The organism is Actinosynnema pretiosum, assembly GCF_024171695.1.
GTDB lineage: Bacteria > Actinomycetota > Actinomycetes > Mycobacteriales > Pseudonocardiaceae > Actinosynnema > Actinosynnema pretiosum.
Genome location: NZ_JAMTCF010000017.1, coordinates 173015 through 228912 on the forward strand (window position 1 = coordinate 173015; position 55898 = coordinate 228912).

A 55898-nucleotide genomic window follows, 5' to 3' on the forward strand; every position below is an offset into this window, starting at 1 on the left:
GCTCGCGCTGATCCTGGTGGCGCTGCTGGCGTCCGGGCTCGGCTGGTTCCCGCTCATCGGCGGGTACGACGTCGTGCTCGACACCGGGTGGAACGCCGACTTCATCGGCTCGGCGATCTACCACGGCACGCTGCCCGCGCTGACCATCGTGCTGTCCTCGATCGGCGGCTGGCTGCTGGGGATGCGCAACATGATGGTCTCCACCACCGCCGAGGACTACGTGCTCACCGCGCAGGCCAAGGGTCTGCGGGGCTCTCGGGTCATGGTCCGGTACGCCGCGCGCAACGCGGTGCTGCCGTCGTTCGCCGCGTTCGCCATCTCGCTGGGCTTCGTGGTGTCCGGCTCGATCATCACCGAGCAGGTGTTCTCCTACCCCGGCATCGGCTCCAAGCTGCTGCAGGCGGTGCAGAACAACGACTACGCCCTCATGCAGGGCATCTTCCTGGTCATCACGATCGCCGTGCTCGGCGCGAACCTCGTGGTGGACCTGCTGTACGCCGTCGTCGACCCGCGCACCCGCGCCGAGGGCTGAGAGGAGCGCGCCCATGACCACCCTCGCTCCCGTGCCCGCCGCGGAACCCGCGGTGCGCGCGGGCTGGCGCTCGATGCTGCCGCGCTGGTCGCCGAAGCTGGCGGTCGGACTCGGCCTCATCGGGGCCATCACCCTGTTCGCGCTGATCGGGCCGCTGCTCACCGGCGACCCGGCCACCATCCGCGACATCGGCCTCACCCCGCCCGGCGGCGAGCACCCGCTGGGCACCACCCAGACCGGCCAGGACGTGCTCGCCCAGCTCGCCCACGCCACCGGCGGCTCGCTCAAGCTGGGGCTGACGGTCGGCGTGCTGGCCACGCTGCTGTCCGCGCTGTTCGGCATCGTCGGCACCTACGTCGGCGGCGTGGTGGACGAGTCGTTCTCGTTGTTCTCCAACGTGATGCTGGTGATCCCGACGCTGCCCCTGGTGATCGTGATCTCCGCGTTCGTGCCCGCAGAGCAGCGCGGCGCGTGGACCATCGCCCTGGTGCTGGCCATCACCGGCTGGGCGGCGTCGGCGCGGGTGCTGCGCGCGCAGACGCTGTCCGTGCGCACCAGGGACTACGTGGCGGCGGCCCGCGTCGCGGGGGAGAAGCCGTGGCGGGTCATCGCCGTGGAGATCCTCCCGAACCTGCTGCCGCTGCTGGCCTCCCAGTTCGTGTACACGGTCATCTCGGCGATCCTGAACGAGGCCGGGCTGTCGTTCCTGGGGCTGGGCGCGTCCAACTCGTCCACCCTCGGCACGATGCTCTACTACGCGCAGAACGGCTTCGCGCTCCAGCGGGAGGCCTGGTGGTGGTTCGTGCCGCCGGGGCTGCTGATCGCGCTGTTCGGCTGCGGGCTCGCGCTGGTGAACTTCAGCATCGACGAGATCATCAACCCGAAGCTGCGCGACGTGCCGCTGCGGGTGAAGGAGCCCGAGCGCACCGCCGTGCCCGCGCCGCGCGCCGACGAGGACGCGGTGCTGACCGTGGAGGGGCTGTCGGTCGAGTACCGGACCGAGCGGCCGGTGCGGGCGGTCCGGGACGTGTCGCTGACCCTGCGGCGCGGCGAGATCCTGGGCCTGGCCGGGGAGTCCGGCTGCGGCAAGACCACGCTCGCGTACGCGGTGAGCAGGCTGCACCGGCCGCCCGCCGAGATCACCGGCGGCACGGTCACGTTCCACGGCGAGCGCGACGAGGACGTGCTGGCGCTGCGGCCGGAGGAGCTGCGGGCGTTCCGCTGGTCCGAGCTGTCGATGGTGTTCCAGGGCGCGATGAACGCCCTGAACCCGGTGACGACGGTCCACGCGCAGCTCGACGACGTGCTCACCACCCACCGGCCCGGCATGGCCAAGGCCGAGCGGCGTGCCAGGTGCGCCGAGGTGCTGGGCCTGGTCGGCGTCGACCCGGCGCGGCTCGACTCGTACCCGCACGAGCTGTCCGGCGGGATGCGGCAGCGCGTGGTGATCGCCATGGCGCTGCTGCTGAACCCGCAGATCATGGTGATGGACGAGCCGACCACGGCGCTGGACGTGGTGGTGCAGCGGGGGATCCTGCGGGAGATCCTGCGGCTGCGCGACGAGATCGGCTTCGCGGTCCTGCTCATCACCCACGACCTGCCGCTGCTGCTGGAGGTCGCGGACCGGATCGCGGTGATGAAGGACGGCGAGGTGGTGGAGCTGGCCGACGCGGAGCGGATGCGCCTGCGGCCGGAGCACCCGTACACCAGGCAGCTGCTCGACTCGTTCCCCAGCCTGACCGGGGAGCGCGGCTCGTTCGTGCGGAGCGGGGGGAGTTCGGCGTGACCACGTTGGAGGCGCGGGAGCTGGTGAAGGACTTCACCGTCCGGTCGGGCTGGCGGCGCGGCCGGTTGCGGGCGGTGGACCGGGTGTCGTTCACCCTCACGCCGGGCCGGACGGTCGCGCTGGTCGGCGAGTCCGGGTCGGGGAAGTCGACGATCGCGCGGATGATCGCGAGGCTGGAGCGGCCGACGTCCGGCGAGATCGTGGTGGAGGCGGACGGCGCGCGGGTGCCCGACCGGGAGTACCGGGACCACGTGCAGATGGTGTTCCAGGACCCGTTCGCCTCGCTGAACCCGTTCCACACCGTGGAGCACCACCTGGTCCGCCCGCTGCGCCTGCACGGCCTGCCGTCCGGTTCGGCGCAGGTCAGGGCGTTGTTGGACCGGGTGAGCCTGCCCGGTGAGCTGGCGTCGCGACGGCCCCACGAGCTGTCCGGCGGGCAGCGGCAGCGGGTGGCGATCGCGCGGGCGCTGGCGCCGGGGGCGAAGGTGGTGGTGGCGGACGAGCCGGTGTCGATGCTGGACGTGTCGATCCGGTTGGGCGTGCTGAACCTGCTGGCGAGGTTGCAGCGCGAGGAGTCGCTGGCGGTCCTGTACATCACCCACGACCTGGCGACCGCGCGGCACTTCTCGGACGACATCCTGGTGCTGTACAAGGGGAAGGTGGTGGAGCGGGGGCCCGCGGACGACGTGATCCTGACTCCGAGGCACCCGTACACGAAGCTCCTGGCGGAGGCGGCCCCGAACCCGGAGGCGCGGGGGAGGGCGTTCACCGTCGACCAGGCTGAGGTGGAGCGCGCGGGCAGGGCGGCGGCCTACGACCACGTGACGGGTGAGTGGGAGGAAGTCGCCTAGGGGGTTGGTCGCGCCCGTCCTCGCGGTGGGACGGGCGCGACCCCGCTGTTCAGGTGACGGAAGTTCACCTTCGCCCGTTCGCGGGCACCCCCGGTGCATTCGACTTCCGGAGGTGGCGCCGTGAACCGCGGCCTGTTCGTGGGTGTGGTCGTGCTGGGCGTGCTCCTGGTCGGCGTGCTGATGCCGACCGCGAGCGCGGGCGAACCGACGGCGAACGGCGGCGCGATCTACACCGTGTTCCTGGCGGCGATCCTGGCGGGCACGATGCTGGGCACGTCCGACGAGCGGCGCTGAGCGGTCACTCCCAGGCGCGGGCCGTCGCCGCGAACACCTCGGGCTCGCTCTGCAGCGGAACCACGCACAGCAGCTGCCCACCGGGCGCCCGCAACACGTGGCACCCCTCCCACACGGACACCTCCTCGGCCCCGAGCCCGGTCAACCGCTGGACCTCGGCGTCGACGTCGTCCGTCTCGATGTCGACGTGGTAGCGGGGCGCGTCGTCCACGGCCTGAACGTCGAGCGCGATCCCGTCCACGGCCCCGTCGATGGCCGTGAACTGCTCCTCCCCGACCACCGGCCTGATCCGCCCACCCAACGCGGACGCCCAGAACCGCGAGGCCGCCCCGGCGTGGTCGGCGGGCACGTCGACGAAGATCGCGTACAACCGGCTCCTGTGCATCCTCCCGACTACCCGTGACGCGGCGGAGTTCACCCGAGCCGGACGACGGGTACCCGAAGTGCCGTCGGGGCCGACTGGGGAGGGGCCGTGCGCCGAAGGCTGGGGTTGTTCGGGGTGACGGTGCTGTTATCCGGCTTGCTGCTGGGGGTGCTGCTACCCACGGCGCGGGCGGGCCACTGGGCGGCGGACGGCGAGGCGCTGTACGTGGTGGCGATCGCGGCGCTGATCGTGGGAACCGTCCTGGCGCTGACCGCGCCCCGGCGCTGACGGGCCGGATTTCGACACGATCCGACGAAAACCACACTCTGCACGCAGTTCAGCCGCTGTCGGATCGTCATCAGGTGACTATGCTCAGCCTCATGCTGATCCGCTTCGAGGTGTCCAACCACCGCTCGATCGCGGAACCCGCCGAACTCTCGATGGTCGCCATCGACGAGGACCGCCCCGAGGCGCGTGCGCAGGAATCGCTCGGAGCGAGCCTGCTGACGGTCGCAGCCCTCTACGGCCCCAACGCCTCAGGCAAGTCGAACGTCCTCTCCGCTTACTCCTGGCTCTGTGATGCGGTTCGGCACTCGCTGCGGAGGTGGGACGAGGAGATCCCCGTCGAGCCATTCGCCTTCGACGGGAACACCGAACCGACCGCCTTCGAGGTGGAACACCTGGTCGGCGGCGTCCGCTACGAGTACCTGCTGGAGATCACTCGCGAGCGAGTGGTGTACGAGGCGCTCTTCCACTACCCGGAGAATCGCAGGCGGCGGATCTTCGAGCGCGAAGGGGGAACGCTCAAGCTCCAGCGCGGGATGGGACACCTGTCGGGGATCAGAGAACTGCTCACGGACCGGACCTTGGCGCTGTCGGTCGCGCGCAGGCACGACGATCCGCTAATCGTAGGATTCGTGCGGGCGCTGCTGCGGGTGCGCTCCCGAGTGCTGGGGGAAAGGCAAAGCATCTGGGAGCGCCTACGGGGAGGATCGCCGTTCAGTCTGGATCTCTTTGAGCGGGATGATTCACGCGCACTGGCGATGCTCCGCTTGGCTGACCTCGGCATCGAGAACGTGCAGATCGAAGAAGAATCTGGACCTCGTGGACGGTTTATGGGCGTCCGATTGGTGCACAGGACCGAAACGGGTCTCGTCCCTCTGGAATTCGCAGCGGAGTCCGAGGGGACCAGGAGTTGGTTCAGGCTCATCGGTCCAGTTCTCAGTGTGCTTGAAGCAGGTGCCGTCATGCTCTTCGACGAGTTGGACGCCAGCCTGCACCCCACGCTGTCCGCCCAGCTCATCAAGCTTTTCCACGACCCGGCGACCAACCCGCTCGGCGCCCAGCTCATCTTCGCCTCACACGACACCAGCCTCCTGAACCACCTCAACCGCGATGAGGTCTGGCTGACCGAGAAGTCGAAGAGCGGCGTGACCCGCCTCGGCCCGCTGGCCGAGTTCGCCGGTGAACGGGTCCGCAAGTCACAGAACCTGGAATCCGGTTACCTGCACGGCCGGTTCGGCGCGCTCCCCGACATCGACCAGACGGAACTCCTGCGAGTGCTGGGGCTGATCGGCTGACCATGGTGAGTCGAAATCGGAGAACTCAGGGGAAGTCCCTCAAGCGCACATCGGGAACCCGAAACGAACGTCGGACGATCATGGTCTTCACCGAGGGCAAGATAACGGAGCCGGAGTACGTCAAGGGGCTCAAGCAGTTACCGCACATATCCGGGAACATCACGCTCAATCTGGTGATCCATGTCGAGCACGTGGTCCCGATGAGGCTGGTCGAGTTAGCGGTCAACTACGTGGACGACCCCGAGATCGACGAGTGCTGGTGCATCTTCGACGTGGAGTCTCCCCAGCCGCACCCGAACCTCAAGGAAGCGCTCGCCCTAGCGGAGAAGCGCGGCGTCAAGGTCGCTGTCTCGAACCCCTGCTTCGAGACCTGGCTGGTGCTCCACTTCGAGGACTGCACCCGCGCCTACACCACTGCTCAGATCGATAGGCTGAGCAAGCGCTTGGACGGCCGTGCGGGGAAATCCATCGAACGCGGACAAGTACCTGCCCCACCGCGAGGCCGCCGCCGAACGCGCCCGGAAGCTGGACGAGCGCCACGACCGCGACGGCAAGACCTTCCCGAAGAACAACCCCTCCTCCGGGATGCCTGCCTTCCTCGCAGCGCTGGACCGCACCACCTGACCGGGGCCGCGCCAGGGGAAACCCCCGACGCGGCCCCGCCGACTCACACCGCCGTGGCCCGGATCAGCACCAACCGCTCCGGGTAGAGCACCGGCGCCTGCACCCCCATGGCCTCCAACACCCGCCCCCCAACCCGAACCCCCTCCGGGGTCCACCAAGGCAGCGGGTTCCCCCAGTGGTGCGCGTTCCCGTCCGGCACGTCCCCGGGCGCCAACGGCCGCACCCAGTACTCCCGGTCCGCCGCCAACCCCGGCAGCCGCACCGCCCCCGTCGGGTAGATCTCCGAAGTCCCGTGCGCCACCACCGCGTACACCGCGTCCGACCCGTCCCCGGCCACGACCCCGTGCACCTCGATCGCCGGGTCCGGGTGGTCCCCGTGCACCGACACCCCGCTGTGCAGCAACCCCCGCAGCGACTTGTACAGCCCCACCCACTCCGCCACCCGAGCCCGGTCCTCCGCGGACACCCGCGTCAAGTCCGACTCGATCCCGAAGTGCCCGAACAGCGCCGTCCCCGCCCGGAAGTCCAGCTTGTGCAGCCGGTCCGTCGTGTGCGACCGCCCGTCACCCACGTGCGACCCCATCAGCTCCAGCGGGATCAGCAGGTTCGTCCACCGCTGGATGCGCTGCCGCTCCAGCGCGTCGATGCAGTCCGACGTCCACACCCGGTCCGTGCGCTGCAGGATCTCCAGGTCGATCCGCCCGCCGCCCGACGAGCACGACTCGATCTCCACCTCCGGGTGCCGCGCCCGCAGCTCGTCCAGCAGCCGGTACACGGCCAGCGTCTGCGCCCGCACCCCGGCCTGACCGCCGGGCTGGTGCCCGGCCTCCACCAGGTCCCGGTTGTGGTCCCACTTCAGGTACGCGATGTCGTACTCGCTCAGCAGCGAGTCCAACCGCTCCAGGAGGTAGTCGTACGCCTTGGTCAGGTCCAGCACCTGCTGGTGCCGCGCCGCGCGGGGCAACCGCCCGCCGGTGGCCATGATCCAGTCCGGGTGGGCCCGCGCGAGCTCCGAGTCCTCGTTGATCATCTCCGGCTCGACCCACAGCCCGAACTGCATACCCAGCCCGGTCACGTGCGACACGATCGGCCCGAGCCCGTCCGGCCACACCTCGTCCGACACGTACCAGTCGCCGAGGCCGCGCTTGTCGTCGCGCCGCGACCCGAACCACCCGTCGTCCAGCACGAACCGCTCGCCGCCGACCTCGGCCGCCGCGTCCGCCAGCGCCTTCAGCCGGTCCAGGTCGTGGTCGAAGTACACCGCCTCCCAGGTGTTCACCACGACCGGCCTCGGCGAGGTCGGGTGGCCGGGGCGGGTGCGCAGGAACTCGTGGAACCGCGCCGACACCGAGTCCAGCCCGGCCGCGCCGTACGAGCCGTACTGCCACGGCGACTCGTACACCTCGCCCTCCGCCAGCCGCCCCTCGCCCGCGAGCAGCAGCTCGCCGGACCCGAGCAGGGACACCGCGTGGAACGTGCGCTCGGCGAACGTCCGGTGGTTGCCCGACCAGGCCGTGTGCACCGCCCACACCTCGCCGCGCCGGTTCGCGAAGTCCTCGGTGCCCGCCGCCAGCACGTACGCCGCGTCGTAGCCGGTGCGCCCGGTCCGGTTCTCCCGCACCCGCAGGCCCTGGGTGAACCGGGTCCGCTGCGGCGCGCGCTCGCGCAGGTGGTGGCCGCTGAAGTCGAGCAGCTCCACCGCCTCGGCGGGCACCGGCAGCGCCAGGTTCACCGCGTCCACGGTGAACACCGACCCGCCCAGGTTGCGCACCCGCGCGCGCTGCCGCACCACGCCGGACGGCAGCAGCTCGACGACCACCTCCGCGCCCAGCCCTGCGGTCTCGTCCACCGCGCGCACGACGACGCCGTCGCCCGCTTCCTCCACCCCGGTGACCCGGAACGCCACCGAGAAGTCCGCGCCCTCGCGGTGCCCGACGAGTCCGGGGGTGCCGAGCCAGCCCGCCGACTGCTCGGGCAGCACCGACACCTCCACGTGCCCGTCCACCGAGTTGCCGATGGGCTGGCGCAGCGACAGCAGCCGCAGCGACTCCAGGTCGGGGTCGGGCCCCAGGTCCGCGCCCCAGTGCAGCACGCGGGGGAGGGTGCCTCCGGTCAGGTCGAGCACCAGGCTCACGCCCGCGGCGCGCAGGTGCCTCAGGTCCGCCACTGTGGTTTCTCCTCTGGCGAGTTACGTCGTTGACTTACTTTAGTTGGCGGCGTAAGAATCGCCAGGCTTTCGCTCACCAGCACGCGACACCGCACACCGCCGGGAATGGAGTACCTCATGATCCGCCGAACGGTTCACGACGGGTGGCAGTTGCGCGCGGTGGGCGGCCCCGTGCCCGAGCACGTCGCGGGCGCGACCGTGCCCGCCGAGGTGCCGGGGAGCACCCACCTGGACCTCCTGCGCGCCGGGCTGATCCCCGACCCGTACCTGGACCGGAACGAGGCGGAGCTGGCCTGGGCGCACCGCGCGCGGTGGAGCTACGCGACGGTCCTCACCTCGGAGGCCGCGCGCGCGGGGGAGAAGGTGGAGCTGGCCTTCGACGGCCTGGACACGGCGGCGACCGTCGTGCTCAACGGGCACCCCCTCGGCTCCACCGCCAACATGCACCGAAGCTACCGCTTCGACGTCCGCGACGTGCTCAGGGACGGCGAGAACGACCTGGTGGTGGCGTTCGACTCGGCCCTGGAGCACGCCGAGCGCGCCGAGGCCGAGCTGGGCGAGCGCCCCCGCGCCTACCCGCACCCGTTCAACGCGATCCGCAAGATGGCCTGCTCGTTCGGCTGGGACTGGGGCCCGGACCTGCAGACGGCGGGCATCTGGAAGCCGGTCCGCCTGGAGCGCTGGACCGGCGCCCGGCTGGCCGAGGTCCGCCCGCTGGTGACCGTGGACCAGGACGGCACCGGCCGCGTCGAGGTGCACGTCCGGCTCGACCGCGCCGGTGACGCCCCGAGCCTGCTCACCGCCCGCGTCGGCGACCACGAGCAGCGCGCCACCGTCGACGGCGACACCGCCGTGCTCACCGTCCTGGTCCCCGACGCCCCGCTGTGGTGGCCGGTCGGCTACGGCGAGCAACCGCTGCTCGACCTGGAGGTCGTCGCCGAGTCGGGTGACGAGCGCGACACCTTCACCCGCCGCATCGGCTTCCGCACCATCACCGTCGACACCGAGCCCGACGCCGACGGCACCCCGTTCACCTTCGTCGTCAACGGCGAGCGGGTCTTCGCCAAGGGCGCCAACTGGATCCCCGACGACCACTTCCTCACCCGGATCACCCGCGACCGCCTGGCCCGCCGCGTCGACCAGGCCCTCGCCGCCAACCTCAACCTGCTGCGGATCTGGGGCGGCGGGATCTACGAGACCGAGGACTTCTACGACGTCTGCGACGAGCGCGGCGTCCTGGTCTGGCAGGACTTCCCGTTCGCCTGCGCCGCCTACGCCGAGGAGGGGCGGCTGCGCGCCGAGGTCGAGGCCGAGGCCCGCGAGAACGTCGCCCGCCTCACCCCGCACGCCTCCCTCGCGCTGTGGAACGGCAACAACGAGAACCTCTGGGGCCACGAGGACTGGGGCTGGAAGGAGCAGCTGGGCGAGCGCACCTGGGGCCTCGGCTACTACACCGGGCTGCTGCCCTCGATCGTCGCCGAGCTGGACCCGACCCGCCCCTACTCGCCGGGCAGCCCGTACAGCCCCGGCCAGGTCCACCCGAACGACCAGGACCACGCCACCCGGCACGAGTGGGAGGTGTGGAACCGCGTCGACTACACCCACTACCGCGACCACGCGCCCCGCTTCTGCGCCGAGTTCGGCTTCCAGGGCCCGCCCACCTGGCGCACCCTCACCGACTGGGTGCACGAGGACGACGGCCCCCTGACCCCCTCCTCGCCCGCGTTCCTGCTGCACCAGAAGGCCGAGGACGGCAACGGCAAGCTCGACCGGGGCATGGCGCCGCACCTGCCGGTCCCCGAGTCCTTCGAGGACTGGCACTGGGCGGCCCAGCTCAACCAGGCCCGCGCGGTCGCGTTCGGCGTCGAGCACTTCCGCTCGCACTGGCCGCGCACGGCGGGCGCGGTCGTGTGGCAGCTCAACGACTGCTGGCCGGTCACCTCCTGGGCCGCCGTCGACGGCGAAGGCCGGGAGAAGCCGCTGTTCCACGCCCTCAAGCACGCCTTCGCGCCCCGGCTGCTCACCGTCCAGCCGCGCGACGGGGCGCCCGCCGTCGTCGCGGTCAACGACACCGCCGAGGCGTGGGACGAGGACCTGGTGGTCCGTCGAATCTCGTTCGACGGGGCCGAGCTGGCGACGACTACACTGCGGCTCGGGGTCGCCGCCCGCTCCACGTCCGTGGTCCGGCTGCCGGACTCCCTGCTGGCAGCGGACAACCGGGAGGCCGAGGTCGTGGTAGCCACCGCGGGTGGGGTGCGCGCGCTGCACCTGTTCGCCGAGGACCGCGACGCCGCGCTCGACCCGGCCCCGCTCACCGCCACCGCGCACCGCGCCGACGGCGGCTACCGGGTCGAGGTCACCGCCACCGCGCTCGCCCGCGACGTCGCGCTGCTGGTCGACAAGGCCGCGCCCGACGCGCGCGTCGACGACCAGCTCGTCACCCTGCTCCCCGGCGAGCGGCACGCCTTCCACGTCACCACCGCCGCCGACCTCGACCCGGCCGCGCTGACCGACCCGCGCGTGCTGCGCACGTCCAACGCGCTGGCGGGTCGGTGACCGCCACACCCGCCACGACCGGCGCGGTCGGCCTGGTGCTCGCCAGGCCGACCCGCCTGCTCGGCGTCGAACCGTTCTTCATGGAGTTCATCGCGGGCATCGAGGAGCGGCTGGCCGAGCGCGAGCTGTCGGTGCTGCTGCACGTGGTGTCCACCCAGGACGCCGAGATCGCCGCCTACCGCAGGTGGGCCGCGCGCGGCCTGGTGGACGCGGTGGTCGTGGTCAACCGCACCGAGGACGACCGCCGCCCCGCCGTGCTGCGCGAGGTCGGCCTGCCCGCCGTGCTGGTCGGCGAGCCGGACGGCGACCTCCCGGCCGTGCGCACCGACGACACCGCCCCGATCCGGGCCGCGCTGGAGCACCTGGTCGCCGCCGGTCACCGGGCCATCGCCCGCGTCACCGGACCGGGCGAGCTGCTGCACACCCGGGCGCGCACCGCCGCGCTGCTGGCGGCCTGCGCCGAGCACGGCATCACCCCCCTGGTGGTGGAGGGCGACTACTCGGAGGAGTCCGGCGCGAAGCTCACCGCCGCGCTGCTGGAGCTGGACGAGCCGCCCACGGCCGTCCTCTACGACAACGACGTCATGGCCGTCGCGGGCCTGGGCGCGGCCAAGGAGCGCGGCGCCGACGTGCCCGGCGGGCTGGGCATCATCGCCTGGGACGACTCGACCCTGTGCCGCCTCGCCACACCCGCGCTCACCACGATGAGCGTCGACGTCCACCGGTTCGGCGAGACCGTCGCCGAGTCGGTGCTGGAGCTGATCTCGGGCGGCCCGGTGGCCGACCGCTGGTCGCCTGCGGCCGTCCTGGTCGCCAGGGAGAGCACGAACGCCAGCCCCGCATAGGAGAACCATGTCCTACCTGCCGTCGTCGGACCGGTACGAGCGGATGCCCTACAGGCGGGTCGGCCGCAGCGGGCTCAAGCTGCCCGCCGTGTCGCTCGGCCTGTGGCACAACTTCGGCGACGACAAGGGGTTGGAGACCCAGCGCGCCATCCTGCGCCGGGCCTTCGACCTCGGCGTGACCCACTTCGACCTGGCCAACAACTACGGCCCGCCGCCCGGCTCGGCCGAGCGCAACTTCGGCGCGCTGTTCGGCCAGGACCTGGCCGCGCACCGCGACGAGATCATCATCTCCACCAAGGCCGGCTACACCATGTGGGACGGCCCGTACGGCGACTTCGGCTCCCGCAAGTACCTGCTGTCCTCGCTGGACCAGTCGCTGAGCCGGATGAAGCTCGACTACGTCGACGTCTTCTACCACCACCGCCCGGACCCGGAGACCCCCATCGAGGAGTCCATGGGCGCGCTGGACCACGCGGTCCGCTCCGGCAAGGCGCTGTACGCGGGCATCTCCAACTACTCCGCCGAGCAGACCGCCGAGGCCGCGCGGGTGCTGCGCGAGCTGGGCACCCCGCTGCTCATCCACCAGCCCTCGTACTCGATGTTCAACCGGTGGAGCGAGGACGGCCTGTACGACGTGCTCGCCGAGGTCGGCGCGGGCAGCATCGCCTACTCGCCGCTGGCGCAGGGCCTGCTGACCAACCGGTACCTGGGCGGCGTGCCCGAGGGCTCGCGGGCGGCGGGCGGCAGCCCGTTCCTCAAGTCCGACGCCATCACCGAGGAGAAGCTGGACAAGGTCAGGGCGCTGGGCGCCATCGCCGAGGGCCGGGGCCAGACCCTGGCGCAGCTGGCGATCGCCTGGGTGCTGCGCAACGCCACGTCCGCGCTGGTCGGGGCGAGCAGCCCGGAGCAGCTGGCGGACAACGTGGCCTCGGTGGGGAACCTGGAGCTGACCGCCGACGAGCTGGCCGAGATCGAGAAGCACCTCTGACGGGGGCGGGCGCGGGGGTCGTCGTCGGCCCCCGCGCCCCGCGCCTCACGTCAGCCGCGTCCTCCGGAACGTCTCCAGGCCCGCGAGCGGCGCCGCGTACGGCTGCTCGGCGGCCGGGTAGCCCGCGCCCAGCAGGTACACCGGGATGCTGCCGATGTTGTCCAGGCCGATCCTGCGCGCGAGCGCCTCGTCGTAGAACGCGCCCGTCTGCAGCGGGCCCAGGCCCAGCGCGGTGGCGGTCAGCGCGAACGTCTGGCCGAGGTGACCGGCGTTGAGCAGGCTCACCCGGTAGGAGCGCGGCAGCTCGTACTTGCTGCTCATCCGGTCGATCACGGACGCCAGCACCACGGTGAACGCGACCGAGCCCACCCACGGCTGGTCCGTGCCGAGGTGCGTCATCTCGTCCCTGGTCAGGCCGGGGGAGACGAGTTCGAGCGAGTGCTCGCGCAGGTTGTAGTGGTAGAAGCCGGGGGACAGGCCCTCCACGGCCAGCACCCCCACGTACGCGTCGAGCTCCTGGCGCGAGCCGCCCGCCGGGCTGGTGCGGCGGAACAGGGCGCTGCGGCCGGAGTCGATGAAGTCGGTCGGGCCGAAGGTGGTCACCAGCAGCGCGGCCAGCACCGCCAGCGGCACCGGTTCCTCGGTGAAGTCGCGGACCGTGCGGCGGGCGTACAGCGCCCTGCCCAGCGGCACGCCCAGGTCGGCGGGCACGCGCGGCAGCAGCACCCGCTCGGCCTCCGGGTACTCGGTGAACACCCGGTGCTGCGGACCGGCGGTGTCCGCCGTGTCGTTCTTGGCCTGCTCCCTGGCCTGCTCGCGGTCAGCGGGCAGCTTCTCCGCGTCGATCTGCGTGCCGTAGTGGAAGAACGGGGCCTCCGGGGCCCAGGTCTCCCAGGTGCGCGCGGCCAGCTCGTCCCGCTCGGCCTCGTCGCTGTCCTCGACCAGCAGCGCGCCCGCCTCGCGCAGCACCTCCACCGCCTCGGACACGGTGTCGGGCGTCAGGTGGTCCAGCTCCTCGGTCGCCTTGGCCGCGTCCACCCAGGAGTCGAACGCCGACAGCACCTCGGCGGCCACCGGGTGCAGCGCGGTCGGCGTGCCGCTCAGGTAGGGGTGCACGACGAACTCGTCCTCGTGCCAGTAGCAGGTCAGGCTGTGGGCGCGGCGCAGGCGCATGACACCTCCGGTGCGGAATGGGAGGGGCCGGGCCCGCTCGTGGCGGACCCGGCCCCCGGGCGTCACGGCTGGTCGCCGTTGTACCAGTAGTAGAAGTTCGGCTGGTTCGACCGCTCAAGGCGGATGACCGGCCTCGCCTTCATCGAGATCTTGCGCATGATCGTCACCTCCTCTGGAGTTCCGTCGTGCCCTGGGTGGATGCCCCTGGAAAACCGGAATCCACATCGGACCGGACGGTCCCCTCCATCCAGCGACGATTTCGTTCCGCCCCAGTCACGTGCAACGCGTGCAGGGTCCTCCGATGGTGGCCACTTGGGCTCGCCGCGCCCGCGAACGCCCTCGTCGGACGCGGTCTCCGAAGCGCGGGACCCTCGCGCGCGCCGTTGAGCGCTCGGGCCCCGCGCCCGTCCGGTCCGGCCGCCGCTGGAATGTCCGGACCGGAACCTGCCGCGTCCGCGATCGCGGTGGGTGAATTGCGTCGACGGTATTTCCGGAACGACCGTAGCGCAGTTCGGCGGGATCGGACAACGCCCGTTCCGGCTGGTGAGCGGTGGTGACGTCGAAATCGGTCGGCAATGATGTCGAACACGGTCGAACGCACTTGTCGCGGAATTTAGTTCCGTCGCGTTGGAATTACTCCCCGAACGCGGAGCGCGCCCGGAAAACCCCTCGCCCGCGCGGGGCCGGTGCTGCTAGCGTCCCGGCAGGACTTCGAGCGGAGGGAGGTGGGGCATGACCGTCTTGGCCGTCGTTGCCGCGCGCCCCGACCCCACCCGCCCCCAGGGCTGACGCCTCCCGCTCGTTCGCGGAGGCGCCCCTCGTGGCGGGACCACCCGCGACGACCAGGAGTCCCGCATGTCCACCGCATCACCGCTCGCCCACCACGGCTGGGACGAGCGCTTCGCCCAGCACCTCACCACCGACCTCCTCCCCGGCCGCGTCGTCCGCGTCGACCGGGGCGCCTGCGAGGTCGTCACCGAAGAGGGCAGGCGGTCCGCCCGCGTCCGCAGGGGCCTCGAACCCTGCACCGGCGACTGGGTCGGCCTCGCCGAGGACGGCTCGCTCACCCAGGTCCTGCCCCGCCGCACCGCCCTCGTCCGGGGCTCCGGCGGGAACCCGCAGGTCCTGGCCGCCAACGTGGACGCCGTCGCCGTCGTGGTGCCGCTGTCCGCGCGCCTCGCGCTCGGCCGCGTCGAACGGCTGCTCGCCCTCGCCTGGGAGAGCGGCGCGCGACCGGTCGTCGTGCTCACCAAGGCCGACCTGGGCGGCGCCGTCGCCGACGTCGCCGCCCAGGTGTCCGGCGCCGCGCCCGGCGTGCCGGTGGTCGCGGTCAGCGCCACCGACGGCTCCGGGCTGGACCCGCTGCGCGCCGAGCTGTTCGGCGGGGCCGCGGCCACCGCCGTGCTGGTCGGACCATCCGGCGCGGGCAAGTCCACCCTGGTCAACGCCCTGCTCGGGCACGACGCGCTGGCCACAGGGGAGGTGCGCGCCTCGGACGGCAAGGGCAGGCACACCACCGTCCGGCGCGAGCTGCACGCCCTGCCCGGCGGGGGAGTGCTGATCGACACGCCGGGGCTGCGCGCGGTCGGGCTGCACGACGCCGACGAGGGCGTGCGGCAGGTGTTCGCCGAGGTCGAGGAGCTGGCGCGGTCGTGCCGGTTCGCCGACTGCGGGCACGTCGCCGAGCCGGGGTGCGCCGTGCTGGCCGCCGTGGCGGACGGCGAGCTGGAGCGGCGCAGGGTCGACAGCCTGCACGAGCTCCGCCGCGAGAACGAGTGGCTGGCCAGCCGGACCGATCCCCGGCTGCGGGCCGAGCGGCGCGGTGCCGAGCGGGCGATGAGCAAGGCCCAGCGGCGGATGTACCGGGAGCGGGGCGGCTGGGGCTGATCGACCGGGCCTGACCGGCTGGGGCCCGCACGCGCGCGCGTGCGGGCCCCAGCAGCCTGTTCAGCGCTGTTCGGTCTTCAGTGCTGCTCAGTCCTCAGGGCTGCCCGGTCTTCAGGCCGGGCAGCACCTCGGCCGCGATCGCCTCCACCACCGACTCGTCACCGGCGAACACGCCCTCGTCGCGCGGCCACGGCGCGGCCAGGTCCGTGAACCCCAGCTCGCCCGCCCGCCCGACGAAGTCCCGGTAGCACTCGACGCTGGAGGTCGACAGCACCGGAGCCATGTCGCTCTGCAGGTGCCGCTCCAGGTGGTCGCGCGGCAGCCCGGCCGCGTCGAGCACGTCGTCGAGCCGCCCGGACAGCTCGCGCAGCGAGTCCCACCAGCCCGCCAGGTCGTCGCTCGGCAGCCCCGTGGTCACCCAGCCCTGCCCGAACCGGGCCGCCAACCGCATCCCCTTCGGGCCGTTGGCCGCCACCACGAACGGCGGCCGGGGCCGCTGGACGCAGCCGGGCACGTTCCGCGCGCCCACGGCGGTGTAGTGCTCACCGGCGTGGTCGACCCGGTCGGTGGTGAGCAGGCGGTCCAGCAGCTCCACGAACTCGGCGAACCGCTGCTGCGGGCTCGTCGCGGGCGCGCCGAGGACGCTCGCGTCGTACCCGCCCTTGGCGCCCGACCCGATGCCCAGGGTGAACCGGCCGCCCGACACCTCGTCCAGCGTGGTCACGTCGCGGGTGAACGTGACCGGGTGGCGGAAGTTCGGCGAGGCCACGAGCAGGCCGAGCCGGATCCGCGAGGTCGCCTCGGCGGCCAGCGCCAGCGTCGGGACCGAGGCGTACCAGGCGTGGTCGGCGAGCCTGCCCCAGGCCAGGTGGTCGAACGTCCAGGCGTGGTCGAACCCGTACGCCTCGGCCGCGACCCACCTCGGTCGTGCCTCGGACCAGCGGTGCTCCGGCAGGATCGTGATGCCGACCCGCATGGGCGTCCCCTTCGGTCTTTGAACGGTGTGCGCGTTCAACCGAACATCGTTGACGTTCGATTGTCAACGGGATTCGTGGGTCGTCGCGGTTCGGTCCGCCGAAGCCGGTCCGTCGCCGCCGGTCCGCCATCCTCCGTCCGCCGCCCCCGCCCGCCCCCGGTTGGCCACCGTCAGTCCGCCACGGTCCAGTGCAGCTCGGTGCGCAGGTCGGCCGGGTCCATGTCGGGGGAGGGTTCGGTGGTGTACACCTCCCACCGCGTGGTGCCCGAGGTCAGCCCACGCGCCCCGATCCACGCGGCCAGGCGCTTCCAGGACTCGTCGAGCTCGTCGAACGACCCGGTGTGCGTCACCCGCGCGACCCGCCCACCCGGCAGTTCGCCCGGCACGACGTCGCCCTCCACCTCGACCTCCGAGTTGGTCGGGAACCCGACCTCCAGCGCCAGCACCCCGGCGATCCCGTGCGTGCTCGCGTCCCGGTACAGCCCGAACGCCGGGCCGAGCGGGGTGATCCGCTGGGCGGCCATGGTGCGCCCGAGCTGCTGGAACGAGGTGTCGAAGAAGTCGCGCACCTCGGCGAACTCGATCACCCCGCGCACCACCGCGGTCGTCGTCGGGGTGAGGTCGACCAGTTCCGGCTCCGCGCTCATCCGCTGTCCTCCCGTGCTCCGGCGGTCTTCGGTTCCGGGCCATCCTGCCGGGTCGCCCCTCGCTCCATACCCGATTTATCCCCCCGAACAGGTGACACGACTTCCCTTGCCCCCACCCCACCTCCCGGTGTTGACTAACCAAGCAGTTATCTAACCGCCCGGTTAAAGCGCCGGTGGGTTGCAGTCAAGCCGCAGTCAAGCCGAACGAGGAGCCCGCACATGTCCAGCACGCCGTCCGTCCCGTCCGCCCCGCTCGCCCCTTCCACTCCCTCCGCTCCTTCCACCCCTTCCGTTCCTTCCACGTCGTCGGTCGCGGACCGCCGCACCGAGATCACCACGCCGAGCGATGTCGCGTTCGCCATCACGAGGGACTTCGACGCCCCGCGCGAACTCGTGTTCGCGGCCTTCACCGAGCCCCGGCACGTGTCCCGCTGGTTGCTGGGCCCGGACGGCTGGTCGATGCCGGTGTGCGAGATCGATCTGAGAGAGGGTGGCGCGTGGGAGTACCGGTGGCGCAGCGACGCCGACGGCGCCGAGTTCGGCATGTCCGGGCGCTACCGGGTCGTGGAGAGACCGCACCGGCTGGTCAACACCGAGATGTTCGAGGGGCAGGAGTCGGTGGTGACCACCGAGTTCACCGAGGTCGGCGGTCGCACGAGGGTGGTGCAGACCTCGGTCTTCCCGAACAAGGAGCTGCGGGACGCGGTCCTGGCCAGCGGCATGGAAGGGGGAGTCAACACCAGCCACAACCGGCTGGCCGGATTGCTCCCCCTCCTGGCGGAGGGGGCCTGATGGGGTGAAGCGCGCGGATCGGTGCTGATTTTTGGTGATTCCGTGATTCCGAGTCCGTGACATCGTCGATTCCACTGTATTCCAATATTTTTTACCTGGAATTGCCCGGATCTCGAAGTGAAGGGGTGTGGTCAATCAGTTCAATTCGTGTCATGCTCCGAACGTGATACCCCGCTTTTCCCCGCGTGGCACGTGGATTTCCGAGACCGACGTGGCAGGTGTGCCGGAGGAGCTTCGGGAAGAAGGCGCGTTCCTGCCGTACCCGTTGTTCTCCGAGCCGTCGCTGAGCGGTCCGGCCGTGCGCGAGTCGGCGCTGGCCGAGCACAGCCTGGGCAGGCTCGACGAGGCGTCCAGCCGCTTCGCCGAGCTGCCTGGCTTCGCGCGCGCCACGAGGGTCCGCGACGCGTGCGCGTCGGCCGGGATGGCCGGGTACCCGGTGGCGCTGCGCGAGGCGCTGGCGGTGTCACTGGACCCGCGCCACGGAACCCCGGAGCAGGTGGTCCTACCCCACCTGCGCGGTTTCGAGCTGGGCTTCGCCAAGGTCGAGGAGGGCGCTGACACCGGGGACCCGGACCTGCTGGGCGAGGTGGCCGCGGCGCTGACCGGCCGCGCCCACCACCCGGACGAGCCGCTGCGCCGGGGACAGGGCTGGCTGGGCCCGAGCCGGGAGCGGGCCTGGCTGCTGACGCCGACGAGCGCGCACCTGGCGGGCGCGCTGGCCCAGTGGACCGTGTGGGTCCAGGCGAAACCCGCCCTGCCCAGGGTGGCCCGCCTGGCGCTCGCGCACCTGCAACTGGAGCTCCTGCAACCGTTCGAGGTCCCGGACGGTCACGTGGCGCGCCTGTTCACCATGCTGGAACTGGTGCGCGCGGGGATGCTGCGCGCCTCGGTGCTCCCCCTGTCGGTGTGGCTGGACCGCGCGGGCGACGAGTACCGCGACCAGGTCAGGCGGGTGGTGCGCACCGGCGACCACGGCCCGTGGGTGGAGTTCTTCGCGCGGGGCGTGCGGGAGCTGGCGGACGCCCAGGTGGACCTCCTGCGCGGCCTGGAGTCCCTGGCAGCGACCTACCGCGCCACCCTCCCGGAGGGCGGCAGGCTGGCACGGGTGGCCAACTCCCTGCTCGGCTTCCCGGCAGTGGACCACCCAACCCTGTGCGCAACCGAGGGCCTGTCCCCGAAGGGCGCAACCCTGCTGACAGACCGCCTGGTGGCGGAGGGCGTCCTGTACCCGTGGGAGTCCAGGCGCTACCGCAAGGTCTTCCTCTGCCAAGAAGCCCTGTCCCTCCTACCCCCACCCCACCCGTAACCCCATGCCCACCCCGAACCCCCACCCCCACCCGTCCCGGCCGCGCCCTGTCCCGTCGCGCCCTGTCCCGTCATGCCCTGCCCCGCCGCACCCGGCCGCCCCTGCCGCACACGGTCGTCGTCCCTGCGGCCCCTGGTCGCCCACGCGGTACCCGCCCCCACCGCACCTGGTCACCCACCCGGTACCCGGTCGCCCCCCGCCGCACCCGGCCGCCCCTCGGCTGCACCCGGTCGCTAACGCCGCCGCCATACCCCGCCCACCAACGCCACCGTTCCCTTGCCCGCCGATGCCGCCGTCCCCCCGGTCGTCAATACCGTCGTTCCCACGCCCACTGGTGCCGCTGTCCCGCCAGCCGCCAACGCTGGTGCCACCCCCGGCTGCGGATGCTGGTGTCATCCCGGCTGCGGATGTTGATGCCTCACCTGGTCACGGATGCCTGCGTCACCCCGACTGTCGATGCTGGCGCGTTCCGGTCATGGCGCACCCTGATCGCGGATGCCAACGCGTCACGCCTAGCCGCCGATGCTGGCACCCCACGGCCCACTCCGGGTTCACCGCCGCCCGCCCGATCAGCTCCCGCCGCCACCAACCTCCGGATACTCCCGCCGAACCCGCCGCAGGTAATGCGCCGCATCCCGCCCCCGCCCCACAGCCCCAAGCACAAAAGCCATCTGCCTCAACCCGGCAACAACCCGCCACCGCTCCCCGGAAAGCACGGCAAGCTCCAGTTCAACCTCGGCGCACTCCAACGCCCAATGCCCCCGCCCACTCCCAAGCCCCACCACACCCCGCTGCCGCAAGGCGACAACCTCACCCTCAAGCCCGCGCCCGCACCCACCCCTGTGCCGACCGCCGCGCTTCCCACCCCACTCGCCGCAATGCTCCCCACCACACTCACTGCAGTGCCCGCTATCACACTCGCCGCCGCACCCACCCCCGTGCTGGCTGTTTTTCCCACCCCCGCACTCAGCGCCGCACTCGCTACCGTGCTCGGCCCCGCACTCGCCACCGCATTCGCCACCGTGCTCGGCGCCGCACTCGCCGCTGCACCTACTCCTGTGCTGGCTGCTGTTCCTGCCCGCGCACTCGAGGCAATGCTCCCCACCAAGCTCGCCGTGGCATTCACCACCGCCCCCAACCGCGCCGTCCTCACGGGTCCCCGCAATCCCGCCCTCGCCAGCGCTCCCGCCCTCGCCCGACTTCCCCAAGTCGCCCGAGCCGCCCCGCTCTTCCCCACCGCCCCAGTTACTCCGACTACTTTGCCCGCGCTGGCTGCCTCGACCGAGCTGGCCACTCCGACCGCTCCGACCGCGCTGGTCACTTCGACCGCGCCGGCCGCTCCTGTCGTGCTGGTCATGCGGGCCATTCGGGCCGTTCAGGCCACTCGGGTCGCTCAGGCCACTTGGGCAGTGCAGGCCACTTGGGCCGTGCAGTTCATCGGGGTTGCTGTCATCCAGACCGCTGTCATCCGGATTGTCGCCATCCGGGTTGCCGTTATCCGGGTCGCTGCCACTCAAATCGCCGTTATCCGGATTGCGGTCATCCGTGCTGCGGTCATCCGCGCAGCCATCACCCGAGGTGTGCACGCCCTCCGGGGCGTCGGCGGTCACTGTTCGCCGCGAACGACCTCGAACAGGTCCTGGAACTGCATGGGCGCCAATGCGACCAGGGCGCCGCCGATGAACGCCGGTCCGGGCTGGAGGTCGCCGCTGAGCACGCGCGTCACCGTCGACCGGTTCACGTCCATCGCTTTGGCGAGCGCGTAATCGGACCCGTAGCCCGCCAGTCGCGCCGCTTTCGCGAAAGCCTCGTCCCGGAGTTTGATCATGTTCGGCATTGGCCGCCTCGCGCATTGTTGTGCCCGCGCAACGTTCGTTGCTCCAATTCGAACCTAGACGTTCCCCAGTTCCCACGCAACGAGCGTTGTGTCAGCAAAACGAGCCTGAACGGGTGGTGCGCCTGGACAACGTTGCGTGTGCACACATAACGTTCCCCTGGTGACCGGAAATCAGAGCGCTCCTTCTCCGTGGTGGGATTACATCGAGCGAAACCTGGAGTACCGGAACCTGACGACGGGCGACCTCGCCCGCGAAGTAGGGGTCGACCGCAGCCGCCTGACCGCGTGGCGCAAGGGCGCCAAGATCAGCATCCCGACGGCCCGCGCCATCGCGCGGCTCTTCCAGGTGAGCGTCTTCGAGGTCCTCGTCGCGGCAGGCATGCTGACCCAGCAGGAAGCCGACCACCAGCCCGCCAGCACCGACCCGACCGACCTCAGCGACGAGCAGCTCATCTCGGAACTGCGCAGGCGTCTCAAGCAGCGCGCCGAGACCGCCGCCCTCGCCGAACCTCCCACCGCCAACCCCGCCGATTGACGTTCCCGCCGCCACCATCGACTGGCGGCACCGTCCCCATCCCCGGCTGGCGCCCCATCCCCGGCTGGCGGTGTCGTCTCTGCCGCCGACTGACACCCCCGCCGCCCGTCAGCCCTCCTGCAGTCGCAGACTGGTGCCGCCGCCCCGTACCCCCGCCGACCTGCACTTCCCGCACCACTCGCGGCCGTTTTCCCGTCGGTGTTGCACGAGCGCAACGCCTATTCCGAAAGATTCCACCCAAAATCCAGCACAAGTCACCCATCCCATACCGCTTCACCCCAGGGCGTCTCCCACGGCAAAGCGGTCAGCGCCCGACCGGCTACCCGGTCGGGCGCCGACCACGCCCGTGTTCACCCGAACTGGTGGTCACCCGCCGGTCCGAGTCCTCCTCCCCTCCCCACCTTCCCCGCTACCCCCTCACCGCCCGAGCAACGCCCGGATCGCCCCCACGACCTCCCCCGGCGCCTCCTCCGCCATGAAGTGCCCGCACCGCACCGTCCGGTGCTCCAAGTCCTCCGCCCACCCCCGCCACACCCCGGCCGCGTCGAACCCGAGCTCCGACCCCCAGTCCTGCTGCACCACCCCGACCGGCATCCGCAGTCGCCGTCCGGCTGCCCGGTCCGCCTCGTCGTGCTCGACGTCCACCCCCGCCGTCGCCCGGTAGTCCGCCACGATCGACGGCACCGCCTCCCGGCTCGCCCGCAGGTACTCGGCCCGCACGTCGGCCGGGATCGCCGCAGGGTCGTTCGCCCACACGTCCAGGAAGTGCCCGAAGAACTCGTCCGCCGCCCCGCTGATCATCGCCTCGGCCAACCCGGCCCGCTGCGCCATCAGGAACAGGTGGAACCCGACTGCCGCCCCACGCCCCCGCAGCACCTCCCACGACTCCACCGTGGGCAGCACATCCAGCACCCCCAGGTGGGTGACCACGTCCGGGTGGTCCAACCCGGCCCTGATCCCGACCAGCGCGCCCCGGTCGTGCCCGACCACCGCCACCCGCTCGTGCCCCAGCTCGCGGGCCAGCGCCACCACGTCCCGCGCCATCGCGCGCTTCGAGTAGTTCTCCCCGTCGTCGACGGGCTTGTCGCTGGCCCCGTACCCCCGCAGGTCGGGGCAGATCACGGTGTGGTCGGCGGCGAGGTCGGCCGCGACGTGCCGCCACATCAGGTGCGTCTGCGGGAACCCGTGCAGCAGCACCACGGGACTCCCCGTCCCACCCACCGCAACGTGCAACCGCACACCCTCCGCCACCGCGACCCGCTGCTCGGTGAACCCCGGAAGAACCATCTCGCCGACTCCTCACAACTCTCCGTCGAATGCCCCTCCACCGTCACCCGCCCCGATCAGCACCGGATCAGCACGCGATCAGCACCACCCGCCGCACCCCGCCCCCCGGCGCTAAGTTGTCCAACCGATGGCGCACTTCACCGTGCTGGGCCCGCTGGGAGCCGAACTGGCCCGCGGACCGGCAGACCTCAGGGGCCCCCGCCACCGGGCGGTGCTGGCCAGGCTGCTGGTCGCGCGCGGTCGCGCCGTCCCCCTGGACGCGCTGGTCGCCGACCTCTGGGACGACGCCCCGCCACCCGGCGCGCGCGGCGCGGTGCAGACCTTCGTCGGCGACCTGCGCAAGGCCCTGGAACCGGACCGCCCACCCCGGACCCCGCCCAGCCTGCTGGTCACGGTCGCGGGCGGCTACGCGCTGCGCGCCGACGACACCGACGCCCGCCGCTTCGAGACCGCCGTCCGCGAAGCCGCGTCCGCCCCACCCGAGCGGGCCCGCGCCCTGCTCACCGACGCCCTGGCCCTGTGGCGGGGCCGCGCGTACGCGGAGTTCGCCGACCTCCCGTGGGCGCTGGCCGAGTCGACCGCGCTGGAGGAGCTGCGCCTGCTGGCCGTGGAGCGCCTGGCCGAGACCGCGCTGGCCCTGGACGCCCCGGCCGACGCCGTCCCACCCCTGACCCCGCACGCGGCGGCCCACCCGCACCGCGAGCACGCCGCCCGCCTGCTGGCACTGGCCCTCTACCGCACCGGCCGCCAGGGCGAGGCCCTGGAAGCCCTGCGCCGCACCGGGAAAGCCCTGCGCGCCGACCTCGGCGTCGACCCCGGCGAACCCCTGCGCGCCCTGGAAGCCGACATCCTCGCCCAGTCCCCGACCCTGCTCGCACCCCGCAGGCCTCCCGCGCCCCACCCCACCGCCGCCCAGCAGACCACCACCTCACAGACCGCCGCCCCACAGGCCACCACCCCACAGCCCACCCCACCCCTGTTCGGTCGCGAGGAAGAACTCGCCACCCTCACCCGAGCCGCCGAGGAGGCCGTCACCACCGCCCGCCTGCGCCACGTCCTGGTGTCCGGCGCGGCGGGTTCCGGCAAATCCGCCCTGACCGAGGCCCTCGCCACCCGCCTCCGCGCCGCGGGCTGGTCCACCGCCACCACCACCTGCCCGGACCTCCCCGGAACCCCCAAGGCCTGGCCGTGGACCACCCTCCGCACCCGCCTCGGCCTGCCCCCGGAACCCGACCGCACCCCCCGCTTCACCACCCTCCGCACCCTGTCCGCCCACCTGTCCGGGCCTCAGCCCGCGCTCCTGGTCCTGGACGACCTGCACCAGGCGGACGAGGACACCCTCGCCCTGCTCACCGCCCTCCCACCCGACGCGGGCCCGACCCTGGTCGTGAGCACCCACCGCGCCACCGACATCCCACCCGCCCTCACCGCGGCGCTCGCCCGCCTCGCCCGCACCACCCCGACCCGCCTCTACCTCTCCGGCCTGGACGAGCGCGCCGTGGCGGACCTGATCGCCACCCACCGCCCCCCGACCCCGCAGGCGACCAGGGCCGTCCACACCAGGAGCGCGGGCAACCCGTTCCTGGCGCACGAGCTGGCCAGGCTGTGGGCGAGCGAGGGCGACGAGGCGCTGCGCACCGTCCCGGCGGGCGTCCGCGACGTCCTCCTGCACCGCCTGTCCGCCCTCCCCGAGACCACCCGCGCCCACCTGCGCCAAGCGGCGGTCCTCGGGCACGAGGTCGACCTGCCGGTCCTGGCCGAGCTCGCGGGCGAGGACGTCCTTGACTCGGTCGAGTCCGCGATCGCGGCCGGTTTCCTGGTGGAGCACGACGCGGACCACGTCCGCTTCGCCCACGCCCTGGTCCACGAGACCGTCCGAGCCGACACCACCGCCCCGAGGCGCGCCCGCTGGCACGTGGCGGCGGCGGACGCGGTGGAGCGGGCCACCCCGGACGAGCACGAGCGCATCGCCCACCACCTCCTGGAGGCCGCGACGAGGTCCACGGCGACGAGGGCCGCCCACCACGCGGCCCGAGCCGCGACCAGGGCGGAGCGGCGCTCGGCCCCGCACGAGGCGGCCAGGCTCTGGCGCGCGGTGATCACCTCGCTCGACCGCGCCCCCACCCAGGACCCGCCAGCGCGCCTCACGGCGGTGATGGGCCTGGTCAGGGCCCTTGCCGTCACCGGCGACCTGGCTTCGGCCCGAGCGCACCGCGCCGAAGCGGCCCGCCAGGCGGAAACCCTCCCCGACCCGGTCCACCGGGCACGGGTGGTCGGCTCCTTCGACGTCCCGGCCCTGTGGACCACCCCGGACGACGACGCCCTCTCGACGGCCCTGGCCGAGTCGGCCGAACGCGCCCTGAAAGCCCTGCCCGCCACCCACCGCTCCGACCGGGCGCGCCTCCTGGTGACCATCGCGATGGAGCGCAGGGCGGACCCGAACGGCGAGGCGGCCGAGGCGGCGGAGGAGGCCGAGCGCATCGCCAGGGCACTGGCCGACCCGGTCCTCCTGTCCCTGGCCCTGAACGCCCGCTACCTCCAGACCTTCCACCGCGCGGGCCTGGCGCCGGAGCGCGAGGCGCTGGCCGCCGAACTCCTCCAGGTCACCGAGTCCCAACCCGACCTGGTCGCGTTCGAGGTCCTGGCCCACCTGCTCCTGGTCCAGTCGTCGGCGGCCATGGCCGACCTGCCCGCCGCGGACCACCACGCCGCTAGGGCGGACCACCTGGCCACCCGCGACGACCTCCCGATGGTGGCCCCGTTCACCGAGTGGTACCGGGCGATGCGCCTGGCGCTGACCGGCCGCAAGGCCGAAGCGGAAGCCGCGTACCGAGCAGCCGCCCCAAAACTGACCGCGACCCACCTCCCCGGCGTGGTCACCGGCCTCCTCCCGCTGGCACTGCACACCCTGGACGTCCCCCAGTCCACCCCGGACTGGGGAGCGAACCACCCCTGGACCACCCCGACCACGAACATCCCGAAGGCCCCGCACGACCACCTCCACGAGCTCAGGACCTGCCTGCACGCCCGAACCGCCCTGGCGAGATCGACCAGGGACCACGCGGAACTGGAAGCCCTGCGCCGATCCCTGTCCCCGGCCGAGGACGAACTGGCGGGCGCCAGCACGGGCCTGGTCTCCCTCGGCCCGGTGGCCGGCTACCTGGCCGACCTGGCCCAAGCCCTGGACGACCCGGCGGAGGCCACCCGCCTGCGCGCCAAGGCGACCACGATCACCACCCGCCTGCGCGAGGCCTGACCGCCCGGCTTTCACCGGCCCTTGCGAAGAGTTGGCCGGCATGTGGCCACTGATTGGCCACTGCAGCGAGGATTGGCCATTATTTGGTCCTTTTTATCCCGCTGGTTCCTGCTTACGATTGCCCGCGTGTCCGGCTACGAGTACGACGTTTTCATCAGCTACGCGCACCTCGGGAGCGTGCGCAACTGGCTGTTGAACCACTTTCGGGAAAAGCTGTTCGACTGCCTGGCCGACCAGATGGTCGAGACGCCCAGGGTGTACGTCGACGACTCGATGGACCGGGGAACGCACTGGCCGTCGAACCTGCGGAAAGCGCTGCTCCACAGCAAGATCATCGTGCCGCTGCTGACCCCGCCCTACTTCCAGTCGTCGTGGTGCCTCGCGGAGTTCCACAGCATGTGGGAGCGGCAGAAGTCGCTGGGGCTGGGGAGCTTGGAAAAGCCTCAGGGGCTCATCTATCCGATTCTCTACGCTGACTCGGATAATTTTCCGAAGTACGCCAGCGAGTTCTCCTGGTGGGACTTCAAGAAGTACGCCTACCCGGATCTCTCGTACCAGGGGAGTCTCGACTACAGCAAGTTCCACGGTGAGGTGATCAAGCTCGCGGGCGACCTCGCCGCGCTGCTGCGCCAGGTGCCCGATTGGCAACCGGGGTGGCCGATCGCGGACCCCGACCCGGTACGCACACCACCAACACCGATTCCGAGGTTCTGACGATGCCTGGGACCGTGATCACCTACTACTCCTACAAGGGCGGCGTCGGTCGCAGCTTCACCCTCGCCAACACGGCTGTGCTGCTCGCCCGATGGGGTTACCGGGTCCTCACCGTCGACTGGGACCTGGAAGCGCCCGGCCTGCACCACTACTTCGAGCCGCTCATGACCGAGCGGCAGCCCACCGGCGGCGTGGTGGACCTCGCTGCCGACTTCCGCGCCGGTCGGCCACCCGCCGACCACGTGATCCCACTGGACAGCGAGAACGGCGCCCTCGCCCTGCTCGCGGCGGGCCGCGCCGACGAGTCCTACCCCGGCAAGCTCCAGGACATCGACTGGACCCAGCTGTACGCCGACGGGTTCGCGCAGTACCTGGAGGACTGCCGCGACTCCTGGACCGCCGACTACGACTTCGTGCTGATCGACAGCCGCACCGGCATCTCCGACATCAGCAGCATCTGCACCGCGCACCTGGCCGACCGGTTGGTCGTCGTCTACACCGCCAACGAGCAGAACCTCAGGGACGTGGTGGACGTCGTCGAGCGCGTGGACCGGGCCAGGGACCGGATGCCCTACGACCGCCCGCGCCACCTCGTCCTCCCCGTGCTGTCCCGCCTGGACAACCGGGTCGAGTACCTGCAGGCCGAGGAGTGGCAGCGCAAGTGCGCCCAGGTCGTCTCCCCGCTGTTCGGCAGCTGGCTGGCCAAGAGCGTCGGCGCCGAGCAGATGGTGCGGCACCTGACCGTCCCGTACGTCTCCTACTGGAGCTTCGGCGAACGGCTGGCGGTGAAGGACGAGGAGGTCCCCTCCGCGGACCAGGTCTCGTTCGCGCTGGAGACCATCGCCGCAGTGCTGGCGCAGCACTTCGACCGCACCGACCTCCTGGTGGACAACCGGGACGCCTACGTCGCGGCGGCCCGCACCCGCCGCCGCGAGTACGACCTGGATCTGCTGGTGTCCGCCCCCCGGCCGCTCCAGCGGATCACCACCAGGCTCATCCGCGAACTGCGCGGGCTCGGCCTGCGGGTCGAGCCGTCGCTGTCCTGGGACGCCGAGTTCCTCGACCAGGCCCGCGAGCCCGCCAGGCACCTGTGCCTCCTGGTGGACGGCGAGGTCAGCCGCTGGCAGCAGAACGAGGCCGAGCGCTTCCTGCGCCGCGCGCTCGTCCCCGGAGGCGACCAGCGCCAACTGCTCTGCGTCCTCGTCGACGGCACCGACCGCAAACTCCTGCCCGGCTTCCTGCGCAACCTGCGCCCTCTGGAGCTGAAGACCGACACCCGCCTCGACCAGGTGGCCCGCGCGCTGCGCGACGCCGTCGCCACCACCCCGAAGAACGAGAAGGCCCGTTACCTGGAGGTCTTGCAGAACACGGCGTCGGTCTTGCGCGACCTGCCGGAACGGCTGCCCTACGAGGGGCGGGTCGCACTCCTGGCGCAGACCGTGCGCGACGTGGAAGAGGCCTTGCTCAAGGAGGACCCCGACCTGCTCGCCGCCCTGACCGCCGACCTCGACGTGCTCGGCAGGGCGCACGGGGACCGGAAGGGCGTCTTTCTGCCCGAAGAGCTCCGCTACCGCGTCGACGTGCTGCTCGCCGACCTCGACCGCCGGATGAACACCACCGCCTACTGAAAGGCCGCGACATGCCGGACACCTACAGCCCCAGCGAACAGGCCGCGCTGTTCCTGCTGATGACCCTGGACCGGGAGGTCCCCAACGCCGAGCTGGTCAAGGAGCACAAGGTCGACCTGCGCAAGGACGGCCGCGAGCGGCTCAACAAGGACGGCCTGATCGCGTCCGAGGAGAAGGGCCGCAGGATCTGGCACCGGATCACCCCCGAGGGCGCTGCCTGGTGCCGCCGGGAGTTCCCCGCGCTCGAACTGCCCGCCAGGTCCGGCCCACTGGCGCGGGCGCTGTTCGAGCTGGCCCGCCCGCTCATCATCGACTCCCTGAGCGGCGGGGGGAGCACGCCCGCCGAGGTGGTCGAGTCGGGTGGCCTGGACGCGGTCATCCGGGACGCCTACCGGGAGCTGTCGGTCAAGCCGCAGGACTGGGTCCGGCTGGCCAAGCTGCGCCCCCGGCTGTCCGAAGCCGTGGACGCCGCCCTGCGCCGGATGCTCAGGCACGGCGAGGTGCACCTGGCCCCCGACTCCAACCGCAAGGTCCTCACCGACGCCGACCACGCCGCGGCCATCCGGATCGGTGACGAGGACAAGCACCTCATCGCGATCGAGGAAGCATGACGGAGCACCTGCACGAGGCGCTGGCCGCGCTCCGCTTCAACTCCGCGCTCACCCCGGACGACGTCTGGAACACCCCGCCCTTCCACCTGGACGGCCTGCACGACAAGGTCGTGCGCCGGATCAAGGCGGGGATCGCCGACGCCGTGGACAGCACCGGCCCCAGTCCCGTCGGGCTCGTGCTCCAGGGCCAGAAGGGAGTGGGGAAGACCCACCTGCTCGGCTCGGCACGACGCGAGGTCCAGCGGGAGGGCGGCTACTTCTTCCTGATCGAGCTGACGGCGGGCAAGGTCTTCTGGGACGACGTCGCCGACGCCATGCGCAGCGAGCTGCGCCGCTCCGACGACGAGGGCCAGCTCCAGCTCACCCTGCTCCTGCGGCGGTTGTGCGAGGAGGCGGGCGTTCCGGGCGGTGTGGCGCGGGCGGTGCTGAACGAGGCGCCGCTGACCCCCGAGGACCTGCGCTCCTTCCTCAGCCGCCTGCGCGTGCTCGACGAGCGGGTGGCGGTCGAGTGCGGCGACACGATCCGGGCGTTGGCGCTGTACGGCTCCGACCAGCCCGAGATCGGCAAGTCCTACCTGGAGGGCACGGCGGACCACGACGACGAGCGCCAGTACTGGGGCCTGCCGCGCAAGGCGCAGTCCGCGCGGACGCTGGTGCGCGACCTGTCCCGCGTCCTCGCGCTCACCGGGCCGTGCGTCATCGCCATCGACCAGCTCGACACCCTGGTCAACAAGGGCCAGGACGCCATCGACGAGCAGATCACCGGGTCCGAGCTGGCCCAGGAGATCGCGCTCATCGCCGACGGCCTGATGCAGCTGCGCGAGACCACCCGACGCACCACGACCATCGTGGCCTGCCTGCCGAACACCTGGAAGCAGCTGCACTCGATCGCCAGCGACACCGTGGGGGACCGGTTCACCGAGACCCCGCTGCTCGGCCTCATCACCGATCCCGAGGTGGGGCGGGAGTTCGTGGCCAGGCGGTTCGGCACGATCTACCGGGCCAAGGGCATCACCCCGCCGCACCCGACCTGGCCCGTGGCGCCCTCCGCGTTCGGCGCCGACTGGGCGCCGCGCACCCCGCGCGAGCTGCTCAGGCGGATCGCCGCGCACGCCGAGTCCTGCGTGTACGGCGAGATCCGGGAGCTGGTGTCCTTCAACGCGGACGCCACGAGCGCCACGCCCCGACCGCCCGTCGTGGCGGAGCCGGACCCCGGTTACTTCCAGGAGCTCGACACCAGGTTCGCCGCGCTGATGGCGAGCGCCGAGGTCGCGGTGACCGAGGGGAACCAGGACGAGCTGCCGCCGGGCCTGCTGGTCGCCGGGCTGAACTCCTGGATCACCGAGGTCGGCAACGACGACCTGGTGTGGGCGCTCCAGGCCTTGGACGACGAGGACACCAGGCTCCACGCGGGCGTGCGCCGCACCGTCAACGAGGTGCTCGACACCCGCGAACTGCTGTCGTTCCGGTACATCGTGAGCAGCCACGGCAACAGGGTGCTGAAGAGGATGCGCGACGCCTGCGCCGCAGCGGGCATCCGCCCCGGTCAGCGCGACCGGTACCTGGTGCTGGTCACCAACGCCGCCAAGGGCTGGACCGGGTACACCACCAGGAAGAAGCTGGCCGAGCTGGAGCGGGCGGGCGGCAGGCGGCTGGTGGTGTCGGACGACGACATGCGCACGTTCAGCGCCCTCAAGGCGCTGCTGGTGGACAAGAACTACCGGTTGCAGCGCTGGCTGGTCGCGCGCAAGCCCGCGAGCCGGACCTTCCTGGGAGAGGTCCTGGCCGACTTCGCGCGATCCGGCCGCGAGCGGCCCGAGGGGGGTGCGTCCCGCCCCGAGTCCGGTCACCAGGAAACCCGCCCGCCGCCCGCGTCCCCCGACCACATCGAGATCGGCGCGGGCGGTCGGGTCCGCGTCGAGGTGGAGTCGCTGCGCAAGCACGCCATCGTGTTCGCGGGCTCGGGCAGCGGGAAGACCGTGCTGCTGCGGCGGATCGTCGAGGAGTGCGCGCTGCGCGGCGTCTCGGCGATCGTGCTCGACCCGAACAACGACCTGGCCCGGCTGGGCGACGCCTGGCCGGAGCCGCCCGAGGGCTGGTCGCCCGGTGACGAGGAGCGGGCCGCCGACTACCTGGCGGGTACCGAGGTCGTCGTGTGGACGCCGGGCAGGGAGAGCGGCAGGCCGCTCTGCTTCCACCCGCTGCCCGACTTCGCCGGGGTGCGCGAGGACCCCGACGAGTTCGCTGCCTCCGTGGAGGCCGCCGTGGCCAGGCTCGTGCCCCACGCGGGTGTCTCGGGCGCGGGGAAGGGCGCCGTCCGGGGACGGGCGGTGCTGCGTGAGGCGCTGGCGCACTTCGCCGGGAGCGGTGGTCGCGACCTGTCCGGGTTCGTCGACGTGCTGGCGGACCTGCCGGAGGGCGTCAGCACCCTGGCGACCGCCCGCGCCACCGCCGCCGACCTGGCGGAGACGTTGCGCGCCGCGATGGTCAACGACCCGCTTCTCGGCGGCAGGGGCGAGCCGGTCGACCCGGCCGAGCTGCTCACCCCGGCACCCGGCAAGCGGGCCAGGATCTCGGTGATCAGCTTCGTCGGGTTGCCGTCGGACGAGCAGCGGCAGGGGTTCACCAGCCAGCTCCAGCTGGAGGTGTTCGCCTGGGCCAAGCGCAACCCGGCGGTGGACCGGCCGCTCGGCGGGCTGCTCGTGCTCGACGAGGCGCAGACGATCGCGCCCTCGGGCGGGTGGACGGCCAGCACCCAGAGCACCATCCTGCTGGCCTCGCAGGCCCGCAAGTACGGGCTGGGCCTGCTGCTGGCCACCCAGGCGCCGAAGGGCGTGCACAACCAGGTCACCGGCAACACGACGACGCAGTTCTTCGGCAGGCTCAACACCCCGGCGCAGATCGCGGCGGCGACCGAGGTGGCCAGGGCCAGGGGCAGCGCGGTCGGCGACATCTCCGGGTTGGGGCGCGGCCAGTTCTACGCGGCGGGGGAGGCGTTCGGCTTCACCCTGGTGCGAGTCCCGATGTGCCTGAGCCACCACCCGGCCAGCCCGCTGCGGGTGGAGGAGGTCCTGGACCGGGCCAGGGCGGGCAGCTGAACCACCGGGGGCCGGGTTGTCGCGACCGGCCCCCGGCCCGCTGCGCCACGCGGCCCTTGGCACCCCCGGACCGGATCACTAGCGTCCCAGGGGAAGCGTCCGGTTCCGCCGAGGTGGGGGAGACCACCGATGCGCCGCACCCCGCTCCTGGCCGCCCTGCTCCTGCTGCTCGCGACGGCCCCGCTCCCCACAGCCTCCGCCGCGCCCGCGTGGTTCGACGGCGGTGAGGTCAGACCCTCCGGCGGGGTGTTCCGGGACGAGCACGGGCGCGAGGTGGTGCTGCGGGGCTTCAACGTCTCGGGCACCGCCAAGCTCGCCGAGCACCGGGGGCTGCCGTTCCCGAACGTCCAGGCGGCGCGGGACTCCGCCGTGGCGCTGCGCAGGTTGACCGGCGCGAACGCGGTGCGGTTCCTGGTCACCTGGGCGTGGTTGGAGCCGGAGCCGAGGCGGATCGACCAGGGATATTTGGACCGGGTGGCCGAGCAGATCGGGGCGTTCACGGACCAGGGGGTGCGCGTGTACGTGGACTTCCACCAGGACCTGTACTCGCGGCACTTGTTCAACCGGGACAGCTGGTACACCGGCGACGGGGCGCCCGCGTGGGTGGTGCGGGCGGGCGGGTACCCGAGCGAGTCGTGCGGGTTGTGCTTCCACTGGGGGCAGAACATGAAGTCGAACACGGCGGTCACCGCCGCGACCTACGACTTCTGGCACAACCGCGAGCTCCAGGTGGACGGGGGACCGCTGCGCGTGCAGGACGGGTTCCTGAGCGCGGCCGGGGAAGCGTTGCGGGGTTTGAAGAACCGGCTGTCCGCCGAGGCCTTCGAGCTGGTGCTGGGCGTGGACCCGCTGAACGAGCCGTACGCGGGCCGCTACGACGCCGGGCAGACCAGCCTGATGTGGGAGCGCGACCACCTGTGGCCGTTCCACCAGCGCTTCCGGCGGCTCATGGACGAGACCGGGTGGCGCGACAAGACCTCCTTCGCCGAACCGCTGGTGTTCTGGAACCAGAACGTGGAGTTCTTCGCCGAGCCGGGCGGTTTCCCCGGTGCGGCGCCGTGGGGCGACGGGTACGCGTTCAACACGCACTTCTACGACGGGAAGGCCCAGTCGGCGCTGCTGATGCCGGGGAAGGCGGGGGACGGGCAGTACGCGCGGACGTTCGCGGACGTTCGGACGCGCGCGGCGGACCTGGGCGTGCCAGCGATCGTCTCCGAGTACGGCCACCCGGTGCGGGGGCTCACGGCGGACAAGCACCCGTCGGTGCTGAAGGCGACGCAGCAGTCGCTGGACAGCGCGCTGCCGGGGTCGAGGTGGTGGGCGGAGGCGGCGACGTCCGGGCCGGTGCTGTCGGGGAGCCAGTGGCACTGGGACACGAACTACGACCGGCACCGGGAGCTGATGAACGACAACCCGTCGAAGGTGAGGACGGAGGGCGACGCGATGAACGACGAGCACTTCTCGGTGGTGCGGCTGGGGGACGACGGCGCGGCGGGGTTGACGGTGGACGCGCGGTTGGTGGACCGGGTGTTCCCCCGTGCGGTGGCGGGGACGACGCGGGCGTTCACGTACGAGGACCGGGCGCGGGACGGGAACGCGGAGCTGGTGTGGAACCAGGTGCCGGTGGGGATGCCCGCGACGCGCGCGGTGGTCGGTGCGAACCCGTACGCGGTGCTGGTGTGGGAGGGGGCGGAGTCGGGGGCGCCTACGGAGTTGCACCTGCCTGCGGGGTTCGCGCCTGCGGGGACGACGGTGGTGACGGATCTGGGGGCGGTCACGGGGTTGCCTGGGGACACGGGGGCGGAGGCGGTGGCTTGGGGGCCTGAGCCTGGGGTCGGCGGGGTGAACCGGGTGCTGGTGCGGGCTGGCGCGGGGGTGCACTTCGCGCTGGTGACCACGGGGTCCGGGGACCTGGCGGCGGCGCGGGCGGAGCTGGCGGCGTGGGCGGCTAGGACGTTCTGAGGTTCGGGGGAGTTCGGGCGCACCCGCGCCACCTGGAAGTTCCTCGATCATGTCCGCGCGCGGGGGTACCGCGCCCCGGAGGACGTCGAGGTCACGGACGAGCTGGAGGAAGCGGCTCCTGCGCTACTGCTGAGCTGTCGTGCTGGGCGCATACCGAGGCGCACGAGCAAAAACCCCGCTGACCGAAGTTCACGCTGGTCAGCGGGGTTTCCTTGCTGGTGCCCCCGGCAGGATTCGAACCTGCGCACCCGCCTCCGGAGGGCGGTGCTCTATCCCCTGAGCTACGGGGGCCGTAGCTACGGGGAGAAGCTTAGCGCATCTCCGCCACCCCGTTTCACCACCCCCTCCACTGTGGTCACCACCCGCCCTGAGCTGGGGGTTTGCCCAAGTTTCACCGGAACGTGCGGCGGCGGCACCCGGTTGGGCGGTGTGGCTGACCGGAAGGGTGCGGAACGATACGGCTCGAAGATTGACATGTGTTGCACACATGCGCATGTCACTATATGTTCCCCCCATGGGACACGGGCACGGACATGGGCACGGCGGGGCTTCGCTCGGGAGCGCGCACGTCGGCAGGCTCTGGATCGCGTTCGGGGTCGGCGCCGGGTTCATGGTCGTCGAGTTCGTCGTCGGGCTCGCCACGGGTTCGCTCGCGCTGCTCTCCGACGCCGCCCACATGCTCACCGACGTGCTCGGCGTCGGGATGGCGCTCTCGGCCATCCTCATCGCCCGGCGGGCGCAGGCGCGCAACAGCCGCACGTTCGGGCTCTACCGGGCCGAGGTGCTCGCCGCCCTCGCCAACGCGCTGCTGCTCTTCGGGGTCGCGGCGTACGTGGTCTACGAGGCGGTGCAGCGGCTCGGGGACCCGCCCGCCGTGCCTGGGCTCCCGGTGATCGCGGCGGCTACCGCCGGGTTGCTCGCCAACGTCGTCTCGTTCCTCGCCCTCCGCGAGGGCGCCAAGGAGAGCATCAACGTCCGGGGCGCCTACCTCGAAGTGCTCGCCGACCTCATCGGGTCCGTCGGCGTGCTGCTCAGCGGGGTCGTCACGCTGCTCTTCGGGTGGAAGTACGCCGACCCCGTCATGGGTGTCGCCATCGGCCTGTTCGTGCTGCCGCGCACCTGGAAGCTCGCGGGCAACGCCCTGCGCATCCTCTTCCAGCACGCCCCCGAGCGCGTCGACGTCGCCGCCATGGAGGCCGACCTCGCCCAGCTCCCCGGCGTCGCCGAGGCGCACGACCTGCACGTCTGGACGCTCACCTCCGGCATGGAGGTCGCCTCCGCGCACCTCGCCACCCGAGGCGGCGCGGACCCGGCCGTCGTGCTCCAGGCCGCGCAGGACCTGCTCGCGCAGCGCTACCACATCGAGCACGCCACGCTCCAGGTGGAACCAGGGGACTCCGCGGACCGGTGCCGCGAAATCCCCTGGTAGCCAAACCCCGGAGCAGCTACAAGCCCGTGCACTGGCCCGACTTCGGGCCCTTCACCTCGTTCGGCCAGCCGTGGTCCACCGGGGCCGGGTCACCGCCCGAGCAGGACAGCGGACCGGCCACGGCGTTGCCCGCCAGGAGCGTGCCGCCGCGACCGCCGACCACCGAGACCGGGCCCGCCACGCGCGCCAGCTCCAGGGCCACCTCGCCGGTCGTCCCGGTCACCGACACCGGACCGGCCACCTCGGTCTCCACCAGGACCACCGCCGCCGCGCCGGACGCCGACACCGGACCGCGCACCACCGAGTCGAACGAGTACAGCGCCGCGCCCGACCCCACCGTGACCGGGCCCGACACCACCGCGCCCGTCAGGCACACCGTCCCCGACGCGACCGTCAGCGGACCGGCGTGGTCGCCCTCCACCACCCGGTCGCAGGTGACGAACGGCTTCGCCAGCAGCTCGAACTCCGCCAGCGCGGCCGACCCCGGCAGCTCCAGCCGGTAGTGCCGGTAGTGGCCGGGACGCGCGATCTTGAACGCCCGCGTCTGCTTCCGGTCGGCGAACGCCTGACCGGACCGCTCGTCCACCGCGACCCACGTCTTCCCGTCGTAGGACCCCTTCAGCACCCACGAACCGGGATCGGCGCCCGGAGCCTTCCCGGACGTCAGCGTGTAGAACTCCGCCTTCTCCCGCCGGTCCGGCACCGCCGCCTGCACCCACGACACCGCAGACTCGGTCGCCGACGTGTCGTCCACCAGCGGCCCCACCGGACCGGACGCGGTCGTGGCCGCCGCCGTCAGCACGTCCCGCATCGGGGTCGGCACGGCCGCGCCGGTGGTCAGCGACGGGGGAGCCGCGTCCGCGCCGGTGGCCCACCTCGACGGGGTCGCGCCCATCTCGAAGTCCAGCACCGCGCCGTCCGCGAGCGCCGAGTGCGGCAGGTGCGCCTTGTCCCACGCCTTCCCGTCGACCTTCAACGACTGCACGTACACGTTCCGCGCGCTGTTGCCCGGCGCGTTCACCACGAGCTTCCGACCGCCGCCCAGGTCCACCGTGGCCTTGGTGAACAGCGGCGACCCGACCGCGTAGCTCGCGCTGCCCATCTGCAGCGGGTAGAACCCCAGCGCGCTGAACAGCCACCACGCCGACTGCTCGCCGTTGTCCTCGTCACCGGGGTACCCCTGGCCGATCTCGCTGCCCAGGTACAGCCGCGACAGGACCTCCCGCACCTTCTCCTGCGTCTTCCAGGGCTGCCCGGCGTAGTCGTACATGTAGGGGATGTGGTGCGAGGGTTGGTTGCTGTGCCCGTACTGCCCCATCCGCACGTCTCGCGCTTCGAGCATCTCGTGGATGACCCCGCCGTACGACCCGACCTTCGTGGCCGTCTCGGGCGTCGCGAAGAACTCGTCCAGCTTCTTCGCCAGCCCCTCGCGCCCGCCGTGCAGGTTCGCCAGGCCCTGCCCGTCGTGCGGCACGGTGAACGCCATGTTCCAGCCGTTGGTCTCGGTGTAGTCGTGCCCCCACACCTCGGGGTCGTACTGCCCGGCGGGCAGCCGCCACGAGCCGTCCGGCTTGCGGCCCTGGAAGAACCCGACCGAGGGGTCGAACATCCTCACGTAGTTCAGCGCCCGCTCGCGGAAGTACTCGTGCTGCTCCAGGTACTCCGCCTTGCCGGTCTCCTCGTGCAGCGCCTTCGCCATGGTGGCGATGCCGTAGTCGTTGACGTAGCCCTCCAGCGCCCACGACATGCCCTCGCCGGTGGCGGTGGACGTGTAGCCCTTGAACACCGACGTGTCGAGCCCCTTGCGGCCCACGCTCGCGTTCGGCGGGGTCACCGTCGCGTTCTTCACGGCCGCCGCGAACGCCGCCTCCGCGTCGAACCCCCGGACGCCCTTGAGGTAGGCGTCCGCGAACGCCACGTCGGAGCTGGTGCCGGTCATCAGGTTCGCGTAACCGGGGGAGGACCAGCGGGAGATCCAGCCGCCGTCCCGGTACTGCTCGACGAACCCGTCGACCATCTCACCGGCCTTCTCCGGCGTGAGCAGGCCGTACGCGGGCCAGGTGGTCCGGTAGGTGTCCCAGAACCCGTTGTTGACGTACACCTTCCCGTCGACGACCTGCGCGCCGGTCTGCGTCGGCGTGCTCGCCCCGCCCGCGCGCACCGGGCTCGCGTACCGGTACCTCGGCTCGGCCGCCGTCCCGGTGTTCTCGAAGCCGGAGTTCGGGTACAGGTACAGCCGGTACAGGTTGGAGTACAGCGTGGTCAGCTGGTCCTGGCTCGCGCCTTCGACCCGGACCTTGCCGAGGACGTCGTCCCACGCGTCCTGCGCCCGGTCGCGCACCGACTCGAACGTGTCCGAAGTGGACACCTCCAGGTCGAGGTTCTTCTTGGCCTGCTCCACGCCCAGCAGCGAGGTCGCGATCCGCAGCGTCACGGTCTTCTCGGCGGAGGTGTCGAACCGCAGGTACCCGGCGACGTTGTCCCGCCCGGCCCCGGTGAGCTTCCCGCTGCCGGTGACCGGCCGGTCGACCTCCCCGTACACGAACAGCCGCGTCGCGCCCGCGGACAACCCGCTGCGCACGTCGGAGAACCCGCTCACCACGCCGTTCGCGGCGTCCAGCGTCAGCCCGCCCTCGTTGTTGACGTTGTCGAACACCAGGTTCGAGGCGTCGTCGACGAAGGTGAACCGGAACACCGCCGCGTGGTCGGTCGGCGCGATCTCGGTCTTCATGCCGTTCTCGAACGTGACGCCGTAGTAGTGCGCCTGGGCGATCTCGTTGGCGTGCTTGAACGGCAGCGAGCGCAGCGCCCGGTCGGCGGTGGGCGTCCCGGTGGTCGGCATGACCTGGAACGTCTGCCGGTCGCCCATCCACGGGCTCGGCTGGTGGCTCGCGGTGAACGCCTGCAGCGACGGCAGGTTCGTGGTGCGGCTGTTGGCCTTCGCGTACTCGTAGATCCAGCTCGTGGACCCCGCGTTCGTCATCGGGGACCAGAAGTTGAAGCCCTGCGGCACGGCGGTGGCCGGGAAGTTGTTGCCCCTGGAGAAGCCGCCGCTGGAGTTGGTGCCGCGCGTGGTCAGCACCCAGTCGGACGGGCGGGCGTGCTCGACGACCTCGGGCGCGGTGTGCACGGCGACGTCGTCGACCCAGCCGTTGAACGCGGCCGGACCGGCCGGGTTGTCGTAGCCGACCAGGATGCGCTTCGCGGTCTTGCCCGCCGCGACCTGGCCGATCACCGACGCGACCCGGTTCCACTGGTTCGTGGACAGCGCCTTCGACTCGCCCTGGCCCCTCGGCGAGAGCTCGAACCCGTGCTGGTCGCGCGCGCCCAGCTCGCTCAGGTAGGTGCCGTCGGAGAACGCCACGTCCAGCGCCGCGTACGTGGACGGGTAGCGCAGGTCGCCCGTGCTGAAGGAGGGGAACAGCAGGTAGGACAGCTCGGTGGTCGCGGTGACCGGGAAGTCGACCTCGAACACCTTGTTGTACGAGTGCCCGCGCCCCTCGGCGGTGTGCGTGCCCTGGTAGCGCAGCGCCCGCGTGCCGGTGAAGCCGGTGCGGGAGCGGGAGTTGTACGCCCCCGTGGCGCCCTCGCCGGTGGTGGTGCGCATGTGCTCGGCGGGCGGGGAGGTGGAGCCGTCGGAGAAGGTGACCTCGGCGAGCTGGAGCACGGCCTGGCCGCCCCGGTTCGCGGTGATGTCGATCCGGTAGTGCCGGTAGGCGGTGGTGTTGCCGGTCTCGTAGGTGACCGTGGTGTGCCGACCGGCGAAGGTCTGCCCGGTGCGGGCGTCGAGCTCGGTCCAGGTCTCGCCGTCGTCGGACCCGCTGAGCCTCCAGTCCTTCGGGTCGCGCTCGGGGGCGTCGTTGGCCGAGGTGAGGGCGTAGTCCTTGACGGTGGCGGGCGCGTCGAAGGTGAACTCCAGCCAGCCGGTCGCGGTGAACGCCAGCCACTTGCTGCTGGGGCTCCCGTCGACCAGGTTCTCCTTCACCTCGTCGGACTCGGGGTACTCGGCGTTCGCCGCGACCGAGGTGACGTGGTCGGTGATGTTGCCGGGGATGCCGGTGGAGTCGTTGCCGTTGACGCCGCCGGTCCTCGGGCGGCCGTCAGGGCCGGTCTCCACGGTGCTCGCCCAGTCTGGAAGCGGTTGCCCCTCCTCGAAGGAGGTGGCGAAGACGGTCTCGCGCACGGGCGGCTCCTCGGGGGCTGCGGTGGCCTGCCCCCAGACTGGCACGCCCGCCAGCGCCACGGATATCGCCAGCGCTCCCGCGAATGATCTCCGCCTGCCCCGCATGTGCCCCATTGCGCACGCCTTCCGCCAGGTCCGGACCACGTGGGCCCCCATAGCGGGCAGAGAAGCGGCAGGCTGACATCGATGTCAAGATCGCTGCTGGATCTTGTCCGGAAGAATGTCCGGCCGCTGCTCCGACCGGGGAAGATCGGCGCTGCGCGATCGGGTGAGCACGGTGCGTGGTCGGTTCCGGCGACCGGGGGACCATTTGCGACCGTTGTGTGGAATGCGATTACCGAATCCGCATAGGTGAAATGTTTTCAGCTATTTTTTCACCCGAAAGAACCAGATGCGAATTCCCTGGAAGTGGCATAGCGTTACCGGCACCTCATCCTGGAGGAGCGCCGTCCGAGTGACGCGCGACAGGGGAGCCGTGGCGGGGAGTTCGGGGGAGCTCTTCCCCGCCGCGACCGTGTACGGGGCAGGCGACCGCGCCCGTCGAGCCTGCCCCGTGCACCACTACTGGAGCGGGGCCGCGCCCCGGTCCGCCAGCAGGTGCTCCATGTACTCGGACTCACCGGTCTGCGAGCGCAGCATGTTGTCCGCCAGCGTCCGCACCGCGTCCTGCTCGGCGTGCTCGGCCCCGTAGGCCGCCATCGGCGCGCCGCCCTGGTGGTGCCGCAGCATCAGCTGGAGGAAGTACACGTCGAACTCGGCCCCGCCGAGCGAGCGCAGCTTCGCCAGCTCCTCGGACGTGGCCATGCCCGGCATCAGGCCGCTCCGCCCGGCGGGCGCGCCGTCGGTCGCCACGGTCCCGTCGTGGTGCCCGGTCTCGCCCGGCCCCGACATCCACGCCATGTGCGTGCCGCCGGTGGGCTGCTCCGGCATCCGCCACAGCGTCAGCCAGCCCTTCATGCGGCCGATCTGCTCCAGCTGGGTCGAGCCGATGTCGAACGCCAGCTGCCGCACCGCGTCGTCCTCGGTGCGGTCCAGCGCGATGTTCGACATGGTCACGGCCTGCACGTGGTGCACCGCCATGTCCTGCGAGAAGCCCACGTCCACCGAGTCCCGGCCCGGCGTCGTGCTGGTGTCCGCGCCCGGCACCTTCACCAGCAGCCCGATCGCCGCGCCCAGCAGCAGCACCGCCACCACGGCGGCGCCGATCACCACGGCGCGCGCGGCGGTGGGGCGCCCACCGCCCGTCCCCTCGTGCGAGGGGGACGGGTCGGCGGGGTCGTGCAGGGGGTCCTCCGGATCGGGGACCCGTTCCACGTCGGCCACGTCAGCTGCCGGCGGGAGCGGACGACGCGGGCGCGGAGGCGCCGGTCGCGGGCGCCTCGGAACCGGCCGGGGTCGAGACCTGCGGGGCGGGCTGCCCGTCCTGCGGCATCTCGTCGGTGGCCTGCGTGCCGCCCTCCATCGGGACCGCGTCGGCGCCGGGCGCCTCGGCCACGAACGGCGGCGGGCTGTCCACGTTGAACGTCGCGGAGTCGCAGGTCGCGCCGATCTCCGGGTACGTGTACTGGTTGCGGCGCAGCGACTGGATGAACTGGTCGACCCGCTCGTCGTCCGCCGACTCCAGCTTCAGCTGGTGGCCCCAGGACTGGAGCGAGATCGGCTTGTCGAGGCCGGGGTACGGCGACATCATCGTGAAGGGCTGGTTGTCCACCTTGGCCTTCAGGGTGTCCAGCGCCGCGCCCGAGACCTGGTCCGGGTTGTACGCGATCCACACCGCGCCGTGCTCGAGGCCGTGCACCATGTTCTCGGTGCGCACCGCGCTGGAGTAGACCACGCCCGTGCAGTTGGCCCACACCGAGTCGTGCGGCCCGCCGAACGGCGGCGAGAAGTTGTAGGCCACCCGCTGCGTGGCGTCGACGTGCTTGCCCGCCGCGTACTCCTGCTTGACCACGCCCTCGATCTGGTCGGACGGGTCCTTGTTCTCCTCGGTGGGGTTCCACTTGGCCAGTGCCGCGTCGCGCTGGTTCTTCTCGTCGATGCGCACGTACGCGTAGCTGAAAACACCGCCCGCGAGACCCAGCACGGCGATCACCGCGATGATGGTGCCCCACGGCTTGGGCTTGCTCGCCACCACCGAGGAACGCGCCGCCTGCACGCTGGAGCGCGCGGCCTTCGTCTTCTTGCCGCTGGTCATGTCCGCCTCAGGTCATCAGGGATTCGTCACACCCATACCGGAGGCCAGTTTAGGGACCAGGTGTCTGCTGACCGTCAACCCTGAGTGACGCCCTTCGGGTGATCACAGTTGACGTTCCACGCCCTGGGACGGGAGAACCCGGTCGAGACCAGGGGCAACACTTCCCTAAACTTCACCGGGTGACTCCCGCTGCGCTCGCTGAACTGGTCCGTGCGACGGCCGTGGACGTGCTGTCCACGCGCGGTCTCGACCCCTCCGCCCTCCCGGCCGAGGTCACTATCGAGCGACCGCGCAACCCCGAGCACGGCGACTACGCCACCAACGTGGCCCTGCAGACCGCCAAGAAGGCGGGCACCAACCCCCGCGAGTTCGCCACCTGGCTCGCCGAGGCCCTGACCAGCAACGATGCCCTCTCCGAGGTCACCGTCGCGGGTCCCGGCTTCCTGAACCTGCGGCTCGCCCCCGACGCGCAGGCCGCGATTGTGCGCGAAATCATCACTAAGGGTGAAGATTTCGGGCGCAGCGACCTGCTGGCCGGTCGGAAGATCAACCTGGAGTTCGTCTCCGCCAACCCCACCGGCCCGCTGCACCTGGGCGGCACCCGCTGGGCCGCCACCGGCGACGCGCTCGGCCGCGTGCTGGCCGCGAGCGGCGCGGACGTGACCCGCGAGTACTACTTCAACGACGCGGGCGCCCAGATCGACCGCTTCGTGCGCTCGGTCATGGCCGCGGCCAAGGGCGAGCCCACCCCCGAGGACGGCTACGCGGGCACCTACATCGCCGACATCGCCGCCGAGGTGCTCCGCCGGGAGCCCGACGCGCTGGCCGCCGAGGACAGCGCCGAGGTGTTCCGGCGCGTCGGCGTCAACCTGATGTTCGACGAGATCAAGCGCGACCTGCACGACTTCGGCACCGACTTCGACGTGTTCTTCCACGAGGACTCGCTGCACAAGTCCGGGGCCGTCACCACCGCCGTCGAGAAGCTCAAGGGCTCGGACAAGCTCTACTTCGAGAACGGCGCCTGGTGGCTGCGCTCCACCGAGTTCGGCGACGACAAGGACCGCGTCGTCATCAAGAGCGACGGCGCCCCCGCGTACATCGCCGGTGACATCGCCTACCTGGTCGACAAGCGCTCGCGCGGCTTCGACCTGTGCATCTACATGCTCGGCGCCGACCACCACGGCTACATCGGCCGCCTCAAGGCCGCCGCCGCCGCGCTGGGCGACGACCCCGACAGCGTCGAGGTCCTGATCGGCCAGATGGTCAACCTGGTCAGCGACGGCAAGCCGGTCCGGATGAGCAAGCGCGCGGGCAACATCATCAGCATGGAGGACCTGGTGGACGCCGTCGGCGTCGACGCGGCCCGCTTCGCGATGATCCGCGCCTCCGTCGACTCCTCCGTCGACATCGACCTGGACCTGCTGCGCAAGCGCTCCAGCGAGAACCCGGTCTACTACGTCCAGTACGCGCACTCGCGCATCTGCTCCGTGCTGCGCAACGCCGAGGCGCTCAAGGTCGAGGCCAACGACTCGCTCCAGCTGCTGGACAACGAGGCCGAGGGCACCCTGATCCGCGCGCTCGGCGAGTTCCCGCGCGTGGTCAAGGCCGCCGCCGAGCTGCGCGAGCCGCACCGGGTCGCCAACTACCTGCACTCCCTCGCGGGCGACCTGCACCGCTGGTACGACCACAAGCCCGCGCTGCGCATCCTCCCGCGCGGCGACGAGGAGCCCACCGAGCTGCACGGCGCCCGCCTGCGGCTGTGCCAGGCCACCCAGCAGGTCTTCGCCAACGGCCTCGCCCTGCTGGGCGTGACCGCACCGGAGCGGATGTGATGCGCGCCCACCCCGCCGGACCCCGGCACGCCGACGTCATCGCCCAGGCCAGCACGGCCGGGCGGCCCCCCGCCGACGGCTCCGAGCTGGACGCCTTGCCCGAACGGGTGTGGCCCCGCAACGCCGAGCGCCGCGCCGACGGCGTCGTCACCCTCGGCGGCGTGGACGTGCGCGCGCTCGCCGAGGAGCACGGCACCCCGCTGTTCGTCATGGACGAGGCCGACTTCCGGTCCCGCTGCGCCGAGCACGCCGCCGCCTTCGGCGACCCGTCCCTGGTGCACTACGCCTCCAAGGCGTTCCTGTCCGTCTCGGTGGCCCGCTGGGTCGCCGAGGAGGGCCTGAGCATCGACGTGTGCAGCGGCGGCGAGCTGGCCATCGCGCTGCGCGCCGAGTTCCCGCCCGAGCGGATCGCGCTGCACGGCAACAACAAGTCGGTCGCCGAGCTGGCGGCGGCGGTGGACGCGGGCGTCGGCGTGGTCGTGCTGGACTCGTTCCAGGAGATCGCCCGGCTCGACCAGGTCGCCCGCGAGCGCGGCCGGGTCCAGCAGGTGATGATCCGCGTCACGGTCGGCGTCGAGGCGCACACCCACGAGTTCATCGCCACCGCGCACGAGGACCAGAAGTTCGGGTTCTCGCTCGCCTCCGGCGACGCCGCCGAGGCCGCCCGCCGGGTGGTCAAGGCCGAGGGCCTGCGCCTGGTCGGCCTGCACAGCCACATCGGCTCGCAGATCTTCGACGCCAGCGGCTTCGAGGTCGCCGCGCGCCGGGTGGTCTCCCTGCTCGCCGACCTGCGCGTCGAGCACGGCCCGACCCTGCTCGACGAGCTGACCACGCTCGACCTGGGCGGCGGCCTCGGCATCGCCTACACCGCCGACGACGACCCGCCCCCACCCGCCGAGCTGGCCGCCCAGCTGCGCGACATCGTCACCCAGGAGTGCGAACGCGCCGGGCTGCCCGTGCCGAAGCTCGCGGTCGAACCCGGACGGGCGATCGTGGGCCCCGGAACGGTGACGCTCTACGAGGTCGGCACCATCAAGGACGTCCAGCTCGACGCCGGCGCGACCCGCCGCTACGTCAGCGTTGACGGCGGCATGAGCGACAACATCCGCACCGCGCTCTACGACGCCGTGTACGACTGCCGCCTGGTCTCCCGCGCCGCCGAGGAGGGCAGCGGGGCCGTCCTGTGCCGCGTCGTGGGCAAGCACTGCGAGGCGGGCGACGTCGTCGTCCGCGACTGCTGGCTGCCCGCCGACCTGGCTCCCGGTGACCTGGTAGCGGTGGCGGCCACCGGCGCCTACTGCTACTCGATGGCCAGCGGCTACAACCGGCTGCCCCGACCCGCGCTGGCCGCGGTCGACGGTGGTCGCTCCCGGCTGCTGCTGCGCCGGGAGACCGAGGAAGACCTGTTCCGCCTGGAGGTTTAGACGTGCCTGGCCAGAAAAACCCCGACGGCAAGCCGATCAGGGTCGCCCTTCTGGGTTGCGGCACCGTCGGCACCGAGGTCGTGCGGCTGCTCACCGAGCAGGCCGCCGACCTCACCGCCAGGGTTGGCGCCCCGGTGGAGCTCGTCGGCATCGCCGTCCGCAAGCCGACCAAGCACCGCGAGGTGCCCCCGGAGCTGCTCACCGCCGACGCCGAGGCGCTCGTCGCCTCCGACGTCGACGTGGTGGTGGAGGTCATCGGCGGCATCGAGCCCGCCAGGACCCTGCTGCTGAGCGCGCTGAACGCGGGCAAGTCCGTGGTCACCGCCAACAAGGCGCTGCTGGCCGAGCACTCCGGCGAGCTGTTCGCCGCCGCCGACGCCTCGGGGGCCGACCTCTACTTCGAGGCCGCCGTCGCGGGCGCCATCCCGCTGCTGCGCCCGCTGCGCGAGTCCCTCGCGGGCGACCGCATCACCCGCGTGATGGGCATCGTCAACGGCACCACGAACTTCATCCTCTCGGGGATGGACGCCACCGGTGCGGGTTACAACGAGACCCTGGAGGAGGCGTCCCGGCTCGGGTACGCCGAGGCCGACCCGACCGCCGACGTCGACGGCTTCGACGCCGCGTCCAAGGCCGCGATCCTGGCCTCGCTGGCGTTCCACAGCCGGGTGACCGCCGCCGACGTGCACCGCGAGGGCATCTCGTCGGTCAGCGCCGCCGACATCGCCGCGGCCAAGGGCCTCGGCCGCACGGTCAAGCTCCTCGCGATCTGCGAGCGGGTCAGCCACGGCGACGAGGAGTCCGTCTCCGTCCGCGTGCACCCGGCGATGATCCCGCGCAGCCACCCGCTGGCGAGCGTGGGCGGCGCGTTCAACGCGGTGTTCGTCGAGGCCGACGCGGCGGGCGAGATGATGTTCTACGGCCAGGGCGCCGGTGGCGCGCCGACCGCGAGCGCCGTGCTCGGCGACCTGGTCGCGGTGGCCCGCAACCGGGTCGCGGGCGGTCACGGCCCCCGCGAGTCCGCGTACGCCGCCCTGCCCGCGCGCCCGATGGGGCAGACGCCCACCAGGTACCACATCAGCCTCGACGTCGAGGACAAGCCGGGCGTGCTGGCGCAGGTCGCGGCCGTGTTCGCCGAGCACGGGGTGAGCATCGCCGCCGTGCGGCAGGAGGGCCGCGTCGCCGACGCGAGCCTGGTCATCGTCACGCACGCCGCGACCGACGCGGCGCTGCGGTCCACCGTGGACAAGGTCGGCGGCCTGCCGATCGTCCGCGACGTGGTGAGCGTGATGCGCGTGGAAGGCGGGGAGTCATGACGACCGGAGCGGGCGTGCGACCGGGGTGGCCCGGCATCATCCACGCCTACTCGGAGCGCATCCCGCTCCCCGACGGCGCGCGCGTGGTCACCCTGCACGAAGGCGGCACGCCGCTGGTCCTCTCGGAGCACCTGTCCGAGGTCACCGGGTGCGAGGTGCACGTCAAGGTCGAGGGCGCCAACCCGACCGGCTCCTTCAAGGACCGGGGCATGACCGTGGCCATGACGCACGCGCTGGCCAGCGGCATCCAGGCGGTGATCTGCGCGTCCACCGGCAACACCTCGGCCAGCGCCGCCGCCTACGCGGCCAAGGCCGGGCTCACCGCCGCCGTGCTCGTGCCGCGCGGCAAGATCGCGCTGGGCAAGCTCGCGCAGGCCGTGTCGCACGGCGCGCGCATCCTGCAGGTCGACGGCAACTTCGACGACTGCCTGGAGCTGGCCCGCAAGACCTCGGCCGAGTACCCGGTCACCCTGGTCAACTCGGTGAACCCGGTGCGGCTGGTCGGCCAGAAGACCGCCGCGTGGGAGGTGTGCGACGTGCTCGGGCGCGCCCCGGACGTGCACTGCCTGCCGGTGGGCAACGCGGGCAACATCACCGCCTACTGGCGCGGGTACCGCGACTACGCCGAGGACGGCGTGACCACGTCGACCCCGCGCATGTTCGGCTTCCAGGCGGCCGGGTCCGCGCCGCTGGTGCACGGCGCGCCGGTGGCGAACCCGGAGACCATCGCGACCGCGATCCGGGTGGGCAGCCCGGCCTCGTGGAACGGCGCGGTGGCGGCCAAGGAGGAGTCGGGCGGCCTGTTCGAGGCGGTCACCGACGAGAAGATCCTGGCCGCCTACCGCGAGCTGGCCAGGCACGACGGCATCTTCGTCGAGCCCGCCTCGGCGACCAGCGTCGCGGGCCTGCTGGCCACGGCGGCCGACGGCAGGCTGCCGCGCGGGTCCCTGGTGGTCTGCACGGTCACCGGGCACGGCCTCAAGGACCCCGACACGGCCCTGCGGGACGTGGCGGAGGTCGAGCCGCTCCCGGTCGACCCCGGCGCCGTGGCGAGCGCCCTGGAGCTGGCGTGACGGACCTGATCGGCGCCGGGGTCCGGGTCTCCGTCCCGGCGTCCACCGCGAACCTCGGCTCCGGCTTCGACGCGCTCGGCCTCGCGCTGGGCCTGCGCGACGAGGTGGACTTCACGATCACCGCCAGCGGGCTGTCGATCACCGTGGAGGGCGCGTTCACCGACGTGCCCACCGACGAGGGCCACCTGGTCGTGCAAGCCTTCCGCAAGGCGTGCGAGCTGCACGGGACCGCGGTGCCCGGACTGGCGCTGACCTGCCGCAACAGCATCCCGCACAGCCGGGGGCTCGGCTCGTCCGCCGCCGCCGTCGCGGCCGGGGTCGCGGCGGCGTTCGCGCTGGAGGGGCGCGGGCCGGACGCGTCCGCGCTCCAGGTCGCCGCCGAGTTCGAGGGGCACGCCGACAACGTCGCGGCGTGCCTGTTCGGCGGGGTGGCGATCGCCTGGTCGGACGCCGGGAGCTACCGCGCGGTGCGGGTCGACCCGCACCCCGACCTGGCCCCGGTGGTGCTGATCCCGGCGCAGGAGTCGTCCACGAAGACCACCAGGGGGCTGCTGCCCGCGCGGGTCCCGCACTCCGACGCCGCGCACGCGGCCGGTCGGTCGGCGCTGGCCGCGCACGGGCTCACCCGCGACCCGTCCGTGCTCCTGGACGCCCTGCGCGACCGGCTGCACGAGCCGTACCGGGAACCGGCCTGGCCCGCGACCTCGCGGCTCGTCGCGGAGCTTCGGGAAGCCGGTGTCCCGGCGGCGGTCTCCGGGGCCGGTCCGACGGTGTTCGCGCTGCCCGTGGGCGGGGTCCTGCCAGCTGAGATCGACATCACCGGTTTCCAGGCGCTGCCGGTTCCGGTCGACGTCGACGGCGTGCGGGTTGCGCCACTCGGCTGAGGGCGCGCCACGCCGGACCCCCGGTTGTTGCACCGCGCAGTGGTGGCGTCTACCCTCGGGGCCATCAGTCACCGCGCGCACGGGCGCCGGTGTGGTGCCCGGAGATCGCTCCGGATCGCATTCCTCCAGTGACTTGGTTCCGCGCCGAACGGGCGGGATCGGCGCTGGAAGGCACCCCGCTCGCCGTGTGACCGAGATTGCCGTCTCGTGTCGGCGGTCTTTGTCGCTTCAAGCGCTTGAGATCCGCCTGCACCGGGATGGGACTGCCGGCCCGCGAATCGTCGGACGGCAGGTCCGCTGGACCGCGTAGGAGGCGCGGTCCGGTCAGGAAGGACATGTGTGAGCAACACCGATGTGCTGAGCAGCGAGTCCGCTGCTCCCAACGCCGCTGCCAGTTCCGGAGCCGAGGAGAACGCTCTGTCCACCCCTACGAACGGCGGCGCCCCGGCGCGCAAGCGCGCGGGCCTCTCCGGCATGGTGCTGGCCGAACTGCGTGAACTCGCAGGTCAGCTCGGCATCACCAGCACCGCCGGGCTCCGCAAGGGCGACCTCATCGCGGCCATCAAGGAGCGGCAGGGCGGCACCTCCGGTCGGGGCAGTGCCGCGACGCCGCCGAAGGCCGAGAAGCCGAAGGCCGAGAAGGCCGCCGCGAAGCCCGCCGAGGCCCCCGCTCCCGCCGCCGAGAAGGCGGTCGAGAAGCCGACCCAGCAGCAGCTCGACGTCCCCGAGCGCGCGGGGGAGGAGGAGACCGGGCGTCGCGGCAACCGCCGTCGCCGGTCCGCCAACCGCCCCGCGGGCAGCCCCGAGGCGCCTGCCGCCGCCGCTGCCCCCGCCGCTCCGGCGCAGGTCGAGGCCCCGCAGCAGGCGGAGCAGCGGACCGAGCGCCCTGAGCGCGGCGAGCGCTCCGACCGGGGTGAGCGGGGCGAGCGCTCCGAGCGCCAGGGCCGGGACCGCTCCGAGCGCTCGGACCGCTCCGAGCGCGGTGACCGGGGTGAGCGCGGCGAGCGCTCCGACCGGGGCGAGCGTTCCGAGCGGGGCGAGCGCGGCGACCGGAACCGCGACCGCGACCGTGGTGAGCGGGGCGAGCGCAACCGCGACCGCGACCGCGACAGGGATCGCGACCGGGACCGGGACCGCCAGAGCAACAACGTCCCCGAGGACGACGGCGACGACGAGGGCGGCCGTCGCGGTCGCCGCTTCCGGGACCGCCGCCGCCGCGGCGGCCGGGGCGAGGGCACCGGCGTGGGCACCGACACCGAGGTGCGAGACGACGACGTCCTGCTGCCCGTCGCGGGCATCCTGGACGTGCTGGAGAACTACGCCTTCGTGCGCACCTCCGGCTACCTCGCGGGCCCGAACGACGTCTACGTGTCGCTCTCGCTGGTGCGCAAGCACGGCCTGCGCCGCGGTGACGCCATCATCGGCGCCGTCCGCCAGCCGCGCGACGGCGAGCAGCAGCGGCAGAAGTTCAACCCGCTGGTGCGCGTCGACAAGATCAACGGGTTGGACCCGGAGGAGTCGCGCAACCGCCCCGACTTCACCAAGCTGACCCCGCTCTACCCGAACGAGCGACTGCGCCTCGAGACCGAGCCGCACATCCTCACCACGCGCGTCATCGACCTGGTGATGCCGATCGGCAAGGGCCAGCGCGCCCTCGTCGTGTCGCCGCCGAAGGCGGGCAAGACCTCGGTGCTCCAGTCGATCGCCAACGCGATCACGACGAACAACCCCGAGTGCCACCTGATGGTGGTCCTCGTGGACGAGCGCCCCGAAGAGGTCACCGACATGCAGCGGTCGGTGAAGGGCGAGGTCATCGCCTCCACCTTCGACCGCCCGCCGTCGGACCACACCACGATCTCGGAGCTGGCCATCGAGCGGGCCAAGCGCCTGGTCGAGATGGGTCACGACGTGGTCGTGCTGCTCGACTCCATCACCCGCCTCGGCCGCGCCTACAACCTGGCGGCCCCGGCGTCCGGGCGCATCCTGTCCGGTGGTGTCGACTCGACGGCGCTGTACCCGCCGAAGCGCTTCCTCGGCGCGGCCCGCAACATCGAGGGCGGCGGCTCGCTGACCGTGATCGCCACCGCGCTGGTGGAGACCGGGTCGGCCGGTGACAGCGTGATCTTCGAGGAGTTCAAGGGCACCGGCAACGCCGAGCTCAAGCTCGACCGCAAGATCGCCGACAAGCGGACCTTCCCCGCGGTGGACGTCGACTCGTCCGGCACCCGCAAGGAGGACCTGCTGCTGTCCCCGGACGAGCTGGCGGTCATGCACAAGCTGCGCCGGGTGCTGCACGCGCTCGACGGCCAGCAGGCGATCGACCTGCTGCTCGACCGGCTGCGCAAGACGCGCACCAGCATCGAGTTCCTGATGCAGGTCGCGAAGACCACGCCGGGCGCGGACAACGACTGATCCCGCGCCAGGCCAGACGGCCCCGCCCCGGTTCCCCCGGGGCGGGGCCGTCGTGGTTCCCGCCCAAGTTCTCAGCGGTCCGGGGTGCTCAGCGGTCCTGGGCGCTCGCGCGGCGGTCGGCGAGCAGCGCGGCCGTGCGGCGGCGCTCCAGGTAGACCTCGATCACCAGCAGCACCACGGCGGGCAGGCCCACCCCGAGCGCGACCAACACCGGCACCTCGACGCCGTCCAGGGCGATCCCGGCACCCAGCACGGCGGCCAGGAACGGCCAGCGCAGCCACACCCGCTGCCACCGCGCCGTCCACACCACCGTGCCGCTGGCCGCCGCCGTGACGGCCGTGGCGGCGCCGAGCAGCGCGCTGGACAGGGCGACGTCCCCCGGCAGGCCGAGCGCCAGGCCGGCGAGCGCGCTCAGGCCCAGCACGGCCCCGGCGAACACGAACGGGACCGCCAACCACGTGGTCAGCGCCAGCGGGCGCCCGAACGAACTGAGCACGTCCCCCAGTGTGCTGGTCGGGGCGGCGCGCCGGTACCCCGCGCGGGGCGCCTCGGGGTGCGCAGCGCCCAGTGGTCGGCGGCGGTCGGTGAGCGGCGGCCGTGACGAGCGCCACGGGAACACCGGGGAGGGTGGACGCGTTGCACCCGGCAGCAGTGGATCTGGCAGACTGTCAGGTCGAGTCCGGCTCCGGTTCACCCCGGCTACCAGCGCGGGGACCCGGCGGCCTCACGAGAAGAACAGGACGAGACGTTGAAGACTGGCATTCACCCGGAGTACGTGAAGACCGAGGTCACCTGTGGCTGCGGCAACACCTTCACGACCCACAGCACCAAGTCCTCGGGCTCCATCCACGTCGAGGTCTGCTCCAACTGCCACCCGTTCTACACGGGCAAGCAGAAGATCCTCGACACCGGTGGCCGGGTCGCGCGCTTCGAGGCCCGCTACGGCAAGCGCGCCAAGTAGCTGCTCCGACGGCGCCCACCCAGTCATCACTGGGTGGGCGCCGTCGTCGTTTCCACCCCCGACGAAAGCCCAGGAGCCGCACGTGACCGCCCCGCTGGACGCACTGATCGCCGAGCACGCCGAGCTGGAGACCAAGCTCGCCGACCCCTCGGTGCACGCCGACCAGGCGGGAGCGCGCAAGCTCGGCAAGCGCTACGCCGAGCTGACCCCGATCGTGCGGGCCGCCCGCGAGCTGGAGCAGGTCCGCAGCGACCTGGAGGCGGCGCGCGAGCTGGCCGGCGAGGACCCGGCGTTCGCGGAGGAGGCGGACGAGCTGTCCGCGCGGATCCCGCAGCTGGAGGAGCGGCTGACCGAGCTGCTGCTGCCGCGCGACCCGCACGACTCGTCCGACGTGGTGATGGAGATCAAGTCCGGGGAGGGCGGCGAGGAGTCGGCGCTGTTCGCCGGGGACCTGCTGCGGATGTACCTGCGGTACGCGGAGCGGCACGGGTGGAAGGCCGAGGTGCTCGACGGGACGGACTCGGACCTCGGCGGGTTCAAGGACGTGACGGTCGCGATCAAGTCGCGCGGGGACGCGCCGGACGGGGTGTGGTCGCGGCTCAAGTACGAGGGCGGCGTGCACCGGGTGCAGCGGGTGCCGGTGACCGAGTCGCAGGGGCGCATCCACACGTCGGCTGCCGGGGTGCTGGTGATCCCGGAGACCGAGGACGTGGCGGCGATCGAGATCGACGACAAGGACCTGCGGGTCGACGTGTTCCGGTCGTCCGGCAAGGGCGGGCAGAGCGTGAACACGACGGACTCGGCGGTGCGGATCACGCACCTGCCGACGGGGATCGTGGTGTCGTGCCAGAACGAGCGGTCGCAGTTGCAGAACAAGGCTCGGGCCATGCAGGTGCTCCAGGCGCGGTTGCAGGCGCTGGCGGAGGAGAAGGCGCAGCAGGAGGCCTCGGACGCGCGGCGGACGCAGGTGCGGACGGTGGACAGGTCGGAGCGGGTGCGGACGTACAACTTCCCCGAGTCGAGGATCTCGGACCACCGGGTGGGGTACAAGGCGCACAACCTGGACGCGGTGCTGGACGGGGACCTGGACGCGGTGCTGGACGCGCTGTCGGCGGCGGACCGGGCGGAGCGGTTGGCCGGGGGCTGAGGTTCGCGGGTGCCGCGCTGAGCTGGGCTCACCTGCGCTGAGCTGCACTGACCTGCACTGATGGTCGCTTGATCGAGTGAACCTCCTTTCCGCTCGAACACCTGTTCGATAACGTGGGAGTTGGTTCGGCACAGGGCCGAACCCTCAGGTGACCAGTGCTGGTCCTCCCGCATCCGGAGCGGACGGGACCCGCTTTTGCGGAGGTGCTTGGTTTGGTGCGGTGAGATCCTGGCGACTGATCCTGGTGTGACTTCCGTCCACCTGGACGGGTGACGCCGGCGAGGGGGAGGGCACTGATGGGCAAGGGGTCCCGCCAGAAGTCTCAGAAGTCCCAGCAGTCCCGGAGCTCATCTCCGGGGGCGCCCCAGAGACCACGCGGCGACTCCGAGCGAGGTGACTCCAAGGCCGGTCGTCACACCGAGCCCGGTCGGTCCGAACCCGACCACTCTGGGCCTGCCCACTCCGGGCCCGGTCACTTCGAGGTCATCGCAGAGCCGTTGCGGGCACCGGTGGACCGGGAGGTGTCGATCACCGTTCGCGGAGCGCGCGCCGGGGCGGAGGTGACGCTCAAGCTGTCCACGGGTGGCTACGAGGCGGAAGCGGTGTTCCTGGCCGACGAGCGCGGCGTGGTCGACGTGACCAGGCACGCTCCGGTGTCGGGCTCGTACGCGGGCGTGGACCCGATGGGCCTGTTCTGGTCGGCCCGCCCGACGGGCGACCAGCCGGCCAGCTCGGCGATCCCGGCAAACTCGGCCAAGCCAGGCCGGGTGCTCCTGACGGCGAGCACGGACAGGGCCAGTGCGAACCCGACAGGCACGGCTCCGGTCGGTGCCGACGCGGTGGAAGCCGCTGCGTCCTCCGCGCCGGGTGCCGAGGTGTCCACCTCGGTCGCATCGGGCGCGGCTGACCAGGCGCTGGGCGGCCTGAGCGCTTCCGCAGGCGTGTCAGCGCTGGCCAGGAAGGCGCTCTCAGGGGCGCCCCAACCGGCCGACGCACCTGAAGACGCGCCCACCGCTGAATCGACGTCCACCGCTGAATCGGTGCCCGCATCGGTGACTGCTGCCGAGTCGGCGGCTGCCACTGAGCCGGTGTCCGCTGCCGAAACGATGACCGCTGCCGGTACTGCTGCCGTTGATCTGTCGGCGGCTGGTGACGAGTCAGCGGGTGCTGATGCGTCAGCGTCCGAGGTGGCGGTCGTTGAGCTCGAACTGGAACGGCTGTCCGTGCCGGACGGTGTGCGGCGCAGCGAGTTCGCGGGCGGTGTGCTGTTCGAGCCGCAGACCGAGACCTCGGGGATGGGTACCGGTCCTGCTGCCGGTGCCAATGCCGATGCCGCCGGTGTCGGTGCTGCCGCTGCCGGTGCTGCTGCTTCCGGAGTCGGTGCTGCTGCCCCTGCGGCCGGAGTTGGCACCGGATCCGCTGCTGGTGCTGTCGCTGGTGCTGCTGTTGTCGGGGTGATCGTGCTCGGTGGCAGTGAGGGTGGTCTGCACGAGTTGGACGCCGCGCTGCTCGCCGGGCACGGGTTCGCCGCGTTGGCGCTGCCCTACTTCGGCGCGCCCGGTGTGCCCGAGAACCTGGTGGACGTGCCGCTGGAGCACGTGGGCGCCGCAGTGGACGCCCTGGCCGAGCGGTTTGGTGGTCCCGTCGGGCTGGTGGGCGGGTCGCGCGGTGGGGAGTTGGCGCTGTTGGCTGCGTCCGTGTTCCCGGCGGTGCGGGCCGTGGTCAGCGTGGCCGGGAGCGGGGTGGTGACACAGTGCATCGGGGCTGGCAAGCGTTTGCTTGAGGTCCTCGAACTGGACGCGGCATCGTGGACCTGGCAGGGGCAGCCGGTGCCGTACCTGCCCTACAGCGTGAGTTCCGGGATGCGCGCGGCGATCGTGAACGGCGAGCCGGTCGTCCTGGCCGAGGCGTTCGACCTCGGTGACGGCTTCCCGGAGGACGTGGAGATCCCGGTGGAGCGGATCGCCGGTCCGGTGCTCCTGGTCTCCGGCGACCAGGACGCGAGTTGGCCGAGCGCGGCACTGAGCGAGGTCGCGCACCGGAGGCTGGAGGCCAACGCCCACCCGCACGCCCACGAGCACGTCGTCCACCCCGGAGCAGGCCACCTGCTGGCAGGCCCCCCGAACCGCCCCCAGCCGGACAACGCCGTGGACGGCCCCGGAGTCCGCTTCGAGATGGGCGGCGACCGCGCCGTGACCGCGCGTGCCAAGGCCGACACCTGGAACCGGACCGTCGCCTTCCTGAAGACCCACCTCACGACCTGAGCAACCAGCCACCCGAGCGCACCAAGCACGCCGCACGTCCCGAGTGCGCCACACGGTCCGAGCGCGCCGCACATCCCGAGCACACCGCACCCCCGGCTGCTCGCCAGCCGGCTACTCGCCAGCCGGGTGTGCGCCAGTCGGGTGTGCGGCCAACATCCGACTGTTGGATCAGCGCGCGATCAGCCGATCGACACGTGATCAACCGACGACACCCGATCAACTGGCCGACACGCGGTTGGCTGGCCAGCGCCCGGCAGTACCGGTTGGGCCGCCAGAATTGACCGGCCACCCCCCGAATCCGGCTACCGCCAGTCAGCCATCCACCGCTCGGCCAGCCAGCGAGTCAGCCACCGCCACTAGCCACCCCGGTCGGCCGGTGCAATCGTTCGCCCGCAGCCCGCAGCCCGCAGCCCGCAGCCCGCAGCCCGCAGCCCGCAGCCCGCAGCCCGCAGCCCGCAGCCCGCAGCCCGCAGCCCGCAGCCC

41 protein-coding genes, 1 tRNA gene and 3 pseudogenes (1 of these 45 cut by a window edge) are annotated in these 55898 nt (G+C 72.1%); 33 read left to right on the forward strand and 12 right to left on the reverse strand.

All coding sequences use genetic code 11. The features are described from left to right. From LV78_RS30360 to LV78_RS30375, 4 genes are all read left to right on the forward strand, one after another. Positions 1–532, forward strand: partial view of an ABC transporter permease gene (locus tag LV78_RS30360; protein ID WP_253849390.1) — the 3' portion only. The gene continues 458 nt to the left of window position 1, outside the view; only the last 532 of its 990 coding nucleotides appear in the window; its start codon lies beyond the left edge, outside the window; it ends in the stop codon at positions 530–532. Positions 533–545: 13 nt separating this feature from the next. Further along, positions 546–2318, forward strand: a complete 1773-nt coding sequence (locus LV78_RS30365) for a dipeptide/oligopeptide/nickel ABC transporter permease/ATP-binding protein (protein WP_253849393.1) — start codon at positions 546–548, stop codon at positions 2316–2318. Beyond that, positions 2315–3169 carry an ABC transporter ATP-binding protein gene (locus tag LV78_RS30370; RefSeq protein ID WP_253849395.1) on the forward strand — a complete coding sequence of 285 codons (855 nt, stop codon included), beginning with the start codon at positions 2315–2317 and terminating at the stop codon, positions 3167–3169. Before LV78_RS30365 ends, LV78_RS30370 begins: the two co-directional genes overlap by 4 nt. Before the next feature lie 120 nt (positions 3170–3289). After that, positions 3290–3463 (forward strand): hypothetical protein, encoded by a 174-nt coding sequence (locus LV78_RS30375; RefSeq protein WP_253849396.1) that lies wholly within the window; start codon positions 3290–3292, stop codon positions 3461–3463. A 4-nt stretch (positions 3464–3467) separates the two neighbouring features. Here LV78_RS30375 and LV78_RS30380 read toward each other — a convergent pair whose 3' ends face one another. Beyond that, positions 3468–3833 (reverse strand): VOC family protein, encoded by a 366-nt coding sequence (locus tag LV78_RS30380; RefSeq protein WP_253849398.1) that lies wholly within the window; start codon positions 3831–3833, stop codon positions 3468–3470. Positions 3834–3935: 102 nt separating this feature from the next. On the opposite strand from LV78_RS30380, the gene LV78_RS30385 reads away from it, so the two are divergent. The 4 genes and pseudogenes from LV78_RS30385 to LV78_RS30395 all read left to right on the forward strand — a co-directional run bounded on the left by LV78_RS30385 (position 3936) and on the right by LV78_RS30395 (position 6031). Then, the gene (locus LV78_RS30385; RefSeq protein ID WP_253849400.1) at positions 3936–4115 is read left to right on the forward strand and encodes a hypothetical protein; all 180 of its coding nucleotides are present in this window, start codon (positions 3936–3938) and stop codon (positions 4113–4115) included. Positions 4116–4207: 92 nt separating this feature from the next. Further along, entirely contained in the window at positions 4208–5407 is a 1200-nt protein-coding gene (locus LV78_RS30390) for an AAA family ATPase (RefSeq protein ID WP_253849402.1), read from the forward strand. 80 nt (positions 5408–5487) lie between these two features. Next, positions 5488–5790: pseudogene (locus tag LV78_RS42095) on the forward strand (RloB family protein); the annotation flags it as partial. A 70-nt stretch (positions 5791–5860) separates the two neighbouring features. Continuing rightward, positions 5861–6031, forward strand: coding sequence for a hypothetical protein (locus tag LV78_RS30395; RefSeq protein ID WP_253849404.1), 171 nt, complete (start codon positions 5861–5863; stop codon positions 6029–6031). 43 nt (positions 6032–6074) lie between these two features. On the opposite strand, the gene LV78_RS30400 is transcribed toward LV78_RS30395, so the two are convergent. Then, on the reverse strand, positions 6075–8198 hold the full coding sequence (locus LV78_RS30400; RefSeq protein ID WP_253849406.1) for an alpha-galactosidase: 2124 nt from the start codon (positions 8196–8198) through the stop codon (positions 6075–6077). 117 nt (positions 8199–8315) lie between these two features. Between LV78_RS30400 and LV78_RS30405 the strand changes: the two genes are divergently transcribed. Genes LV78_RS30405 through LV78_RS30415 form a run of 3 tightly spaced genes read left to right on the forward strand, consistent with a single transcriptional unit; the run spans position 8316 to position 12587 of the window. Next, positions 8316–10754 carry a glycoside hydrolase family 2 protein gene (locus tag LV78_RS30405; RefSeq protein ID WP_253849408.1) on the forward strand — a complete coding sequence of 813 codons (2439 nt, stop codon included), beginning with the start codon at positions 8316–8318 and terminating at the stop codon, positions 10752–10754. Further along, complete coding sequence (locus tag LV78_RS30410; protein ID WP_253849410.1) at positions 10751–11599, forward strand: LacI family DNA-binding transcriptional regulator; 849 nt, start codon at positions 10751–10753, stop codon at positions 11597–11599. Before LV78_RS30405 ends, LV78_RS30410 begins: the two co-directional genes overlap by 4 nt. 7 nt (positions 11600–11606) lie before the next feature. After that, on the forward strand, positions 11607–12587 hold the full coding sequence (locus LV78_RS30415) for an aldo/keto reductase (RefSeq protein WP_253849412.1): 981 nt from the start codon (positions 11607–11609) through the stop codon (positions 12585–12587). A gap of 45 nt (positions 12588–12632) precedes the next feature. On the opposite strand, the gene LV78_RS30420 is transcribed toward LV78_RS30415, so the two are convergent. Continuing rightward, positions 12633–13760 carry a SagB/ThcOx family dehydrogenase gene (locus LV78_RS30420; protein ID WP_253849414.1) on the reverse strand — a complete coding sequence of 376 codons (1128 nt, stop codon included), beginning with the start codon at positions 13758–13760 and terminating at the stop codon, positions 12633–12635. A gap of 855 nt (positions 13761–14615) precedes the next feature. Between LV78_RS30420 and rsgA the strand changes: the two genes are divergently transcribed. Beyond that, the gene (gene rsgA, locus LV78_RS30425; protein WP_253849416.1) at positions 14616–15647 is read left to right on the forward strand and encodes a ribosome small subunit-dependent GTPase A; all 1032 of its coding nucleotides are present in this window, start codon (positions 14616–14618) and stop codon (positions 15645–15647) included. A gap of 94 nt (positions 15648–15741) precedes the next feature. On the opposite strand, the gene LV78_RS30430 is transcribed toward rsgA, so the two are convergent. Together LV78_RS30430 and LV78_RS30435 are read right to left on the reverse strand one after the other, a co-directional pair. Next, positions 15742–16623 (reverse strand): LLM class flavin-dependent oxidoreductase, encoded by an 882-nt coding sequence (locus LV78_RS30430; protein ID WP_253849419.1) that lies wholly within the window; start codon positions 16621–16623, stop codon positions 15742–15744. A 170-nt stretch (positions 16624–16793) separates the two neighbouring features. Then, complete coding sequence (locus tag LV78_RS30435) at positions 16794–17270, reverse strand: GyrI-like domain-containing protein (protein ID WP_253849421.1); 477 nt, start codon at positions 17268–17270, stop codon at positions 16794–16796. Between the two features lie 219 nt (positions 17271–17489). On the opposite strand from LV78_RS30435, the gene LV78_RS30440 reads away from it, so the two are divergent. Continuing rightward, positions 17490–18062, forward strand: coding sequence for an SRPBCC family protein (locus LV78_RS30440; RefSeq protein ID WP_253849423.1), 573 nt, complete (start codon positions 17490–17492; stop codon positions 18060–18062). Between the two features lie 220 nt (positions 18063–18282). Next, positions 18283–19368, forward strand: a complete 1086-nt coding sequence (locus tag LV78_RS30445) for a Fic family protein (protein ID WP_253849425.1) — start codon at positions 18283–18285, stop codon at positions 19366–19368. A gap of 1606 nt (positions 19369–20974) precedes the next feature. On the opposite strand, the gene LV78_RS30450 is transcribed toward LV78_RS30445, so the two are convergent. Beyond that, a complete protein-coding gene (locus LV78_RS30450; protein WP_253849427.1) occupies positions 20975–21205 on the reverse strand; it encodes a transcriptional regulator in 231 nt (76 codons plus the stop codon). A gap of 160 nt (positions 21206–21365) precedes the next feature. Between LV78_RS30450 and LV78_RS30455 the strand changes: the two genes are divergently transcribed. Next, complete coding sequence (locus LV78_RS30455) at positions 21366–21740, forward strand: helix-turn-helix transcriptional regulator (RefSeq protein ID WP_253849429.1); 375 nt, start codon at positions 21366–21368, stop codon at positions 21738–21740. A 417-nt stretch (positions 21741–22157) separates the two neighbouring features. On the opposite strand, the gene LV78_RS30460 is transcribed toward LV78_RS30455, so the two are convergent. Then, positions 22158–23027 carry an alpha/beta fold hydrolase gene (locus LV78_RS30460; RefSeq protein ID WP_253849430.1) on the reverse strand — a complete coding sequence of 290 codons (870 nt, stop codon included), beginning with the start codon at positions 23025–23027 and terminating at the stop codon, positions 22158–22160. Between the two features lie 127 nt (positions 23028–23154). Between LV78_RS30460 and LV78_RS30465 the strand changes: the two genes are divergently transcribed. The 6 genes from LV78_RS30465 to LV78_RS30490 all read left to right on the forward strand — a co-directional run bounded on the left by LV78_RS30465 (position 23155) and on the right by LV78_RS30490 (position 34296). Continuing rightward, positions 23155–26283 carry an ATP-binding protein gene (locus LV78_RS30465; RefSeq protein ID WP_253849432.1) on the forward strand — a complete coding sequence of 1043 codons (3129 nt, stop codon included), beginning with the start codon at positions 23155–23157 and terminating at the stop codon, positions 26281–26283. A gap of 126 nt (positions 26284–26409) precedes the next feature. Further along, positions 26410–26997 carry a TIR domain-containing protein gene (locus LV78_RS30470; protein ID WP_253849434.1) on the forward strand — a complete coding sequence of 196 codons (588 nt, stop codon included), beginning with the start codon at positions 26410–26412 and terminating at the stop codon, positions 26995–26997. A gap of 2 nt (positions 26998–26999) precedes the next feature. Further along, the gene (locus LV78_RS30475) at positions 27000–28625 is read left to right on the forward strand and encodes a KGGVGR-motif variant AAA ATPase (RefSeq protein ID WP_253849436.1); all 1626 of its coding nucleotides are present in this window, start codon (positions 27000–27002) and stop codon (positions 28623–28625) included. 11 nt (positions 28626–28636) lie between these two features. After that, the gene (locus tag LV78_RS30480; RefSeq protein WP_253849438.1) at positions 28637–29236 is read left to right on the forward strand and encodes a hypothetical protein; all 600 of its coding nucleotides are present in this window, start codon (positions 28637–28639) and stop codon (positions 29234–29236) included. Beyond that, the gene (locus tag LV78_RS30485; RefSeq protein WP_253849440.1) at positions 29233–32334 is read left to right on the forward strand and encodes an ATP-binding protein; all 3102 of its coding nucleotides are present in this window, start codon (positions 29233–29235) and stop codon (positions 32332–32334) included. The genes LV78_RS30480 and LV78_RS30485 overlap by 4 nt, the downstream gene beginning before the upstream one ends. Before the next feature lie 129 nt (positions 32335–32463). Continuing rightward, positions 32464–34296 carry a cellulase family glycosylhydrolase gene (locus tag LV78_RS30490; RefSeq protein ID WP_253849442.1) on the forward strand — a complete coding sequence of 611 codons (1833 nt, stop codon included), beginning with the start codon at positions 32464–32466 and terminating at the stop codon, positions 34294–34296. A 216-nt stretch (positions 34297–34512) separates the two neighbouring features. Here LV78_RS30490 and LV78_RS30495 read toward each other — a convergent pair. Beyond that, a tRNA-Arg gene (locus tag LV78_RS30495) sits at positions 34513–34587 on the reverse strand. Between the two features lie 223 nt (positions 34588–34810). On the opposite strand from LV78_RS30495, the gene LV78_RS30500 reads away from it, so the two are divergent. After that, positions 34811–35725, forward strand: coding sequence for a cation diffusion facilitator family transporter (locus LV78_RS30500; RefSeq protein WP_253849444.1), 915 nt, complete (start codon positions 34811–34813; stop codon positions 35723–35725). A 16-nt stretch (positions 35726–35741) separates the two neighbouring features. Here the strand turns inward: LV78_RS30500 and LV78_RS30505 are convergent, their stop codons facing one another. From LV78_RS30505 to LV78_RS30515, 3 genes are all read right to left on the reverse strand, one after another. Next, positions 35742–40022, reverse strand: coding sequence for a GH92 family glycosyl hydrolase (locus LV78_RS30505; RefSeq protein WP_253849446.1), 4281 nt, complete (start codon positions 40020–40022; stop codon positions 35742–35744). 447 nt (positions 40023–40469) lie between these two features. Further along, positions 40470–41231 carry a DUF305 domain-containing protein gene (locus LV78_RS30510; RefSeq protein ID WP_253849448.1) on the reverse strand — a complete coding sequence of 254 codons (762 nt, stop codon included), beginning with the start codon at positions 41229–41231 and terminating at the stop codon, positions 40470–40472. A gap of 1 nt (position 41232) precedes the next feature. Further along, positions 41233–42102, reverse strand: a complete 870-nt coding sequence (locus LV78_RS30515) for a thioredoxin-like domain-containing protein (RefSeq protein WP_253849450.1) — start codon at positions 42100–42102, stop codon at positions 41233–41235. Between the two features lie 179 nt (positions 42103–42281). Here LV78_RS30515 and argS point away from each other — a divergent pair, with 179 nt between their 5' ends. From argS to rho, 6 genes are all read left to right on the forward strand, one after another. Continuing rightward, positions 42282–43934 carry an arginine--tRNA ligase gene (gene argS / locus LV78_RS30520; RefSeq protein WP_253849451.1) on the forward strand — a complete coding sequence of 551 codons (1653 nt, stop codon included), beginning with the start codon at positions 42282–42284 and terminating at the stop codon, positions 43932–43934. Further along, positions 43934–45358 (forward strand): diaminopimelate decarboxylase, encoded by a 1425-nt coding sequence (gene lysA, locus LV78_RS30525; RefSeq protein ID WP_253849453.1) that lies wholly within the window; start codon positions 43934–43936, stop codon positions 45356–45358. The genes argS and lysA overlap by 1 nt, the downstream gene beginning before the upstream one ends. Positions 45359–45360: 2 nt before the next feature. Then, complete coding sequence (locus LV78_RS30530; RefSeq protein WP_253849455.1) at positions 45361–46674, forward strand: homoserine dehydrogenase; 1314 nt, start codon at positions 45361–45363, stop codon at positions 46672–46674. Continuing rightward, the gene (gene thrC / locus LV78_RS30535; protein WP_253849457.1) at positions 46671–47747 is read left to right on the forward strand and encodes a threonine synthase; all 1077 of its coding nucleotides are present in this window, start codon (positions 46671–46673) and stop codon (positions 47745–47747) included. The genes LV78_RS30530 and thrC overlap by 4 nt, the downstream gene beginning before the upstream one ends. Further along, positions 47744–48631, forward strand: coding sequence for a homoserine kinase (gene thrB, locus LV78_RS30540; protein ID WP_253849459.1), 888 nt, complete (start codon positions 47744–47746; stop codon positions 48629–48631). Before thrC ends, thrB begins: the two co-directional genes overlap by 4 nt. Before the next feature lie 339 nt (positions 48632–48970). Further along, the gene (rho, locus tag LV78_RS30545) at positions 48971–51043 is read left to right on the forward strand and encodes a transcription termination factor Rho (RefSeq protein ID WP_253849461.1); all 2073 of its coding nucleotides are present in this window, start codon (positions 48971–48973) and stop codon (positions 51041–51043) included. Positions 51044–51131: 88 nt separating this feature from the next. Here rho and LV78_RS30550 read toward each other — a convergent pair whose 3' ends face one another. Next, on the reverse strand, positions 51132–51539 hold the full coding sequence (locus tag LV78_RS30550) for a hypothetical protein (protein WP_253849464.1): 408 nt from the start codon (positions 51537–51539) through the stop codon (positions 51132–51134). A 252-nt stretch (positions 51540–51791) separates the two neighbouring features. On the opposite strand from LV78_RS30550, the gene rpmE reads away from it, so the two are divergent. From rpmE to LV78_RS30570, 5 genes and pseudogenes are all read left to right on the forward strand, one after another. Then, entirely contained in the window at positions 51792–52004 is a 213-nt protein-coding gene (rpmE, locus tag LV78_RS30555; RefSeq protein ID WP_253849467.1) for a 50S ribosomal protein L31, read from the forward strand. Positions 52005–52086: 82 nt separating this feature from the next. Then, a complete protein-coding gene (gene prfA / locus LV78_RS30560; RefSeq protein WP_253849470.1) occupies positions 52087–53151 on the forward strand; it encodes a peptide chain release factor 1 in 1065 nt (354 codons plus the stop codon). A 296-nt stretch (positions 53152–53447) separates the two neighbouring features. Continuing rightward, positions 53448–53876 (forward strand): annotated as a pseudogene (locus LV78_RS42100) (acyl-CoA thioesterase/BAAT N-terminal domain-containing protein); the annotation flags it as partial. A gap of 604 nt (positions 53877–54480) precedes the next feature. Further along, positions 54481–54609 carry a hypothetical protein gene (locus tag LV78_RS41140; protein WP_301307608.1) on the forward strand — a complete coding sequence of 43 codons (129 nt, stop codon included), beginning with the start codon at positions 54481–54483 and terminating at the stop codon, positions 54607–54609. A 191-nt stretch (positions 54610–54800) separates the two neighbouring features. Continuing rightward, a pseudogene (locus tag LV78_RS30570) lies at positions 54801–55415 on the forward strand (acyl-CoA thioester hydrolase/BAAT C-terminal domain-containing protein); the annotation flags it as partial. Positions 55416–55898: the final 483 nt, after the last annotated feature.

Excerpts from the sequence above, each read along its gene's own strand:
- LV78_RS30490 (WP_253849442.1), top strand. The coding sequence starts at position 32,464 with ATGCGCCGCACCCCGCTCCTGGCCGCCCTGCTCCTGCTGCTCGCGACG.
- LV78_RS30480 (WP_253849438.1), top strand. The coding sequence starts at position 28,637 with ATGCCGGACACCTACAGCCCCAGCGAACAGGCCGCGCTGTTCCTGCTG.
- LV78_RS30505 (WP_253849446.1), bottom strand. The coding sequence starts at position 40,022 with ATGGGGCACATGCGGGGCAGGCGGAGATCATTCGCGGGAGCGCTGGCG.
- LV78_RS30450 (WP_253849427.1), bottom strand. The coding sequence starts at position 21,205 with ATGCCGAACATGATCAAACTCCGGGACGAGGCTTTCGCGAAAGCGGCG.
- LV78_RS30515 (WP_253849450.1), bottom strand. The coding sequence starts at position 42,102 with ATGACCAGCGGCAAGAAGACGAAGGCCGCGCGCTCCAGCGTGCAGGCG.
- LV78_RS41140 (WP_301307608.1), top strand. The coding sequence starts at position 54,481 with ATGCCGCCGGTGTCGGTGCTGCCGCTGCCGGTGCTGCTGCTTCCGGAG.
- thrC (WP_253849457.1), top strand. The coding sequence starts at position 46,671 with ATGACGACCGGAGCGGGCGTGCGACCGGGGTGGCCCGGCATCATCCAC.
- LV78_RS30420 (WP_253849414.1), bottom strand. The coding sequence starts at position 13,760 with ATGCGCCTGCGCCGCGCCCACAGCCTGACCTGCTACTGGCACGAGGAC.
- rsgA (WP_253849416.1), top strand. The coding sequence starts at position 14,616 with ATGTCCACCGCATCACCGCTCGCCCACCACGGCTGGGACGAGCGCTTC.
- LV78_RS30500 (WP_253849444.1), top strand. The coding sequence starts at position 34,811 with ATGGGACACGGGCACGGACATGGGCACGGCGGGGCTTCGCTCGGGAGC.
- LV78_RS30430 (WP_253849419.1), bottom strand. The coding sequence starts at position 16,623 with ATGCGGGTCGGCATCACGATCCTGCCGGAGCACCGCTGGTCCGAGGCA.
- LV78_RS30460 (WP_253849430.1), bottom strand. The coding sequence starts at position 23,027 with ATGGTTCTTCCGGGGTTCACCGAGCAGCGGGTCGCGGTGGCGGAGGGT.
- LV78_RS30440 (WP_253849423.1), top strand. The coding sequence starts at position 17,490 with ATGTCCAGCACGCCGTCCGTCCCGTCCGCCCCGCTCGCCCCTTCCACT.
- LV78_RS30435 (WP_253849421.1), bottom strand. The coding sequence starts at position 17,270 with ATGAGCGCGGAGCCGGAACTGGTCGACCTCACCCCGACGACGACCGCG.
- LV78_RS30465 (WP_253849432.1), top strand. The coding sequence starts at position 23,155 with ATGGCGCACTTCACCGTGCTGGGCCCGCTGGGAGCCGAACTGGCCCGC.
- LV78_RS30475 (WP_253849436.1), top strand. The coding sequence starts at position 27,000 with ATGCCTGGGACCGTGATCACCTACTACTCCTACAAGGGCGGCGTCGGT.
- lysA (WP_253849453.1), top strand. The coding sequence starts at position 43,934 with ATGCGCGCCCACCCCGCCGGACCCCGGCACGCCGACGTCATCGCCCAG.
- LV78_RS30415 (WP_253849412.1), top strand. The coding sequence starts at position 11,607 with ATGTCCTACCTGCCGTCGTCGGACCGGTACGAGCGGATGCCCTACAGG.
- LV78_RS30365 (WP_253849393.1), top strand. The coding sequence starts at position 546 with ATGACCACCCTCGCTCCCGTGCCCGCCGCGGAACCCGCGGTGCGCGCG.
- LV78_RS30405 (WP_253849408.1), top strand. The coding sequence starts at position 8,316 with ATGATCCGCCGAACGGTTCACGACGGGTGGCAGTTGCGCGCGGTGGGC.
- LV78_RS30485 (WP_253849440.1), top strand. The coding sequence starts at position 29,233 with ATGACGGAGCACCTGCACGAGGCGCTGGCCGCGCTCCGCTTCAACTCC.
- LV78_RS30390 (WP_253849402.1), top strand. The coding sequence starts at position 4,208 with ATGCTGATCCGCTTCGAGGTGTCCAACCACCGCTCGATCGCGGAACCC.